This window comes from Citrobacter sp. CF971 (genome assembly GCF_006385635.1).
Taxonomy (GTDB): domain Bacteria; phylum Pseudomonadota; class Gammaproteobacteria; order Enterobacterales; family Enterobacteriaceae; genus Citrobacter; species Citrobacter freundii.
This window is the reverse complement of sequence record NZ_CP041051.1, coordinates 2,532,735-2,590,405: the sequence shown is the minus strand read 5'-3', so window position 1 is coordinate 2,590,405 and position 57,671 is coordinate 2,532,735. Positions and strand designations below refer to the sequence as shown.

50 protein-coding genes and 5 pseudogenes (1 of these 55 only partly in view) are annotated in these 57,671 nt (G+C 50.5%); 30 read left to right on the top strand and 25 right to left on the bottom strand.

The genetic code is table 11. The features are described from left to right. Nucleotides 1-2 precede the first annotated feature (2 nt). Nucleotides 3-509 carry a thiol peroxidase gene (tpx, locus tag E6P06_RS15935; protein ID WP_003020437.1) on the bottom strand — a complete coding sequence of 169 codons (507 nt, stop codon included), beginning with the start codon at nt 507-509 and terminating at the stop codon, nt 3-5. A 115-nt stretch (nt 510-624) separates the two neighbouring features. Between tpx and ycjG the strand changes: the two genes are divergently transcribed. Continuing rightward, nucleotides 625-1,590, top strand: coding sequence for an L-Ala-D/L-Glu epimerase (gene ycjG, locus E6P06_RS15930; RefSeq protein WP_003840784.1), 966 nt, complete (start codon nt 625-627; stop codon nt 1,588-1,590). Here the strand turns inward: ycjG and mpaA are convergent. After that, nucleotides 1,565-2,293, bottom strand: coding sequence for a murein tripeptide amidase MpaA (mpaA, locus tag E6P06_RS15925; RefSeq protein WP_003020433.1), 729 nt, complete (start codon nt 2,291-2,293; stop codon nt 1,565-1,567). The genes ycjG and mpaA overlap by 26 nt on opposite strands. Before the next feature lie 184 nt (nt 2,294-2,477). On the opposite strand from mpaA, the gene mppA reads away from it, so the two are divergent. Then, nucleotides 2,478-4,091 (top strand): murein tripeptide ABC transporter substrate-binding protein MppA, encoded by a 1,614-nt coding sequence (gene mppA, locus E6P06_RS15920; RefSeq protein ID WP_003840789.1) that lies wholly within the window; start codon nt 2,478-2,480, stop codon nt 4,089-4,091. Between the two features lie 37 nt (nt 4,092-4,128). Here the strand turns inward: mppA and E6P06_RS15915 are convergent, their stop codons facing one another. Further along, nucleotides 4,129-4,692: a MarR family winged helix-turn-helix transcriptional regulator gene (locus tag E6P06_RS15915; protein ID WP_044700109.1), complete on the bottom strand. Its 564-nt coding sequence runs from the start codon at nt 4,690-4,692 to the stop codon at nt 4,129-4,131. A gap of 114 nt (nt 4,693-4,806) precedes the next feature. On the opposite strand from E6P06_RS15915, the gene E6P06_RS15910 reads away from it, so the two are divergent. Further along, a complete protein-coding gene (locus tag E6P06_RS15910) occupies nt 4,807-5,037 on the top strand; it encodes a glutaredoxin domain-containing protein (RefSeq protein ID WP_003843952.1) in 231 nt (76 codons plus the stop codon). Between the two features lie 66 nt (nt 5,038-5,103). After that, the gene (locus E6P06_RS15905) at nt 5,104-5,379 is read left to right on the top strand and encodes a Rho-binding antiterminator (protein WP_139935447.1); all 276 of its coding nucleotides are present in this window, start codon (nt 5,104-5,106) and stop codon (nt 5,377-5,379) included. 5 nt (nt 5,380-5,384) lie between these two features. Here E6P06_RS15905 and E6P06_RS15900 read toward each other — a convergent pair whose 3' ends face one another. Then, a complete protein-coding gene (locus E6P06_RS15900; protein ID WP_003843948.1) occupies nt 5,385-6,155 on the bottom strand; it encodes a DeoR/GlpR family DNA-binding transcription regulator in 771 nt (256 codons plus the stop codon). Between the two features lie 120 nt (nt 6,156-6,275). Between E6P06_RS15900 and E6P06_RS15895 the strand changes: the two genes are divergently transcribed. Beyond that, on the top strand, nt 6,276-6,659 hold the full coding sequence (locus E6P06_RS15895) for a VOC family protein (protein ID WP_046670747.1): 384 nt from the start codon (nt 6,276-6,278) through the stop codon (nt 6,657-6,659). Nucleotides 6,660-6,867: 208 nt separating this feature from the next. Further along, nucleotides 6,868-7,341, top strand: a pseudogene (locus E6P06_RS15890) (zinc-binding dehydrogenase); the annotation flags it as partial. A gap of 36 nt (nt 7,342-7,377) precedes the next feature. On the opposite strand, the gene E6P06_RS15885 reads toward E6P06_RS15890, so the two are convergent. Next, the gene (locus E6P06_RS15885; RefSeq protein ID WP_003840804.1) at nt 7,378-8,409 is read right to left on the bottom strand and encodes a mechanosensitive ion channel family protein; all 1,032 of its coding nucleotides are present in this window, start codon (nt 8,407-8,409) and stop codon (nt 7,378-7,380) included. Between the two features lie 244 nt (nt 8,410-8,653). Here E6P06_RS15885 and E6P06_RS15880 point away from each other — a divergent pair, with 244 nt between their 5' ends. Then, nucleotides 8,654-8,914, top strand: coding sequence for a DUF2534 family protein (locus E6P06_RS15880; protein WP_003020403.1), 261 nt, complete (start codon nt 8,654-8,656; stop codon nt 8,912-8,914). A gap of 48 nt (nt 8,915-8,962) precedes the next feature. Here the strand turns inward: E6P06_RS15880 and uspE are convergent, their stop codons facing one another. The 3 genes from uspE to ogt form a co-directional block, all read right to left on the bottom strand. After that, on the bottom strand, nt 8,963-9,913 hold the full coding sequence (gene uspE, locus E6P06_RS15875) for a universal stress protein UspE (protein ID WP_003840808.1): 951 nt from the start codon (nt 9,911-9,913) through the stop codon (nt 8,963-8,965). A 151-nt stretch (nt 9,914-10,064) separates the two neighbouring features. Then, entirely contained in the window at nt 10,065-10,817 is a 753-nt protein-coding gene (gene fnr / locus E6P06_RS15870) for a fumarate/nitrate reduction transcriptional regulator Fnr (RefSeq protein ID WP_003020397.1), read from the bottom strand. A 194-nt stretch (nt 10,818-11,011) separates the two neighbouring features. Continuing rightward, entirely contained in the window at nt 11,012-11,527 is a 516-nt protein-coding gene (gene ogt, locus E6P06_RS15865; protein WP_139935445.1) for a methylated-DNA--[protein]-cysteine S-methyltransferase, read from the bottom strand. A 225-nt stretch (nt 11,528-11,752) separates the two neighbouring features. Here ogt and smrA point away from each other — a divergent pair, with 225 nt between their 5' ends. Beyond that, nucleotides 11,753-12,316: a DNA endonuclease SmrA gene (gene smrA, locus E6P06_RS15860; protein WP_003843940.1), complete on the top strand. Its 564-nt coding sequence runs from the start codon at nt 11,753-11,755 to the stop codon at nt 12,314-12,316. A gap of 12 nt (nt 12,317-12,328) precedes the next feature. Here smrA and E6P06_RS15855 read toward each other — a convergent pair whose 3' ends face one another. Both E6P06_RS15855 and E6P06_RS15850 read right to left on the bottom strand, forming a co-directional pair. Beyond that, entirely contained in the window at nt 12,329-13,561 is a 1,233-nt protein-coding gene (locus E6P06_RS15855) for a sensor domain-containing diguanylate cyclase (RefSeq protein WP_003843938.1), read from the bottom strand. A 67-nt stretch (nt 13,562-13,628) separates the two neighbouring features. Continuing rightward, nucleotides 13,629-13,964 (bottom strand): annotated as a pseudogene (locus tag E6P06_RS15850) (EAL domain-containing protein); the annotation flags it as partial. A 93-nt stretch (nt 13,965-14,057) separates the two neighbouring features. Between E6P06_RS15850 and E6P06_RS15845 the strand changes: the two are divergent. Continuing rightward, a pseudogene (locus tag E6P06_RS15845) lies at nt 14,058-15,263 on the top strand (IS3 family transposase). Nucleotides 15,264-15,277: 14 nt separating this feature from the next. Here the strand turns inward: E6P06_RS15845 and E6P06_RS15840 are convergent. Next, nucleotides 15,278-17,092, bottom strand: a pseudogene (locus tag E6P06_RS15840) (putative bifunctional diguanylate cyclase/phosphodiesterase); the annotation flags it as partial. A gap of 411 nt (nt 17,093-17,503) precedes the next feature. On the opposite strand from E6P06_RS15840, the gene E6P06_RS15835 reads away from it, so the two are divergent. The 4 genes from E6P06_RS15835 (at nt 17,504) to dbpA (ending at nt 21,594) form a co-directional block, all read left to right on the top strand. Continuing rightward, the gene (locus E6P06_RS15835; protein WP_016150306.1) at nt 17,504-18,613 is read left to right on the top strand and encodes a methyl-accepting chemotaxis protein; all 1,110 of its coding nucleotides are present in this window, start codon (nt 17,504-17,506) and stop codon (nt 18,611-18,613) included. Between the two features lie 152 nt (nt 18,614-18,765). Continuing rightward, nucleotides 18,766-19,749, top strand: a complete 984-nt coding sequence (zntB, locus tag E6P06_RS15830) for a zinc transporter ZntB (protein WP_003020379.1) — start codon at nt 18,766-18,768, stop codon at nt 19,747-19,749. A 275-nt stretch (nt 19,750-20,024) separates the two neighbouring features. Continuing rightward, nucleotides 20,025-20,192, top strand: a complete 168-nt coding sequence (locus tag E6P06_RS28135) for a hypothetical protein (protein WP_085951593.1) — start codon at nt 20,025-20,027, stop codon at nt 20,190-20,192. A gap of 28 nt (nt 20,193-20,220) precedes the next feature. After that, a complete protein-coding gene (gene dbpA / locus E6P06_RS15825; RefSeq protein ID WP_048232112.1) occupies nt 20,221-21,594 on the top strand; it encodes an ATP-dependent RNA helicase DbpA in 1,374 nt (457 codons plus the stop codon). A 93-nt stretch (nt 21,595-21,687) separates the two neighbouring features. On the opposite strand, the gene ttcA is transcribed toward dbpA, so the two are convergent. From ttcA to nifJ, 5 genes are all read right to left on the bottom strand, one after another. Then, a complete protein-coding gene (gene ttcA / locus E6P06_RS15820) occupies nt 21,688-22,620 on the bottom strand; it encodes a tRNA 2-thiocytidine(32) synthetase TtcA (protein WP_139935444.1) in 933 nt (310 codons plus the stop codon). A gap of 198 nt (nt 22,621-22,818) precedes the next feature. Further along, entirely contained in the window at nt 22,819-23,253 is a 435-nt protein-coding gene (uspF, locus tag E6P06_RS15815; protein ID WP_003020369.1) for a universal stress protein UspF, read from the bottom strand. A gap of 81 nt (nt 23,254-23,334) precedes the next feature. Further along, complete coding sequence (locus E6P06_RS15810) at nt 23,335-23,547, bottom strand: KTSC domain-containing protein (RefSeq protein WP_003020366.1); 213 nt, start codon at nt 23,545-23,547, stop codon at nt 23,335-23,337. A 145-nt stretch (nt 23,548-23,692) separates the two neighbouring features. Next, nucleotides 23,693-24,847 carry a porin OmpC gene (gene ompC, locus E6P06_RS15805; protein ID WP_016150305.1) on the bottom strand — a complete coding sequence of 385 codons (1,155 nt, stop codon included), beginning with the start codon at nt 24,845-24,847 and terminating at the stop codon, nt 23,693-23,695. A gap of 365 nt (nt 24,848-25,212) precedes the next feature. Beyond that, entirely contained in the window at nt 25,213-28,737 is a 3,525-nt protein-coding gene (gene nifJ, locus E6P06_RS15800; RefSeq protein ID WP_139935443.1) for a pyruvate:ferredoxin (flavodoxin) oxidoreductase, read from the bottom strand. Nucleotides 28,738-29,011: 274 nt separating this feature from the next. Here nifJ and E6P06_RS15795 point away from each other — a divergent pair, with 274 nt between their 5' ends. Continuing rightward, on the top strand, nt 29,012-29,278 hold the full coding sequence (locus E6P06_RS15795; protein ID WP_003020360.1) for a DUF333 domain-containing protein: 267 nt from the start codon (nt 29,012-29,014) through the stop codon (nt 29,276-29,278). A 13-nt stretch (nt 29,279-29,291) separates the two neighbouring features. Here E6P06_RS15795 and hslJ read toward each other — a convergent pair whose 3' ends face one another. Next, a complete protein-coding gene (gene hslJ / locus E6P06_RS15790; RefSeq protein WP_003840829.1) occupies nt 29,292-29,711 on the bottom strand; it encodes a heat shock protein HslJ in 420 nt (139 codons plus the stop codon). Nucleotides 29,712-29,823: 112 nt separating this feature from the next. Then, nucleotides 29,824-30,813 (bottom strand): 2-hydroxyacid dehydrogenase, encoded by a 990-nt coding sequence (locus tag E6P06_RS15785; RefSeq protein WP_003020354.1) that lies wholly within the window; start codon nt 30,811-30,813, stop codon nt 29,824-29,826. 615 nt (nt 30,814-31,428) lie between these two features. Here E6P06_RS15785 and E6P06_RS15775 point away from each other — a divergent pair. The 4 genes from E6P06_RS15775 (at nt 31,429) to E6P06_RS15760 (ending at nt 34,904) form a co-directional block, all read left to right on the top strand. Further along, nucleotides 31,429-34,068: a YdbH family protein gene (locus E6P06_RS15775; RefSeq protein WP_003840832.1), complete on the top strand. Its 2,640-nt coding sequence runs from the start codon at nt 31,429-31,431 to the stop codon at nt 34,066-34,068. Further along, nucleotides 34,065-34,256, top strand: a complete 192-nt coding sequence (locus tag E6P06_RS15770) for a YnbE family lipoprotein (protein WP_003020350.1) — start codon at nt 34,065-34,067, stop codon at nt 34,254-34,256. Before E6P06_RS15775 ends, E6P06_RS15770 begins: the two co-directional genes overlap by 4 nt. Nucleotides 34,257-34,263: 7 nt before the next feature. Beyond that, nucleotides 34,264-34,590 (top strand): YdbL family protein, encoded by a 327-nt coding sequence (locus tag E6P06_RS15765; protein ID WP_003843764.1) that lies wholly within the window; start codon nt 34,264-34,266, stop codon nt 34,588-34,590. Between the two features lie 122 nt (nt 34,591-34,712). Then, on the top strand, nt 34,713-34,904 hold the full coding sequence (locus tag E6P06_RS15760) for a hypothetical protein (RefSeq protein WP_003020344.1): 192 nt from the start codon (nt 34,713-34,715) through the stop codon (nt 34,902-34,904). Nucleotides 34,905-34,947: 43 nt separating this feature from the next. Here the strand turns inward: E6P06_RS15760 and azoR are convergent, their stop codons facing one another. Continuing rightward, entirely contained in the window at nt 34,948-35,553 is a 606-nt protein-coding gene (azoR, locus tag E6P06_RS15755; protein ID WP_003843763.1) for an FMN-dependent NADH-azoreductase, read from the bottom strand. Between the two features lie 201 nt (nt 35,554-35,754). Here azoR and hrpA point away from each other — a divergent pair, with 201 nt between their 5' ends. From hrpA to aldA, 3 genes are all read left to right on the top strand, one after another. Beyond that, complete coding sequence (gene hrpA, locus E6P06_RS15750; RefSeq protein ID WP_139935442.1) at nt 35,755-39,657, top strand: ATP-dependent RNA helicase HrpA; 3,903 nt, start codon at nt 35,755-35,757, stop codon at nt 39,655-39,657. A gap of 80 nt (nt 39,658-39,737) precedes the next feature. After that, nucleotides 39,738-40,535, top strand: coding sequence for a YdcF family protein (locus E6P06_RS15745; protein WP_171820670.1), 798 nt, complete (start codon nt 39,738-39,740; stop codon nt 40,533-40,535). A gap of 200 nt (nt 40,536-40,735) precedes the next feature. Continuing rightward, nucleotides 40,736-42,175: an aldehyde dehydrogenase gene (gene aldA / locus E6P06_RS15740; RefSeq protein WP_032949368.1), complete on the top strand. Its 1,440-nt coding sequence runs from the start codon at nt 40,736-40,738 to the stop codon at nt 42,173-42,175. A gap of 41 nt (nt 42,176-42,216) precedes the next feature. On the opposite strand, the gene E6P06_RS15735 is transcribed toward aldA, so the two are convergent. Together E6P06_RS15735 and gap are read right to left on the bottom strand one after the other, a co-directional pair. After that, on the bottom strand, nt 42,217-43,143 hold the full coding sequence (locus E6P06_RS15735; RefSeq protein WP_003840844.1) for an alpha/beta hydrolase: 927 nt from the start codon (nt 43,141-43,143) through the stop codon (nt 42,217-42,219). Nucleotides 43,144-43,269: 126 nt separating this feature from the next. Next, nucleotides 43,270-44,271: a type I glyceraldehyde-3-phosphate dehydrogenase gene (gene gap, locus E6P06_RS15730; RefSeq protein WP_003020325.1), complete on the bottom strand. Its 1,002-nt coding sequence runs from the start codon at nt 44,269-44,271 to the stop codon at nt 43,270-43,272. A 189-nt stretch (nt 44,272-44,460) separates the two neighbouring features. On the opposite strand from gap, the gene cybB reads away from it, so the two are divergent. The 3 genes from cybB (at nt 44,461) to E6P06_RS15715 (ending at nt 46,854) form a co-directional block, all read left to right on the top strand. After that, nucleotides 44,461-44,991, top strand: a complete 531-nt coding sequence (cybB, locus tag E6P06_RS15725) for a cytochrome b561 (protein WP_044700084.1) — start codon at nt 44,461-44,463, stop codon at nt 44,989-44,991. Nucleotides 44,992-45,163: 172 nt separating this feature from the next. Beyond that, complete coding sequence (locus tag E6P06_RS15720) at nt 45,164-45,583, top strand: translesion error-prone DNA polymerase V autoproteolytic subunit (RefSeq protein WP_003020321.1); 420 nt, start codon at nt 45,164-45,166, stop codon at nt 45,581-45,583. 2 nt (nt 45,584-45,585) lie between these two features. Then, nucleotides 45,586-46,854: a Y-family DNA polymerase gene (locus E6P06_RS15715; protein ID WP_003843755.1), complete on the top strand. Its 1,269-nt coding sequence runs from the start codon at nt 45,586-45,588 to the stop codon at nt 46,852-46,854. A gap of 122 nt (nt 46,855-46,976) precedes the next feature. On the opposite strand, the gene fdnI is transcribed toward E6P06_RS15715, so the two are convergent. From fdnI to fdnG, 3 genes are read right to left on the bottom strand one after another with little or no spacing between them, the layout of a single operon-like run. Continuing rightward, nucleotides 46,977-47,630: a formate dehydrogenase-N subunit gamma gene (gene fdnI / locus E6P06_RS15710; protein WP_003843753.1), complete on the bottom strand. Its 654-nt coding sequence runs from the start codon at nt 47,628-47,630 to the stop codon at nt 46,977-46,979. Continuing rightward, a complete protein-coding gene (gene fdxH / locus E6P06_RS15705; protein ID WP_003020306.1) occupies nt 47,623-48,510 on the bottom strand; it encodes a formate dehydrogenase subunit beta in 888 nt (295 codons plus the stop codon). The genes fdnI and fdxH overlap by 8 nt, the downstream gene beginning before the upstream one ends. A 12-nt stretch (nt 48,511-48,522) precedes the next feature. Then, the gene (gene fdnG / locus E6P06_RS15700) at nt 48,523-51,573 is read right to left on the bottom strand and encodes a formate dehydrogenase-N subunit alpha (RefSeq protein WP_016150294.1); all 3,051 of its coding nucleotides are present in this window, start codon (nt 51,571-51,573) and stop codon (nt 48,523-48,525) included. A gap of 175 nt (nt 51,574-51,748) precedes the next feature. Between fdnG and E6P06_RS15695 the strand changes: the two are divergent. The 6 genes and pseudogenes from E6P06_RS15695 to E6P06_RS15670 all read left to right on the top strand — a co-directional run. Further along, nucleotides 51,749-51,924: pseudogene (locus tag E6P06_RS15695) on the top strand (DUF4113 domain-containing protein); the annotation flags it as partial. A gap of 175 nt (nt 51,925-52,099) precedes the next feature. Further along, nucleotides 52,100-52,699, top strand: a complete 600-nt coding sequence (gene rclC / locus E6P06_RS15690) for a reactive chlorine resistance membrane protein RclC (RefSeq protein ID WP_032939118.1) — start codon at nt 52,100-52,102, stop codon at nt 52,697-52,699. 34 nt (nt 52,700-52,733) lie between these two features. Continuing rightward, on the top strand, nt 52,734-53,192 hold the full coding sequence (locus E6P06_RS15685; protein WP_008322331.1) for a DUF302 domain-containing protein: 459 nt from the start codon (nt 52,734-52,736) through the stop codon (nt 53,190-53,192). Between the two features lie 121 nt (nt 53,193-53,313). After that, the gene (locus tag E6P06_RS15680) at nt 53,314-53,589 is read left to right on the top strand and encodes a metal/formaldehyde-sensitive transcriptional repressor (RefSeq protein ID WP_003020296.1); all 276 of its coding nucleotides are present in this window, start codon (nt 53,314-53,316) and stop codon (nt 53,587-53,589) included. Between the two features lie 32 nt (nt 53,590-53,621). After that, complete coding sequence (locus E6P06_RS15675) at nt 53,622-54,740, top strand: S-(hydroxymethyl)glutathione dehydrogenase/class III alcohol dehydrogenase (RefSeq protein ID WP_003020293.1); 1,119 nt, start codon at nt 53,622-53,624, stop codon at nt 54,738-54,740. A gap of 169 nt (nt 54,741-54,909) precedes the next feature. After that, a complete protein-coding gene (locus E6P06_RS15670; RefSeq protein WP_139935441.1) occupies nt 54,910-56,598 on the top strand; it encodes a methyl-accepting chemotaxis protein in 1,689 nt (562 codons plus the stop codon). 49 nt (nt 56,599-56,647) lie between these two features. On the opposite strand, the gene E6P06_RS15665 is transcribed toward E6P06_RS15670, so the two are convergent. After that, nucleotides 56,648-57,671: the 3' portion of a pilus assembly protein FimA gene (locus E6P06_RS15665; protein ID WP_233622598.1), read on the bottom strand. It continues 53 nt past the right edge of the window; 1,024 of the gene's 1,077 nt are visible here — the last part of the coding sequence; its start codon lies off the right edge, out of view; the stop codon is at nt 56,648-56,650.

Genomic DNA, 57,671 nt, shown 5'->3' with positions numbered 1-57,671 from the left:
GCTTACGCTTTCAGTACGTCCAGCGCAGCGGTGTAGTCTGGTTCGTTGGTGATTTCATTGACCAGCTGGCTGAAAACAACGTTATCATTTTCATCAATAACGACCACGGCACGTGCGGCCAGGCCTTTCAGCGGGCCTTCAGCGATTTCAACACCGTAGTTTTTCAGGAATTCTGCGTTGCGCAGGGTGGACAGCGTGATAACGTTGCTCAGACCTTCCGCGCCGCAAAAACGAGAGTGGGCGAATGGCAGGTCGGCTGAGATGCACAGTACGACGGTATTGTCGATTTCTGTCGCCAGTTGGTTAAACTTACGTACCGATGCCGCGCAAACGCCGGTATCGATGCTTGGGAAAATATTCAGCACTTTGCGCTTGCCTGCGAACTGGCCCAGCGTAACGTCAGACAGGTCTTTAGCCACAAGGGTAAAAGCCTGAGCTTTGCTTCCAGCCTGAGGAATAGAGCCGGCAACTGCAACCGGGTTGCCCTGGAAATGAACGGTTTGTGACATGGTTATCTTCCTGTTTACATATAGTTAACGTCGAGGCTAGTTTATGCCATCAGCAGTTAACACGGCAAACGCTATTTGCGGATATCCGCTTCAGGGACTGCATTAAGGAAAACAAATGAGAACAGTTAAGGTATATGAGGAAGCCTGGCCGCTGCACACTCCCTTTGTCATTGCCCGTGGGAGCCGGACCGAAGCGCATGTGGTGGTTGTCGAAGTGGAAGAAAACGGCGTCACAGGTATAGGCGAGTGCACACCGTACCCGCGCTACGGTGAAAGCGATGCCTCAGTGCTGGCGCAAATTATGAGCATTGCGCCACAACTGGAAAACGGAATGACGCGTGAAGAGCTGCAAAAGCAGCTGCCAGCGGGTGCAGCGCGTAATGCCGTGGATTGCGCGTTGTGGGATCTAAGCGCGCGTCAACAGCAGCAGTCGCTGGCGGAATTAGTGGGAAGTGAACTGGCGGAAGTGGTGACTACGGCGCAAACCGTAGTGATTGGCTCGCCGGAACAAATGGCTGCGAGCGCGGCTGCGCTGTGGGAAAATGGCGCGAAATTGCTGAAAGTTAAACTGGATGCTCGCTTGATTAGTGAGCGAATGGTTGCCATTCGTGCAGCTGTTCCTGACGCCACGATTATTGTCGACGCCAACGAATCCTGGCGGGCAGAAGGCCTTGCGGCACGCTGTCAGCTGCTGGCTGATTTAGGGGTTGCGATGCTGGAGCAGCCGCTGCCGGCGCAGGATGATGCCGCGCTGGAGAATTTTGTACATCCGCTGCCCATCTGCGCAGATGAAAGCTGCCACACCCGTAGCAGTCTGAAAGCGCTGCACGGACGCTATGAAATGGTCAATATCAAACTGGACAAAACAGGCGGCCTGACGGAAGCGCTCGCGCTGGCAACCGAAGCACGCGAGCAGGGATTTGCGCTGATGCTGGGCTGCATGCTGTGTACCTCCCGGGCGATCGGCGCGGCATTACCCCTTACGCCACTGGTTAGCTTTGCCGATCTTGATGGCCCAACGTGGCTTGCCACCGATGCGGTGCCAGCCCTGCATTTTACGACCGGGCAGCTCCATCTCTAGGGTGCCAGCGCAGGAGATTGGACATGGCCAGCAGGTATTTTTCGCTCGCTTCATCCGATGAAATGGGCGGAAATTCGGCGGTTATACAGTGTAAGTTTAGGTCTGCGCACCAGCTACCAAAAGAGCCGGGCGTTTCATAACCTACACTGGTGACCAGAGGCAATTCAAACGATTGTGCCAGCCACGCGCCCAGCTCGCTGCTTCTGGGATCTTCAATACAGGCCAGTGGATCGTGAAAAGAGACTACCCAGGCGGGATGAATTCGGTGAATAAGCTGACACAATGCCTGGGTTTCTGGTTCCGAGCCCGGATGATCGCCGGTCAACAACACCACATCACGCTCTTCTGCGCTACTGTTCCAGCGATACACCGTTTCGCCTGCTTTCCAGTTTGCGGCGGGAAAGTTACGGTTAAGATCGACGCCGTTCGCATTTGCGCGCAGCCCAAGCTGGCAACCGTCAGGGTTTACGGCTAGCACCACATGATGGCGACGCAGGGAAGGGTTAAGCGTACGCAATGCGCAGGAAAGGGTAACGACCGAGGAGTTTTCGTCGCCGTGCGTTCCCGCCAGTATCAGGCCGCTTTCACGATCGGCTGCCAGTGCAGGAAACCAGATTAGCGGTGCGCCTAACAATGAACGTCCGTAATGTTCGGTTCCAGGTGGGAATGCGCCGCGCTCGGCACGGGGACGGGTAACGGTCATAGTCATCTCTGAATGCTTGGATTGTTACTCGCAGTGTTGTGCAAAATGTATGGATAATCAAATCGTTTTCACACACTTATCTTTTCAGGTGTAATATCACTTTCTTGTCGGAAGTTAATTGCATTTCCTGCTGGCGATACAAATAATTACACATTCACTTAGTAGCCGGAATCGAGGGTATCTTATGCAGCATTCTGTTTCAGTAACCTGTTGTGCGTTGTTGGTTAGCAGCATTTCTTTATCCTGGGCTGCTGATGTTCCCAGCGGAACGGTACTGGCAGAGAAACAAGAACTGGTGCGTCATATAAAAGACGAACCGGCGTCGCTTGATCCGGCAAAGGCCGTCGGGCTCCCTGAGATTCAGGTAATTCGTGATTTATTTGAAGGGCTGGTCAACCAGAATGAGAAGGGTGAGATCGTACCTGGCGTCGCTACCCAGTGGAAGAGTAACGATAACCGCATCTGGACGTTTACGCTGCGCGACAATGCACAATGGGCGGATGGTACGCCCGTAACGGCGCAGGATTTTGTCTACAGCTGGCAGCGTCTGGTTGATCCAAAAACGCTGTCGCCGTTTGCCTGGTTTGCTGCGCTGGCGGGCATTAATAATGCTCAGGCTATTATCGATGGCAAAGCCACGCCAGATAAACTTGGCGTTAGTGCTGTCGATGCACGGACATTGAAAGTTCAACTGGATAAACCGCTGCCCTGGTTTGCCAATCTGACGGCGAGTTTTGCATTTTATCCGGTACAAAAAGCCAACGTTGAGAGCGGCAAAGAGTGGACCAAACCGGGTAACCTGATTGGTAACGGCGCCTATGTGCTAAAAAATCGCGTCGTGAACGAAAAACTGGAAGTTGTCCCGAACACGCATTATTGGGACAACGCCAAAACAGTGCTGCAAAAAGTTACCTTCCTGCCAATTAACCAGGAATCGGCAGCGACCAAGCGCTATCTTGCTGGTGATATTGATATCACAGAATCCTTCCCGAAAAATATGTACCAGAAACTGTTGAAGGATATCCCGGGTCAGGTTTACACCCCGCCGCAGCTTGGTACTTATTATTATGCCTTTAATACCCAGAAGGGACCGACTGCCGATTCACGCGTGCGTCTGGCGCTCAGCATGACTATCGATCGTCGCCTGATGGCGGAGAAGGTGCTGGGTACCGGTGAGAAGCCAGCATGGCATTTTACGCCGGATGTAACGGCAGGATTTGTGCCGGAACCTTCACCGTTTGAGCAAATGAGTCAGGAAGAATTGAATGCGCAGGCGAAAACGCTGCTGCGTGCGGCGGGCTATGGTCCACAGAAACCGCTTAAACTGACGCTGCTGTACAACACCTCAGAAAATCATCAGAAGATTGCTATCGCAGTGGCTTCTATGTGGAAGAAAAACCTTGGTGTTGACGTGAAACTGCAAAACCAGGAGTGGAAAACCTATATTGATAGTCGTAATACCGGCAACTTTGATGTGATCCGTGCCTCCTGGGTGGGTGACTACAATGAACCTTCTACGTTCCTGTCGCTATTAACATCGACCCATACGGGCAATATCTCCCGCTTTAATAACCCTGCATACGATAAAGTGTTGACCCAGGCTACTCTGGAGAATACAGAAAAAGCGCGGAATGCTGATTATAACGCTGCGGAGAAAATTCTGATGGAACAGGCGCCTATTGCGCCGATCTATCAGTACACTAATGGGCGTTTAATTAAACCGTGGCTGAAAGGGTATCCGATTACTAACCCTGAAGATGTGGCCTATAGCCGCACAATGTATATCGTTAAGCACTGACAGAGATAATGGCTGGTGTGATTTTGCATCAGCCATTCTACGTTTCCGGCGGTTGATGCTCACGGCAAATCAGCAACGAGTCTTCTTCACTTAATCTCTCTTTCGTCAGATTACAAAATCCCTGGCCGTCAATTTTTTGGTGGAACCGACAGCTATGGCAAAGACCAAAGCCAGGCACATTGTTGGTCCTCTGGATCCCGCGTAACAGTTCTAACAGCAGCTCTCTGAGTACGCTCGCCCGTTCACCCATTGCCGATTCACCCTCCACTAAAAACGTGGGGGGCAGCAGGGCTTCCAGTAAGGTATTGGCCGACTCACTTAAGTGTAGATGGACGCTACGTTTATCACGGTCATCCGGCTTGCGAACAATCAACCCTTTGTTTTCCAACAGCTTCAGCGATTGCGACACGGTACCTTTGGTGAGACCAAGGTAGTCTGTCACGCCAAGCGGCGTATTGGAATAACGGTTACAACGGGCCAGATACATTAACGCACTAAGTTGTACTGGCTGGAGATCCACCAGTAAAGGATGCTGGCGAAACCACATCCGTGTCAGGCTGGAAAGCCGGTCAAGTACGTCGAAAAGTGACATGTCGGGCATAACAAATCCTCCTCGGCATATAGTATCGATTGAAAACTATATTGACAAAGAATAAAAGCAACGTACTATAAATTATAGTGTCGAATCGATACTATAATTTAAAGGAGATGTATCATGACTAAAGCTCGTTTCTATCATGCAGGTTGCCCGGTTTGTGTTTCCGCAGAACAAGCTCTTCTGCAGCACTTGTCTGCAGATGTTGAAATCGATGTGGTTCATCTGGGAGAGCATCCTGATCGGGTTGCCGAGGCTGAAGTGGCTGGCGTGAAATCTGTTCCGGCGCTGGTGATTGACGGCAATGTGCTGCATATTAATTTTGGCGCTCCCATTGAAGCGTTGAAATAGCTGGATAGTTCGGGAAGTTGCGTTGGCGATTTCCCGAATATACAAGACGTTGGGGAATGTAACGCGATGAAAACGACCGAAGAGTATCACCCGATAGATTGCGATCTTCATGATTATCTGGAAATCGCCTGCATGTACCACTATTGGTTGCGCATTGAACTAACGGATGGCACATGTTTTGATGCTAATGCGTTGACGACGTGTACCACCGTGGAAAAAGAAGAATTTCTGGTAGTGGGGCAATCTGAAAATCAGCAAAAAATCCGTTTGGATTGTCTGTCAGCTATCACCGCGCTGACGCCAGAAGCGACGTTTAGCACAGTAAGTTTTCAGAGAGCCTGACACGGTTAGACGGTATAAATCCGAATGTCGTGCGCCTGGAATGCTGTGGCGTACTCTTTGCTGATGTTGTCCTCTACAACAATCACATCAATATTGCTGCTTTCGGTAACGACATATCGGGCGACGGCTGGGATTTTTTCAGCGGTTAGCGCGACGATAGTTTCATTACATTGTTTGATCACCGCTTTTTTGAACTCACAATCCGCGTAATCAAACCCCGTTAAGCCGGATTCAGGCGACATCGCACAGCCGCCAATAAATCCCTGATCGAATAAAATGTCCTGCACTTGTGCGATGGCGGAAGCTCCCACACACCCGCCAGAAGATCTCTGTACCGCGCCGCCTAGCATAATGACCTCAAACAGCGGTTTTTTTAGCAAAACGGCGGCAATCTCCGGTGAATTTGTCACCACGGTTAACGCCAGTTCGGCGGGCAGAGCTTCTGCCATCGCCAGATTGGTGCTACCCGTGTCGATAAAAATACAGCTTCCGGATTTGACCAGTCTGGCACATCGCTGCGCGATGTTGCTCTTTTTGGCCACATTAATACCCTTGCGCACGGCAATGTCTTCGGATTCAGGGAGTGCAATTACCGCGCCACCATAGACCTTCTTGCACACGCCATCTTTGCTCAATTCATGCAAGTCACGACGAATTGTATGTTCAGAAACGCCTAATCGGTTCGCGAGTTCAGAACAAATGACTCTGCCGTTTTCTTGCAGGATCTGATAGATAAGCGCCTGGCGCTGTTCCGGGAATGCGGCGTAATCGAGCATAGATACTCCAGGTAAAATAAACATCGAGCAATAAAGTGCATGATCGTGCATTATGATTAACGATGTCAACATCCCTTACAAGGACCGTACTATTCTGGATACAACGGAAAGAGGTAAGCTATGAAAATTGCGCATATGGCGTTATGGACACAGAATCTCGAGCAGCAAGCTCGCTTCTGGGTCTCATTTTTTGACGGTAAGATCAACGAGAAATACTGCAGTAAAACCAACCCTGGGTTTGAATCTTATTTTGTCAAAATTGGCGAGGATATTGCAATTGAGTTAATGACCAAACCGGGTCTTGTCGGGCAGCAACCTGACAATAATCGTTGCGGATGGGTACACCTCGCCATTTCTGTTGGCGGCAATGAAAATGTTGATGCCGTTGCAATGCAAGCGCAGAAACAGGGGATATTAGTCTCAGGTCCGCGCACTACGGGCGATGGTTATTACGAAGCGGTGATAAAAGATCCTGACGGCAATTTAATCGAGATTGTGGCGTAAGTCATCAATCAGTAACCTGCAAATAAAGAGTACCTGCTGCTTATTATTGATGAGCTCAGCTCATAAGTTTGTCCTTCTTTTCCTCTCTAATCACCGACACGTCGAGTCTCTATAATTTTACTGTTTTCAGCCCCCGGTGGTGCAATGTTGCCACCGCTCTGGAGAGTCGAATATGCAATACCAACTGGATGCGGGACTCACGCTCAACAAACTTGCAAATGCACTGGGCGCGGAAGTTACGCTGTTTACGCGTTCACCGGGCAAAGAAGCTGATGCCAGACGTTTGGGTGCCAGTCATGTTGTGCTTTCCACTGACAGTGAGCAGATGAAAGCGACAGCGAATCAGTTTGATCTGATTATCGATACTGTGCCCTACGTTCATGACCTGAACCCGTATATCCCAACCCTGGCACTAAGCGGTACGCTGGTGCTGGTTGGTTATCTCGGTGCGTTGGATCCGTTTCTGAATACGGTTCCCCTGATCCTTGGACGTAGGTCTGTGGCGGGTTCAGTTATAGGCGGTATTGCCGAAACGCAAGAGATGCTCGATTTTTGCGGTCAGCATGGTATTACCGCCGATGTTGAAGTGATCAATATTCAGGATATTAATCATGCCTGGCAGCGGATGTTGAAAAACGATGTGAAATACCGCTTTGTAATTGATATTGCCTCATTGAAATAAGTACAAAAAAGACGCGGATTTCCGCGTCTTTTTTTGTTAGTGTGTCAACGGCGATGCTTCAGGATTATCCATATACAGCGTCTGGCTGGGGAACGCAAAGTCGGCGCCATTTGCCTGGACTATCGTGATAATCTTTAAATAAACGTCTTGCTGTACCGCGAGCCATTCCTTCCAGACGGTGGTTTTCGTGAAGCAATACACCATGATATTCAACGATGAATCGGCAAATTCATTAAAATAGACCAACAGAGTTTGTTTCTGGTCTATTCCTGGATGGTTTTGCAGCATTTCTCTGACCGACTCGACAACAGCACCGACTTTATCGGCATCCTCATATCGTAACCCGATCACCGTTTTAATACGCCGGTTGGTCATGCGCCCTGGGTTTTCAACGCTGATGGAGGAGAAAATCGAGTTTGGCACATACAACGGACGATGGTCGAAGGTGTTTATTTTAGTCATTCGCCAGCCAATTTCGGCCACTGTGCCTTCAATATTGCGGTCCGGGGAGCGGATCCAGTCGCCGATGCTAAACGGTCTGTCGAAATAGAGCATAATACCTGAGAAGAAGTTGCTCAGAATATCTTTCCCCGCCATACCCACAGCGATACCGCCAATGCCGCCAAAGGTTAACAGGCCGGATAAGCTCATACCGAAGTGTTCGCCATACAGTAAAATGATGGCAACCACGATGGTAATCTTGATGATACGCGACAGGATCCTCGCGCTGGTGATATCTCTGCCTTTATTAATCTGCGTCTTTTCAAACTGATTAATCACCAGAAAAAGTTTGATGGTCAGGATTAACGCAATCAATGAGGTGCAGATAAAGTCGACCACGCTAGGGGAGATAAATTTCAGGCTGTAACTTTCGATAACGTTATTAGCAATGCTGCCAAACGTCCCAATGATAATGGCATAGACAAAAAATTGTGCGGCATGAAATATGAATCCTTTACAGCGACGCTCTCCACGATGATACCAGACGCTCATCAGGACCAGCGCGGCACAGCAGCTGAGAATTACCGTCAAATTAAACGCATTATTCATAAACAGTTCAGCGATCATGATTCTTCCTGGCAACTCCATGTTATCTAAATATCATCTGACATCTTAATCCCCGGATATTTTACTCAGTTAGGGCGGTCAGATCATTAATCAAAAGGAGAGATAAATAATGCAATCAGCGTTATTTTCAGCGAAATAGTGCTGACGTCAACCTTGTATGCGGTTTATGTAGCAGACAGTCAGTTGATGTCATGGTATTGTTAGCGCAAAGTAACAAGGTTTTCATCTGCAAAAGGACAGTACTATGATCATGGCTAAGCTGAAAACAGCGAAGGGACGGAAGTTTCTATTGTGCCTGCTTGGAGTGTTTATTATCGCAGCGTCGGTCGTGACGCGCGCGACGATCGGCGGCGTTATTGAACAGTATGACATTCCGCTATCCGACTGGACCGCTTCAATGTATGCCATTCAATCTGCAATGATTTGTGTCTACAGCATGGTGTTTACGATTCTGTTGGCTATCCCGCTTGGTATCTATTTCCTCGGCGGCGAGGAGCAACACTAGGCGTTTAAAATGCCGGATGATATCGCCATCCGGCATTTTATTATGTGGTTAATCGTCTTCTTCGTCGTCCAGTTCAACTGGCGTCTGATATTCATCTGGCTTGATGACCAGCAGGTCACAGCGTAGATGATCGATAACCTGTTCCGCGGTATTACCAAGGAACGCGGCAGAAATACCGGTACGTCCGACGGTCCCCAATACCACAATACCTGCCTGTAAGTGCTCGGCTAAATCAGGAATGACCTCTTCAGGTAAGCCTTTTTCAACGTGCGTCACTTTCTCATCAATACTGAATTTCTGGCGTAGCGCCTTCATGGCCAGCAGATGCTGTCCACGGATTGCGTCGTTATAAACGCTGGGATCAAATTCAGGCAGTTCAATCGCGATGTTGATTGGCGTAACAGGGTAGGCGCCTACCAGATGCACTTCGGTATGGTTAACCTGTTCTGCAAGCTGTAGCGTCTCTTTGACCAGTTTTTCATTGAGCGCGTTGTGATAAGCCTCTTCACTGGCGAGGTTTACTGCAACCAGTGCTTTACCCCCTTCAGGCCATGGTTGGTCTTTCACCATCCATACCGGACTTGGACATTTACGCAATAAATGCCAGTCGGTTGGCGTAAATATTACGGCTTCGAGGCGGTCGTGTTGGTGCGCCATCTTGAGGACCAGGTCATGCTTGGCGCTGATGACTTCCTGGATAATGGCTTCAAAGGGTCGGTTATGCCAGACCACTTTAATCTCCAGAGGGATCCCTGCTTCGATATAGTATTTCGCTTGTTCACGTATCCATGCAGTTCGCTGGCTGATAACCCCCTGACGCATTGCCGTACGCTCATCGGGCGACAGCAGGGTAGTCATCTCATAGGAAAAGTCATAGATCGGCAAAAAGGCTTTAATTTTGCCACCAATCCGTTGATGCAAATAAACAGCTCGCCGTAATGCTGGTTGATCGTCCTGGTTCGGGTCGATGACGACCAGCATATTTTTATACATAGCCATACAGGGTCTCCTTACAACTGTCATCGCAGTTTGTAACTAAAAGAGTAACCCAATAATGTGGTTTGAAACAGGGAATAACCTCCTGCCAGATCAATAAATCGGGATAATTTAGCGATTTGACAGAAGGATAACAGAGATGCTTGCGGAAAGATTACGCAACGTTACGCGTATGGCCAGCAAGAACTGCCAGCGCGTCGCTATTCTCAATAGTGATGTATTTGCCTTTCACCGCCAGCATACCGCTTTTCTGGAAACGACCCAGCAGGCGGCTGATGGTTTCAACCGTCAGACCGAGGTAGTTACCGATGTCGCCACGGGTCATGGTCAGGCGGAATTCACGAGGCGAGAATCCACGCTGGGCAAAGCGACGAGATAAATTGTAGATAAAGGCCGCCAGGCGCTCTTCAGCGTTTTTCTTCGACAACAACAGGATCATATCCTGGTCGCCTTTGATTTCGCCACTCATCAGACGCATCATCTGCTGACGCAGATTTGGCATTTTGCCGGACAGGTCATCAAGGGTTTCGAAAGGAATTTCGCATACCATCGAGGTTTCCAGCGCCTGAGCAAAGCTCGGGTGATGTCCGCTGCCAATCGCGTCAAAACCGACCAGATCGCCCGCCAGATGGAAGCCAGTAATCTGCTCATCGCCTTGTTCGGTAATGGTATAGCTTTTAATCGTTCCGGAGCGGATAGCATAGAGTGATTTAAGCTCATCACCTGCTTTAAAGAGCGTCTGCCCCTTTTGGATAGGCTTTTTGCGCTCGATGATGTTATCGAGCTGGTCAAGCTCATGCTCGTTAAGTGTGAACGGGATGCAAAGCTGGCTGATGCTGCAATCCTGGCAATGGATAGCACAACCGCCAGACTGAATGCGCCGTATAATTCGCTTTTCCGGGATCATAGGTCTGCTCAAGCCGTAATTGATATTTGTCAATTTTAACATCTTTTTGGTGAGCACGTAAGCCTGAGCTACTCCCAAGAGAGAATAATTCAAGCATAACTGGAGTGAATATTTGTATCTGCTTGATTAACCACAATTAATTTGGGATCGCATTATGCGGAAGTGTGATGGATAAGGCATTAATTGCCTGGAATCTAGAGTAGCAAATAACCTTCGTGACGCAATAACCACTCTTTTCGTTGTACGCCACCGGCATATCCGGTCATGGTGCCGTTACGTCCAATGACGCGATGACAGGGGACCACAATGCTTATTGGATTGGAGCCATTAGCTGCGCCGACGGCTCTTGCAGCACCGGGGCGTCCCAACTTTTCGGCCAGTTGACCATAATGCATGACCTGCCCGCAGGGGATAGTGCGTAACGCTTGCCAGACTTCACGCTGGAAAGGCGTCCCAGCGGTTGCTGTTTCCAGCGTGTCAATGATGCTGAGGTTTCCGGCAAAATACTCAGCGAGTTTGTCGCTTAATCCACCTGGGTTTTTGGCGGTAATGCGCTGATAACCTTCTGTGCGGTAATGAATATCCAGCAATTGTTCCATGCGATCGCTGTGCTGATCCCATTCCACTGCGCGCAGGCGAAATTGCTCATCACAAATAACCCACAGCGGGCCCAGCGGCGTGTCGATGGTGTCTTCCAGTAAGTTAAGCATCCGTTTCTCTCATTACAGCATTCAGGCGAGGCTACACATTATCACGCCAGTGACCGTCGCAGCTATACCTCTAAAAATGGATATCAACTTGTCGTGAGTAGATCGGTTCAGCGCGACGGATCCGGTTAATTATTGGAAATAACCGTAAACCGTTACCGGTATAGTTGTCGGTATAATAGTGCGCGGTTATGATAATGCCCGTCGCAATACGCTGGAGGATGAAACATGAACCTTGATGATGCATCGTTGTTTCTTGACGCTATGGGGGATGTTCAACCGCTGAAAAGCCATACCGATGTACACTGGCAGCCCATGCGCAATCTTCGCACTCCGGCGCGTATCGATACGCTTCAACTGGATAATTTTCTCTCGACGGGATTTCTCGATATTGTCCCGTTAAGTGTGCCGCTCGAGTTTCGTCGCGAAGGTTTACAGAACGGTGTGACTGACAAGCTGCGAAACGGAAAATACCCGCAGCAGGCGAGTCTTAATCTTATTCGCCAACCTGTTGAAACATGTCGTCAGATGCTTTTTAGCTTTATTCTGCAGGCGCAGCAAGAAGGGTTGCGTAACGTGCTGGTGATACACGGCAAGGGACGTGACGATAATTCTCATGCCAATATTATTCGCAGCTACGTAGCGCGCTGGTTGACGGAATTTGACGACGTGCAAGCATACTGCGCCGCACTGCCGCATCACGGCGGCAGCGGGGCATGCTATGTGGCATTGCGTAAAACCGCGCAGGCAAAACAGGATAACTGGGAGCGTCACGCTAAACGTAGTCGCTGAACGACGTAAACATCAGGCGGCCAGCACTCTGTTCCTGCCTTCGTTCTTGGCTTTGTACAACGCGTCGTCAACACGTTTGAATAACTCATCGATACTTTCATTTGTTTCGTGCCGTGCTACACCAATGCTGACGGTAAAGCGGGGAAGGCCAGGGAGAGTCACCTTTGCCACTGTTGCACGGATCACTTCTGCGAGGTTGAGAGCGACATCCAGCGACGTTCGCGGCAGGAGCAGCACAAATTCTTCACCACCCCAGCGAAAAATAAGATCGTCTTTTCGCGCACAGGATTCCAGGGTGCGTGCCAGAGCACAAAGCACTTCGTCGCCTTTTAAATGGCCAAACAGATCGTTAATGCTTTTAAAGCGATCCGTATCGATCAACAACAGGCTGTAGTCCTGCGTCAATGATATCGCATGCGTCTGTTCCGGCTCGGTTACCTGATAAAAATGTCGGCGGTTAAGTAATCCCGTTAAAACATCTCGCAGGGCCGCACGCTCCAGCTCCTGTTCCAGCCGCTTTTGTTCGGTAATGTCATGAATAATGCACAACATCAGTTTATTACCGTAAATTTCGATCGGTCCGGCGTAGGTTTGCACATGACGGGAAGTCCCATCAGCCAGTTTATGGACAAAATGCAAAGGTTTATGGCCGCCGGGCAGATGGGCGATTTCATGCATCACCGGAAGTATATGGCGGCCCAGCATATTGATTTCCCATGTATGTTTCTGACACATCACATCATGAGTGTATCCATAAAAATTGAGCGCACTGAGGTTTGCATCCACGATTAACCCATCGCGGGACGGATCAATAAGTAACATTGGCGCGGAATTAGTCTGGAAGAAGCGCGCATAAAATCCCTGTTTTTTCCGCTGATAGGTTGCTGAACGGCTCGCTTTCAGACCCTGTGCAGCAGGCGTCTCAATGCCTTCGAAAAGGATGACTTCACCCATGCCAGGCAGGGGTTTAATGGAAAGGCGACTTGCCATCGCAATCTCTTCACCGTCGCGGTAAACCGTGAGAATTTCCACTACATGGTGATGATTTCGCAAGTCGCTGAGATACATGGTTAAGTCATTTTGAGCATGCGTTGAAAATGTTCCCTTGCGGAGCGGGGAAAAACAGAGACCCTGCATTAGCTCCCGTGCAACGTTATTAGCGAACACCAGCTCTTCGGTATGTGGCAAAACAATCCACACCGGAAAGGTTAATAAATCCAGTGAATGCAGCTCGGTTGTGCTCATCGATAATCCCGTTATCTTTATCTGCTGTGTTGCCTGTTAAATGGCGAATATTTTTAGATATTACGTCTCACAATGTTATTGATTGTCGGTGAGACAAGGGGTGTACAACTGGCTTTTGCTTGATACTGTTTTCTTGTTGTATCAGTTCATGAATCTTATGTGCTGGCAGCGGTTTTGCAAACAAGAAACCTTGCAGCATGCTACACCCCATCTGAGTAAGGAGTATTTCCTGTTCCTGGGTTTCTATTCCTTCTGCCACCACACGCATATTCATGGAGTGAGCTATGTCAATAATGGTAGACACAATTTTTGTGTTTTTGCTGTTCTCGCTGATATCTTTGACAAATATCCTGTCAATTTTTAATTCGCGCGCCGGAAGAGACTTCAGCATCAATATATTTGAATTGATGTAGCCCCCTGAAACACCGGACAGTAGCTGTATCTCCAGATAAGAGATAGGCTTGAATATATGTCTAACACTAACGCCAATTTTGAGATGACCGGGATCCTGTTAGGGCAAGAAGTCCGTAAACGTAAAACTCCTCAGGAGAAGATCGCCATTATCCAGCAGACGATGGAGCCGGGTATGAATGTCTCCCATGTCGCCCGCCTGCATGGTATCCAGCCCAGCCTGCTGTTTAAGTGGAAGAAGCAATATCAGGAAGGCAGCCTCACCGCCGTTGCGGCTGGAGAGGAAGTCGTTCCTGCTTCTGAGCTTACTGCTGCTCTGAAGCAGGTCCGGGAGCTTCAGCGCCTTCTGGGCAAGAAAACGATGGAAGTTGAGATCCTGAAAGAAGCCGTGGAGTACGGTCAGTCGCGAAAATGGATAGCGCACGCGCCCTTGTTGCCAAAGGACGGGGAATAGCCATGGTCAGCCGGACCATGGCGTGTCGCGTGCGCAACTGTCACTGCGGATTAACCGTTCTGCCGACTGGCAGGACAGGCGCTGTAACCGGCGTAATGAAGAAGCAGACGCAGAAATACTGTCGGCTATCCTCAACATTATCAGCGATATGCCGAGTTATGGTTATCGACGCGTGTGGGCATCCTGCGCAAGCAACGTCGCACAGAGGGACAGCCACCTGTGAATGCCAAACGGCTTTACAGGATAATGAGCGAGCATAACCTGTTGTTGTTGCATCACAAACCAGAGCGACCGAAGCGTGAACATAAGGGCAAGATAGCGGTGGCAGAAAGCGATATGCGCTGGTGTTCAGATGGCTTCGAGTTCGGCTGCGACAACGGCGAAAAACTGCGGGTAACGTTCGCGCTGGACTGCTGCGACCGTGAGGCCATAGACTGGGCAGCAAGCACGGGAGGCTATGACAGTTCGACCGTGCAGGATGTGATGCTGAGGTCGGTGGAAAAGCGCTTCGGCGACAGGTTGCCCGACACAGCGGTGCAGTGGCTGACGGATAACGGTTCAGCGTATACCGCGTATGAAACGCGGAGGTTCGCGAGAGAGCTGAATCTGGAGCCCTGCACAACAGCGGTGAGCAGCCCGCAGAGTAATGGCATGGCCGAACGGTTCGTGAAAACGATGAAAGAAGACTATATCGCGTTCATGCCAAAACCGGATGTGAGAACAGCACTGCGAAACCTTGCAGTAGCGTTCACGCATTACAATGAAAACCACCCGCACAGCGCGCTGGGATATCACTCCCCGAGGGAATACCGGCGGCAGCGGACATCGTTAACTTAAGATACAAAAGCTGTTCGGAGATGGAGGGTCAAGATCATCAATATATTTGAATAACCTGTACCGAAATCATCAATAGATACGGTGATCCCCAAAGCAGAAAAAGCATTCATGACTTCCACACTGCGTTTCAAATTTTTAAGGGCGGTGCTTTCAGTGAGTTCCAGCGTGAGGCAAGCAGGTGACAGTTGATACTGCGCCAGGGCGTTACAAACAACATCAATAATATCATGCTGTTCAAACTGGGCGGGTGAGAGGTTAACGGCGAGCGTCCATTCTGTATTTCCCTGTAATTTCCATTGATGCAACTGCAGGCATGCCTGCTGGATAACCCATTTCCCAACGGGAATAATCAGGCCCGTATCTTCCAACGCAGAAAGAAATTCGGCTGGCAGCAGCATGCCGCGTTCTGGATGATGCCAGCGTAATAATGCTTCAAAACCGGTTAGGGAATGATCTCCAGCGGTATATTTAGGCTGATACCATAGCTCAAACTGGTTGCGTTCAAGCGCTTGCGACAATTCTTGTAAAAATGTCGGCGGTGTATCCGCGATAGCTTCCATTTCCGGATGATAAATAGCCCAGCCGTTTCTGCCCGCCTGTTTGACATGATACATCGCCATATCGGCCTTCACTTTTAGCTCATGCAGCGTTGAGCCATGCTCAGGGTAAATACTGCTCCCCGCACTTAACGAAACCCGAATGGTATGTCCGAACAAGGTAAAGGGTTCACCGATCACATCGGCAATCCGCGTCAGCAGGGCGGAGATATCCTGCTGGTTGCAGTCTGGAACCAGCAGGATAAATTCATCGCCCCCCAGTCTTGCCAGCGTCATTGAGTTATCAAGGCAAGTGAAGATTCGCTGTGTACTGGCTATCAGTAGCTGATCGCCAATGTGATGTCCCCAGGTATCGTTAACGACTTTAAAACGATCGAGGTCGATAAATACCAACGCGAAATGCTGCTGATGCAGTTTAGAATGCCGCAGGCAGGCCAGTAAGCAGGTGTCTATTTGTGTACGATTAGCGAGACCGGTCAGCGCATCGAAGTGAACCTGATGCTCAAGCTGGCAGTTCAACTGATGCAGATTGTCAGCCAGTCGGGAGGTACGGAGTTGCGAATCCACCATCGAAACCACCAGCATGATCCCCAAAATAACAAGCGTGACGGCGCAGACCCAGATAGAAAGTTCCAGCGTGCTGAGACCATCGTGCGCAGTGTGTCCAAAATGGGTGAACGTAGCTGCTCCCATACCGGTGTAATGCATAGAGGCTATTGCCAGCGCCATAATAAAGGCAGCAATAAGCCGATTTATTAGCGCTCGACGGCTATTTTGGCGTAAGTGAAAGGCCAGCCACAAACCCACGCCAGACGCAGCGACGGCAATAATCACGGAGAGTAGGATCAGCGAGCGATCCCAGGTTATAGCCACATGTTCGATAACGGCATACATACCAACGTAGTGCATTGTAACAACACCGGCACTTAATATGCTGGTAGCAATGAGCAGGCGTTTTGTTGATAGCGTATTACCAGAAATGGCGATATTGATGGCGACTGTCGCAGAAATGAGCGCAATAAAGAACGAAAACGCGGTGAGGGATAAATGGTAATTTATTGGCATACTCATTTTCATGGCCAGCATACCGATAAAATGCATCGACCAGATCCCCATACCCAGCGTAGCGCCGCCAGAGAGTCGCCAGAAGGTAGATTCACGTCTGCTGGAAATTGCCACTTTGCCCGCGCTGTCGAGAGCAATAAAGGAGGCAATAAACGCGACAATAAAGGAAATCCCAATCAATACAGGGTCCCACGACACGTGCAACATCTTACTACCTATCAAAAAAAAGACGTGATGATAAATTTAGCAGGTTTTGTCCAGTTAACCTGATAAAACCTGGGATGTTCTTGTGTTTTTACAATGACTATTAGAGGGAAGGGGCAAACATCGAAAATGATAGACCTTTACTTATACAAATATTCATAAGATTTATAATTCTGTGCATTTTATGCACACGACGTGCTTGTCATCACAATAATCTAACGACAAGCACCAGTCTCATCCTTTGTAGGATAAAACACCTGGTTAATGTAAATTAATAGTGTGATTACCTGTCTTAAGTGAAAGGATTGCAGACTCTCATTGAAAGTTCGTCTTTCGTCTCCGCGTTATGGAAATTTGCATTGCAGATGCTATAAAAAATAATATCCACGTTATTTCTTAGCGCACAGGACTAAAATGTTAAATGATATTAGCGTCAGAACCTTTATTATTTTATTTCTGCTCATTACGGCGGTCGCTCTCAATGTTTTTGAAATAATATTTTCCGCTCCCCCGGTAATTATCATTGGAACTAATTTGGTCAGTTTTACTTCTATATTATGTTTGTGGTGGTACATGACGAAATATTTAGTCGTGCCAATTAATACGGTTAAAAGAAGCATTGAGGAGGTAACCTCCGGGAATCTGGCGATTAGTATTCCAGAGTTTGGCAATAACTGTGCGGGAAGATTAATACCGGGCATTAATAGTTTATCAAGTAATATTTCAACACTCGTTAATGAGATCAGAACATCTTCACAAACGGCGATGGCGCTCTCTGAACAGCTCGCGGAACGCAGCGCTGAGTTATCAGTAAAAACAGAGCAGCAATCCGGAGCATTAATGCAAACGGCTGCCAACATGGATGAAATAGCGGTCAGCACGCGTAACAATGCAGAGAATACGCAAATGGCGAGTGCTAAGGCCAATATTGCAACACTATCTGCCCGGCAGGGCGGTGATTTAATGGTGCAGGTCGCAACCAATATGCAGTCGATCACCGAGTGCGCCCAGCAGATGACAGAAATTATTACCCTAATAGATGGTATTGCATTCCAGACAAATATTCTGGCATTGAATGCCGCCGTAGAAGCGGCGAGAGCGGGAGAACATGGCAAAGGTTTTTCCGTGGTGGCCGGAGAGGTACGAATGCTCGCGCACCGTAGCGCAGATGCCGCTAAGAATATTAAACATCTGATTGCCCAAACTCATGAAAACGTTCAGCAAGGTGCGGCTATTGTGCGTGAAGCTGAAAAAAATATGCAGGATATTGTTGGTGGTGCCGGGCAATTAAACCAACTGATGGGCGAGATATTAACCACTACGCAGGAGCAGGAGAAAGGGATCATCAGTATTACTCATGCGCTCGCGGAACTGGAAAACGTTACCCAGAGTAACGCCATTATGGTGGATGAACTGTCTGACTCTTCGGATATTCTGAAAAATCAAGTGACTGACCTCCAGTCGCGAACGCACAAGTTTCGTTTAAGTCACGCTTTTGAATCTGAGAGACGCCAGCGGGCTTAACAGGGTGCCTCGCAACAAGCGCCACATTTGTCGGCGCTTTTTGTTATCAGATACTTTTATGAGTCATTTCAGCACAATGGGACAATGAGATATTGCTTAACATATTCTGACGGCTAGACTAACGAAAAAAGCTGAATGTTTGTGGAGGCGCTGTGGAAGCCATTAAGGGAACGGATGTTAATGTGCCGGATGCCGTGTTTGCCTGGCTGTTGGATGGGCGTGGTGGGGTGAAACCACTGGAAGATAACGATGTTATCGACACTCAGCATCCCTGCTGGCTGCATCTTAATTATACTCATCCTGAAAGTGCGCAATGGCTGGCGACAACGCCCTTACTTCCCAATAACGTGCGTGATGCGCTGGCGGGTGAAAGCACGCGCCCGCGTGTCAGCAGGGTAGGAGAAGGTACGTTAATTACGCTGCGCTGTATCAACGGCAGCACCGACGAACGGCCTGACCAACTGGTAGCGATGCGTTTATATATGGATGAACGTCTGATTGTCTCAACGCGTCAGCGCAAAGTGCTGGCACTGGATGACGTGGTCAGCGACCTCCAGGAAGGTACAGGGCCGGCTGATTGTGGCGGTTGGCTGGTGGATGTTTGTGATGCGCTGACCGATCATGCCAGCGAATTTATCGAACAGTTGCACGACAAAATTATCGATCTGGAAGATAACCTGCTCGATCAGCAGATCCCGCCGCGTGGCTTCCTGGCATTACTGCGTAAGCAGTTAATTGTGATGCGCCGTTATATGGCGCCACAGCGTGATGTCTATGCCCGCTTGGCGAGCGAACGGTTGTCCTGGATGACTGACGACCATCGGCGACGGATGCAGGATATCGCTGACAGGTTGGGGAGAGGACTGGATGAAATCGATGCCTGTATTGCCAGGACCGGTATCATGGCGGATGAAATTGCGCAGGTGATGCAGGAGTCTCTGGCTCGCCGAACGTATACAATGTCATTGATGGCAATGGTTTTTCTTCCCAGCACATTCTTAACCGGGCTTTTCGGCGTTAACCTCGGCGGTATCCCTGGCGGTGGTTGGCAGTTCGGTTTCTCACTTTTTTGTATTCTGTTAGTGGTCCTGATTGGTGGTGTTACTTTATGGTTGCATCGTAGTAAATGGTTGTAACAACAACGTTTTTTAGTCACTTTTGCGCATGAAAACGTCCTGAATTTTGAGCGAGGTCAATAAACCATCTACCTATTCGGGGCAATATCTCTCTCGCAGGTGAATGCAACGTCAAGCGATGGGCGTTGCGCTCCATATTGTCTTACTTCCTTTTTTGAATTACTGCATAGCACAATTGATTCGTACGACGCCGACTTAGATTAGTCGGCTTTTTTTTGCCTGCAGGAAATCAGCGTCTACCCTAAAAGAGTCAACCTGAATGACTGGAGGAGTATATGACCTGTCTGATTGCAACTGCGCACACGGATTCGCTCCCGACTGACCCGGTTCCCATTCCCGATCCCATTCCTCGTCCGCAGCCAATGCCGGATCCGCCGCCGGATGAAGAACCTATTAAATTGTCGCATCGTGGGCGTAGATCTGCGAGGATACGCGCCTGCTGAATGTGAGTTTTTACCGCGAGATTAAATTGTGACCGCTTTTTCAACCCTGAATGTTTTACCTGCTGCTCAACTCGAGAACCTTAACGAGCTGGGTTATCTTGAAATGACGCCTGTTCAGGCTGCTGCATTACCGGCAATCCTGGCGGGTAAAGATGTTCGCGTGCAGGCTAAAACCGGCAGTGGCAAAACGGCTGCTTTTGGTCTTGGGCTATTACAGCATATTGATGCCGCGCTGTTTCAGACGCAGTCTCTGGTGCTGTGCCCAACCCGAGAGCTTGCCGACCAGGTGGCGGGTGAACTGCGTCGTTTAGCGCGCTTTCTGCCAAACACCAAGATCTTAACGCTGTGCGGTGGGCAGCCTTTTGGTGCACAGCGTGACTCTCTGCAGCATGCACCTCATATTATTGTCGCCACGCCGGGGCGTTTACTCGACCACCTGCAAAAAGGCACCGTTTCTCTGGAAGCCCTGAATACGCTGGTTATGGATGAAGCCGATCGCATGCTGGATATGGGCTTTAGCGATGCGATTGATGATGTCATTCGCTTTGCACCAGCTTCTCGCCAGACCTTGCTGTTTTCTGCGACCTGGCCGGAAGCCATTGCCGCCATCAGTGGCCGGGTGCAACAAAATCCATTAACCATTGAAATTGATACGGTCGATGCGTTACCGGCGATTGAACAGCAGTTTTTCGAAACCTCCAGCCACGGAAAAATTCCGCTGCTGCAAAAATTGCTCAGCCAGCACCAGCCTGCTTCATGCGTCGTTTTTTGCAACACCAAAAAAGACTGTCAGGCCGTGTGTGACGCATTGAATGAGGCGGGGCAAAGCGCACTTTCACTGCATGGCGATCTGGAACAGCGCGATCGCGACCAGACGCTGGTGCGTTTTGCCAACGGAAGCGCACGCGTTCTGGTTGCCACCGATGTGGCCGCACGTGGCCTGGATATTAAATCACTCGAACTGGTGGTTAACTTCGAGCTGGCGTGGGATCCGGAGGTTCATGTCCATCGTATCGGACGTACCGCGCGAGCCGGTAACAGCGGTCTGGCGATTAGTTTCTGTGCGCCGGAAGAAGCACAGCGTGCCAATATTCTTTCTGAAATGCTGCAATTGAAGCTGAACTGGCTGCCAGCGCCAGCTAACGTGTCAATCCTGCCGCTGGAAGCAGAGATGGCGACGTTATGCATTGATGGTGGCAAAAAGGCTAAAATGCGTCCTGGTGATGTTCTGGGGGCTCTGACCGGTGATATTGGCCTGGATGGCGCCGATATCGGCAAAATTGCCGTTCATCCGGCACACGTCTATGTCGCCGTTCGCCAGAACATAGCGCCCAAGGCGTGGAAACAATTGCAAAACGGTAAGATTAAAGGCAAGACTTGCCGAGTTCGTTTATTGAAATAAATACCCATTGGAGTGTCTGATGGTGCTCCGCTTACCAGGCCTACAACGGGTATATGCTCGTTGTAGGCCTGATAAGACGTTTACATAATCGCCTTACTTCACTTCCACCACGTTCAGGCGTAACTCATCCAGTTGAGCATCTTCTTCTGGCTGCCAGCCCGCAGGCTGCAGCGGGATCTCTTCACGATCGAACGCTAAATCACCACCGTCCACAACCTCTGAACCGTGCTTAATGCCTTTAAAATCGAACAGATTGATATCGCTCAGATGTGAAGGCACAACGTTCTGCATCGCACTGAACATGGTTTCAATCCGACCTGGATAGCGTTTGTCCCAGTCACGCAGCATGTCAGCAATGACCTGACGCTGCAGGTTAGGCTGTGAGCCGCACAGATTGCACGGAATAATCGGGAAACCTTTCGCTTCGGAGAAGCGCTCGATATCTTTCTCACGGCAGTAAGCCAGCGGGCGGATCACGATGTGCTTACCGTCATCACTCATCAGCTTCGGCGGCATACCTTTCATTTTTCCGCCGTAGAACATGTTTAAAAACAGCGTTTGCAGGATGTCGTCGCGATGGTGGCCGAGCGCAATCTTGGTGGCACCTAACTCGGTTGCCGTACGGTACAGAATGCCGCGACGCAGGCGAGAGCAGAGCGAGCAGGTCGTTTTGCCTTCAGGGATTTTGTCTTTGACGATCCCGTAAGTGTTTTCTTCAACAATCTTGTACTCAACGCCCAGCTGTTCCAGATACTCCGGCAGAATGTGCTCTGGGAAGCCGGGTTGTTTTTGATCGAGGTTAACCGCAACCAAGGAAAAACTGATCGGGGCGCTTTGCTGCAAATTACGCAGGATCTCCAGCATGGTATAGCTGTCTTTCCCGCCGGAAAGACACACCATAATGCGATCGCCGTCTTCGATCATATTGAAGTCGGCAATGGCTTCGCCCACGTTACGACGCAGACGTTTTTGCAATTTGTTCAGGTTGTATTGTTCTTTCTTGCTAATATCTTGATTTTGCGACATTTAATAGAGGCTCAATTCATAGTGTGGCATCAGAAGAGTATGCATCACGCCGGATAGTCCGGCAAAAGAAGTCTGATATAAAAACTGTGGCGTGTATGGTACGGATAAGCGGGAAAAATGTCAGCACATTTAGGACAGGAATCGTGGGGTATAAGTGGTAGAAACAAAAAGCCCGCAGCGATGTGCGGGCCTGAAAGCTTAGCGGACTACCAGTACCGAACACTCCGCATGACGCACTACTGCTGCGGCGTTAGAGCCCAGCAGGTAGGTGGTGATGTCAGGTCGGTGTGAGGCAATAATGACCATATCAGCCGGTAATTTTTTGGCGATCTCCAGAATCTTATCTTTCGGCGCACCTTCTGCGACATGAATGTGCACTCTGTCCGTTGGGATATTGAACTTCTTGATAATCTCTTCCAGTTGAGATTTTGCTTCGGCTTTCAGATCGTCCATGGCCGGTAACTCTGCCGAGTAGGCCAGTCCCAGAGAAGCGTAGTAGGGCAGTGACGGAATTACGGTCAGAAAATGGACCTGCGCATCGTCAATTTTGGCCTCTGCTTCAACATGGGCAATAACGCGTTGAGTTAATTCTGAGTCTGAAATATCGATGGGTACAAGAATCGTTCTGTTCATAAAACCTCCTGTTTAAGTATCCACCTAAAGCTTACCGCGTAATGGCACTTTATGTACAATGACAAAGATCACATTTTGGCATCACTTTATTTTGATTTCAGGAAACTTGCCTTTTATTACGCCGTCGTAAAATCGACCTTTCGAGACCACGCTCAGGAAATCACGAAAAATACGGGCAGGGACAGGCTGATATTGCAGGGTAGCCAATTGGTGAAAGCGAATTTCCAGCGTGTGAGAGGATTCGTCATAACCGACGGATGCAATACGGGATGATTTTACAGGATGATGATTCATTGCAGGTATCCTCTACTACAGGTCTTAATGCAAGATATCATCTATCAGAGAGATGTTTTAACGCAACAGATATAATGTTTTGATCTGGATAAAACAGAATTGTTAGAACATAAAGAGAGCCCGCTGTTGCCAGCGGGCTGACGGATTAGAACTGGTAAACCATACCCAGTGCTACAGTGTCATCAGTAGAGATGTCATTGCGAGTGTAGAAGCTGTCGTCTTCGTCCAGCAGGTTGATTTTGTAATCAACATAGGTGGAGAAGTTTTTGTTGAAGTAGTAAGTAGCGCCTACAGAAGCATATTTGACCAGATCTTTGTCACCGCTTGTTCCTGCTGGGCTTGCAGCAGTACCTGGCATAGTCAGATCCTTACCTTTAGACATCAGGAAAGAAACTTCCGGACGCAGACCGAAGTCGAACTGGTATTGCGCAGTCACTTCAAAGTTCTGAGTTTTGTTGGCGATAGTATTATCACTACCGTCAGAACCACCATACGGAGTCATATTGCGGGTTTCAGAGTACATGGTTGCCAGGTAGATATTGTTCGCGTCGTATTTCAGACCAGCAGTCCATGCGTCAGCTTTATCACCACCTGCAGTTGAATGGTTTACCTGCTCGTTAGTACGGTCAGAAGAAGTGTATGCGGCACCGAAGCTTACGCCCATACCCAGATCGTAGGTAGAGGAGATACCGAAGCCGTCACCGTTAGAGTTCTTCATGTTACGATCGTCGCCACCGTTATTGGTGCCTTCTTGTTCTGGTGACTGATTTTCGTTCGCGCCTTGGTACTGCAGCGCAACGTTCAGACCGTCAACCAGACCAAAGAAGTCGGTGTTACGGTAGGTTGCAACACCGTTTGCACGACCGGTCATGAAGTTGTCTGCTTTGGTGTAAGAGTCGCCACCGAATTCTGGCAGCATATCGGTCCAGCCTTCAACGTCGTACATGACGCCGTAGTTACGGCCGTAGTCGAATGAACCGTAGTCGCCGACTTTAATACCTGCGAATGCCAGACGAGTCCAGGAGTCGCCTTTATCGCCTTCGGTGCCGTTGGCCTGAACCTGATATTCCCATTGGCCATAACCGGTGATCATATCGTTAACCTGAGTTTCGCCTTTGAAGCCCATACGCATATAAGTCTGATCGCCATCGCTGTTAGCGTCGTCAGAGAAATAATGCAGGCCGTCTACTTTACCGTAGAGATCTAATTTGTTGCCGTCTTTATTATAAACTTCAGCAGCGTGAGCAGCGCCTGCAGCCAGCAGGGCAGGAATTACGAGAGCCAGTACTTTTCTGTTCATTGAAATAATCCTTTAGTTTTTTTATTAACCTGTGACTACCCATGTAGGGAGTAAAAGCATGCTAAAGGAGAAGTTCCGTAAAGAGATAAATATGAATTGTTACGCCTTAAGTAAAACCTTAAATAAATAATTCTACGGAAATGATGATAATTGCGATGAATGTGTTGCGTGAAAATATATAAAATAAAAATTATACAATTGAATTTTGTTGGGCTATTCTGCGCGTGTTATATGCCTTTATTGTCACGTTTTATTTTTCGTTGGTATATTGATGGTAATTATTAATTAGCCAGCGAATAAATTGACAAGCCCGAACAACTGTTCGGGCTTTTTTTTGGTTCCAGGCAAATACTGAGATAAATGTATTACTCGGCACCGCTCTTTTCTGCTTTACCTGCCAGTTGGGCCAGGAAGTCGTAGCGTTTTTGCAGATCGGCGGCGGCGTCTTTCCACAGTTGCTCAGCAACTTCTGGCTGTTGGGCATTCAGGCGGCGGAAGCGCTGCTCGTTAAGCAATGTTTCGGCCAGCGCGTCTGACGGTGGGCGAGAGTCCAGCGCCAGCGGCAATTTACCTTCATCTGCACGACGCGGATCAAAGCGGTACAGCGGCCAGAATCCGGTCGCCGTCAGCTGGCGCATCTGATCGTGGCTTAGCGCGAGATCGTAACCGTGCTCCTCACATGGGCTATAGGCGATAATCAGCGACGGACCAGGATAGGCTTCCGCTTCCTGAATCGCTTTCACCGTCTGGTTCAACTGTGCGCCCAGAGAGATCTGCGCGACATAAACATGCCCGTACATCATCATACTGACGCCAAGATCTTTACGCGCCTTGCGCTTGCCGTGTTCGCCAAATTTGGTGACAGCCCCGAGCGGTGTGGCTTTCGACGCTTGTCCACCCGTGTTGGAGTAACATTGAGTATCCAGCACCAGAATATTGACGTTCTCGGTCAGACTCAGGACGTGATCCAGACCGCCAAAACCAATATCGTAAGCCCAGCCGTCGCCGCCAATCAGCCAGATGGATTTCTCGACCAACGCGTCGGCATCGGTTAACAGCTGCTGTGCGCCTTCGACATCTTTCAGGTGCTGGCGCAGCGCGGCAACTTGTTCACGGCGTACTTCTGGCGTCGCTTCAGCGTGCAGGGCGTCATTCAGTTCAGCCGGAATGTTATCGGCAAACTGTTCCAATAAACGCATAACGCGCACACGGTGCTGATCTACCGTCAGACGGAAGCCCAGACCGAACTCGGCGTTATCCTCAAACAGTGAGTTTGCCCACGCGGGCCCACGACCGTTAGCGTCGGCGGTATACGGCGTTGAGGGCAGGTTACCGCCATAAATCGATGAACAGCCGGTCGCATTGGCGATCAGCATGCGGTCGCCGTACAGTTGCGTAAGCAGCTTGATATACGGCGTTTCACCACAGCCCGAGCAGGCGCCGGAATATTCAAACAGCGGCGTTATCAACTGTGAGGTACGAATATCAATGCGTTCCAGTTTAGTGCGGTCTATTTCCGGCAGATTGAGGAAGAAGTCATAGTTAACTTTTTCTTCTTCAACATGCTCAAGGCGCGACATCATATTGATGGCCTTGATCTCCGGGTTCTGCCTGTCTTTCGCCGGACACACTTCGACGCACAGATTACAACCGGTGCAATCCTCAGGCGCAACCTGCAGGACATATTTCTGACCGCGCATATCGCGTGATTTCACATCCAGAGAATGCAGGCTGGCAGGGGCGTTTTCCATTGCTTCTGGTGAAACCACTTTGGCGCGGATTGCCGAGTGCGGGCAAGCGGCAACGCAGTGGTTACACTGGGTACACAGCTCTTCCTTCCAGATGGGGATCTCTTCGGCGATATTGCGTTTTTCCCAACGCGTGGTGCCCATTGGCCAGGTGCCGTCTGGCGGCAGCGCGGATACGGGAAGAGCATCACCCAGACCGGCGAGCATTGCCGCGGTAACGGTTTTCACGAAATCCGGCGCGGCATCAGAAACCACCGGTGGGCGGTTAGCGCTGTGCGGGTCAACTGGCTGGAGTGCCACTTCGGCGACGGATTCACGCGCCAGAGCCAGCGCCTGCCAGTTACGTTCAACCAGATCCTGACCTTTACTGCTATAGCTTTTCGCAATAGCACCCTGCAATTCAACCAACGCGCTGTCGCCGGGTAAGATTTGCGTCAAATGGAAGAATGCCATTTGCATAACGGTGTTAATACGCGCTGCCAGACCGCATTCGCGAGCGATTTTGGCCGCATTAATCACGTAGAAACGGGCCTTCTTCTGATTCAGTACTGCCTGAACTTCCTGCGGCAAACGCGCCCAGACTTCATCCACGTTGTAAGGAGTATTAAGCAGGAAGATCCCGCCTGGTTTCAGGCGCTCGGCCATCTGATACTTATCGATAAATTGCAGTTGGTGACAGCCAACAAAATCGGCTTGTGAAACCAGATACGCTGATCGAATAGGCTGCTCGCTGACGCGCAGGTGAGAAACCGTCAGACCGCCTGCTTTTTTCGAGTCATACACGAAATAACCCTGCGCATACCACGGCGTCGAGTTACCGATAATCTTGATATTATTTTTGGTGGCCGACACGCTGCCGTCACTGCCCAGACCGTAGAACAGCGCTTCGAGCTTCGCGGTACCGGGCAGGGTGCTTTCCGGTAGCGGTAGTGACAGGTTGGTGACATCATCATAGATACCAACCGTAAAGCGAGGTTTCGGCTTCGCGCTACTCAGCTCAGTAAAGACCGCCATGACGCAGTCCGGGCCAAACTCTTTGGAAGAAAGGCCATAACGCCCGCCAATTACGCGCGGTAGGGTTTCCCGCTCGCCGCAGTTAAAGGCTTCCGCCAGCGCGGTCATTACATCCAGATACAGCGGTTCTGCCTGAGCACCCGGCTCTTTAGTGCGATCCAGAACGGCGATGCTGCGTACGGTTTCCGGCAGGGCGCGCAGTAAATGTTTGGCAGAGAATGGGCGGAACAGCCGAACTTTCAGGACGCCAACTTTCTCTCCACGAGCAAGTAACTCTTCGACGACTTCTTCGCAGGTACCAATTGCAGAACCCATCAAGATAATGACACGTTCCGCCTGTGGATGACCGTAATACTCAAAGGGTTGATACTGGCGGCCCGTCGCCGCGGCGAAGTCGTTCATCGCCTGTTCGACGTTTTCGTAAACCGCGTTGTACCAGGGGTTTGTCGCTTCACGCGACTGGAAGTAGGTATCCGGGTTCGCAGATGTCCCGCGAATAACGGGATGTTCAGGGTTCAGCGCGCGGGCACGATGCGCATCAATTTCAGCTTGCGGCATCAGGCTGAGGATCGTGTCATCGGCCAGCGGCACAATTTTATTGATTTCATGCGATGTGCGGAAACCATCAAAGAAATGAATAAACGGAACCCGACTTTTCAGAGTGGCCATTTGTGAAATGAGCGCAAAGTCCTGTGCTTCCTGCACGCTGCTGGCACACAGCATCGCGCACCCTGTCTGGCGCACTGCCATTACGTCGGAATGGTCACCGAAGATAGACAGCGCATGAGTAGCAATGGTACGCGCGGCAACGTGCAGCACAAATGGCGTCAACTGACCGGCCAGTTTGTACAGCGTTGGGATCATCAGCAACAGGCCCTGCGATGAGGTAAACGACGTAGAGAGCGCACCGGTCTGCAATGCACCGTGAACGGTCGCGATTGCGCCGCCTTCTGACTGCATTTCTACGACGCGAGGGGTATCTCCCCAGACGTTTTTAAGCCCGTTTCCGGCCCAGGCATCTGCCTGTTCAGCCATTGTCGAACTGGGCGTAATCGGGTAGATGGCGATAACTTCGCTGGTACGAAATGCGACTGAAGCAACCGCACCATTACCGTCAATTGTGATCATACTGACACCCTTACATTGCGCAAAAAGAGGGACCCGCGTAACCGCGGCGGATCCTGTAGTTATCTTTCTATTTTAGCAAAAGCGCTAAAGACAGATTTTCGCTTTTGTGTCCTGGGAATAATCAGAATGAATGGTTTGATCAAAGGAGTAGCCAAAAAATTGCCAGAAAATGTAAACAGCACGCATAAATGCGCATTTTGCCTCTCGACGGCAGTGTTTCCGCTGCCTATTATTTATGGCTGTGTCGTTTGGTTAATATTCAGAGGGGAGTAAGATGCGCGCAGCGTTTTGGGTAGGGTGTGCCGCGTTATTATTATCGGCGTGCAGCAGTGAACCTGTTCAGCAGGCAACAGCCGCTCATGTCGCACCGGGGATGAAGGCCGCAATGTCCAGTTCTGGAGAGGCAAATTGCGCCATGATTGGAGGTTCGCTCTCCGTGGCACGCCAACTGGATGGTTCTGCCATCGGCATGTGTGCATTACCTAACGGCAAACGCTGTAGTGAGCAGTCGCTTGCCGCCGGAAGCTGTGGGAATTATTGAGCCACTGCTTTTACTACATTAAATCTGCCAGTTTAAACGTCAACGTTTGTTCTGCCGTAGCCAGTGTTAACTGGTCAGCAGTCAGATCAACTTGTGCGCCTTGCTTAAACATCTCGCTGACGATGCCGTCGAGCGCGTTAAGCTGTGGATCGGCGCACATCATGCGCGTCATTGCCATGTCTTTCACTTTTAATTCACCGTCGGACAGCTTGCCCTGACCATGGAACTGATTACACATTTTTCCCGACACCGTCATATTTTCACCGAAACTTAATTCAGGTGGGTTATTGGCGACGGTTACCGGCTTGCCATTGACGCTCTGCAAAACGAAGCGGTGATGCTGCAACTGTTCGCGATTGACGGACACTTTTCCATTGCTCACACAGCCAGCCATCAGCATGCTGAGCGCAATCAACGTGACAACTTTCTTCATTCTATTTCTCTGGGTTTGTGACGGGAATACATTCAATATAATAATGATACTGAGTGTTTTATCATCGGTGATTGTCTGAAAATGCTCCCCTGAATCCAGGGGAGCACGGAAATCAGAAGAGGGCGTTTGGACAGGTTTCGCCTTTGGAGATTTGTGCCAGATTCTGTAGCGTAGTCTCAGAAATGCTGGTTAACGCTTCGGCGGTCAGGAACGCCTGATGCCCGGTAAACAGCACGTTATGACAGGCCGACAGGCGACGGAACACATCATCCTGAATCACGTCATTGGATTTATCTTCAAAGAACAAATCGCGTTCGTTTTCATACACGTCCATACCCAGAGAACCAATTTTCTGGTTTTTCAGCGCATCGATAGCGGCTTGCGAATCGATCAACGCCCCGCGGCTGGTGTTAATCACCATCACGCCGTTTTTCATTTGCTCAAAGGCTTCGTGATTGAGCAGATGATAATTCTCCGGTGTTAACGGGCAGTGCAGAGAGATGACATCGGACTCGGCAAATAGCGTTTTAAGATCGACATATTCAACACCTAACTCCAGCGCAGCAGCGCTTGGGTAGGGATCAAACGCCAGCAGGCGCATACCAAAACCTTTCAGGATCCGCAGGGCCGCAATACCGATTTTACCGGTACCGATCACCCCAGCCGTTTTGCCATACATGGTAAAGCCGGTCAGCCCTTCAAGAGAGAAGTTGGCATCACGGGTACGCTGATAAGCGCGGTGAATGCGGCGATTCAGCGTCATCATCATGCCAATCGCATGCTCAGCGACGGCTTCCGGTGAATAGGCTGGCACACGTACGACCTGCATACCCAGCTCTTTTGCAGCGTCGAGATCGACGTTGTTGAACCCGGCACAACGTAGCGCGATATATTTCACGCCATGCTTTTTCAGCTCTTCCAGAACAGGGCGGCTACCATCGTCGTTGACGAAAATGCACACGGCTTCGCAGCCATGGGCGGTTTTGGCTGTTTTTTCCGTCAACAGAAAGTCAAAGAATTCAAGTTCAAAACCAAAAGCCTCGTTAACCTGCTGCAGATACTTCTTGTCGTACTGTTTTGTACTATAGATGGCGAGTTTCATAAGACTTTCTCCAGTGATTTTGACGTCACATTAATCCAATTCAAATTATTTTACAAAATATAAAAAGTTATTGATAGTCATGGACGTAATGAATAATTCCAACGTATATCTGGTTAGTGTGGGCAGATTACGCGTTTTCAACAACTGGATAATTTTCATTCAGCTCATGCCGGTAAAGACAACGTGGTTAAAAAGCCAGCCGAATCACATCCTGACAGCTACGCTTATACAGGTAGCAAATATCGGGAGGAGTCATGTTAACTCACTCTGAAGCAAAACGATGGGCCACCTTAATGCTGAAGGCGGCATTATGCGATGGTATGAAACCTGATGAGATTTCCCGGCAGGTACATCTGGTCTGCGATCATCATGGTAGGGAGTGCCTCGAAGAACTCATTGAAGAAATTCTGATAGAAGCAGGTCGTATAGGACCTAAACATAGCGATGGACAACTGAGGCCCCATTGAGTCTGAATCTTAATATCCCCGACGGCACGTGTAACAGCGTGCCTATAAAACGGTTATCTATCCTTAATGTGGGCATATCCAGTTAAACATGCCACAATACGGGCCTAAACCGGCTTAAATTTTTGCTAAATCAGGATATTAACTACCCATGAAGGGTAAATATAAAGCCGTTCTGGCACTCCTCTTATTATTGATTCTCGTGCCGCTGACGCTAGTGATGACGCTTGGCCTGTGGGTGCCTACGTTGGTGGGTATCTGGTTACCCGTTGGAACACGCATCGCGCTGGACGAGAGCCCGCGGCTGACACGGCATGGGTTACATATACCTGAACTCCGCTATCTGGTTGAAGATTGTCCGCTAGCGCGTATTACTCAGGCGGATCTGTCTCACCCCAGCCGCTGGTTGCTGAATGTCGGGACCATCGAGCTGGACTCAGCTTGCCTGGCCAAATTGCCACAGACAGAGCCGTCGCCAGTAGCGCCCAAAACGCTGGCTGAATGGCAGTCAATGCTGCCTAATACCTGGATTAACATCGACAAACTTATTCTCTCTCCATGGCAGGAATGGCAGGGAAAACTGTCACTCTCGCTTACTCCCTCTACTCAACAGCTGCGTTACCAGGGGGAAAAAGTTAAATTCCAGGGGCGTTTGCACGGGCAAAACCTCACAGTAACTGAGCTGGATGTTGCGGCATTTGAAGGCCAGCCGCCGGTAAGACTGGTCGGTGAATTTACTATGCCACTGGTGCCCGATGGACTGCCGGTAAGCGGTCATGCGGTTGCGACGTTAAGTTTGCCGCAAGAACCTACGCTTGTGGACGCCGAACTGGAGTGGCAACAAAACAGCGGACAACTGATCGTCATGGCGCGGGATAATGCCGATCCGCTGCTTGACCTTCCGTGGGAAATAACACGCCAGCAACTGACCATCAGCGACGGACGCTGGAACTGGCCTTATCAGGGATTCCCGTTAAGTGGCCGGCTGGGCATGAAAGTTGAAAACTGGCAGGCAGGACTGGAAAACGCGGTGGTGAGTGGGCGTCTGAATGTTCTGACGCATGGCGACGCCGGTAAAGGAAATGCCGTATTAACGCTGGGGCCGGGTAAGCTTGGCATGGATAGTAGCGAGATGCCGCTACAGTTGACCGGTGAAGCGAAACAGGGCGATCTGATCTTCTACGCGAAATTACCCGCGAGACTCACCGGAAGTCTGAACGATCCACAATTGGCTTTCGAGCCAGGGGCGCTGCTGCGCTCACGTGGGCGGGTGATTGATTCGCTGGATATTGACGAGATTCGCTGGCCGCTGGCAGGGGTAAAAGTCACGCAACGCGGTGTGGATGGGCGTCTGCAGGCTATTTTACGTGCGCATGAAAACCAGATGGGGGGCTTTGAACTGCATCTGGATGGCCTGGCAAATGATTTTCTTCCTGATGCTGGTCGTTGGCAGTGGCGATATTGGGGTGAAGGCAGCTTTACGCCGATGCATGCCCGTTGGGACGTAGCGGGTAAGGGGGAATGGCATGACAATACCCTGAAGCTATTTGATCTTTCCACCGGATTTGATCATCTGCAATACGGCACGATGAAGGTGGAAAACCCACGTCTGGTGATGGACGAACCGATAGTCTGGGTGCGGGATGCAACCAAACCGACATTTAGCGGCGCGCTGTCGCTGGACGCAGGGAACACCACCTTCACCGGGGGAAGCGTGTTACCACCATCGACGCTGAAGTTCAGCGTCGATGGTAGCGATCCGACAATCTTCCAGTTCAAAGGCCAGCTTCACGCTGGGGCGATTGGGCCCGTACAGTTGAATGGTCGTTGGGACGGTATCCGCCTGCGCGGACAGGCCTGGTGGCCAAAACAATCGCTCACCGTATTCCAACCGCTGATCCCACCTGACTGGAAAATGAAGCTACGAGAAGGTGAGCTGTATGCGCAGGTCGCGTTTTCGGCAGCCCCGGAGCAGGGCTTTGAAGCGGGCGGTCATGGAGTGTTAAAAGGCGGTAGCGCCTGGATGCCCGATAACCAAATCAACGGTGTCGATTTTGTATTGCCTTTCCGGTTTAGTGAAGGTGCATGGCAACTGGGTACGCGTGGACCTATTTCATTGCGTATTGCGGAAGTGGTGAATCAGGTGACGGTGAAAAATATCGCCGCCGATCTGCAGGGGGCATACCCCTGGAGTGAAAACAACCCGTTACTGTTGAGCGATGTCAGCGCTGACCTGCTGGGGGGCAAAATCATCATGCAGCAACTGCGGATGCCGCAGCACGATCCGGCCTTATTGCGAGTGCAGAATATCTCTTCCAGCGAGCTTATCAGTGCGGTTAACCCCAAACAGTTCGCCATGTCTGGCCCGGTCAGTGGCGCGTTGCCATTATGGCTGGATAATGAAAAATGGATCATTAAAGACGGCTGGTTGACTAATCCAGGGCCGATGACGTTGCGTATTGATAAGGATACCGCTGATGCGGTCGTCAAAGATAACATGGCGGCGGGGGCGGCCATTAACTGGCTGCGTTATATGGAAATAAGCCATTCGTGGACGAAAATAAATCTGGATAACCTCGGTGTCTTAACCATGCAGTCAACCGTGACTGGCAATAGTCGGGTGGATGGCAAAGTAGGTACAGTTAATTTGAATTATACCCACGAGGAAAACGTCTTTACGCTATGGCGCAGCTTGCGTTTTGGCGACAATTTACAGGCATGGCTTGAACAAAATGCAGCGCTGCCGGAAACCCATTGCCCGGAAGGCAAAGAATGTGAGGAACAACAATGAAAACGATAGCTGCCATGCTGGGTCTGCTGGCTTCATCTCTGCTGGTAGGGTGCACTCCCAGAATCGAAGTGGCTGCGCCAAAAGAGCCCATCACTATTAATATGAACGTCAAAATCGAGCATGAGATCCATATCAAAGTTGATAAAGACGTCGAAAGCTTATTGAAATCGCGCAGCGATTTGTTCTGAGGTCATGATGAGAAAACAGTTTGCAGTGGCGCTGGTCGTTCTGAGTTTACTCAGTAGCAATGCGTGGGCATTGACCCTGAATGAAGCCAGAACTCAGGGTCGAGTAGGAGAAACGCTCAATGGCTATCTGGTTGCATTGCAAACCGATGCCGAAACGCAGGCACTGGTGAGTGAGATTAATAAAGCGCGCAACGCCAGCTATCAGCAAGTGGCAGAGAGCAATAATATTCCGCCAGATGAAGTAGCAAAAATGGCCGGGCAAAAGCTGGTTGCTCGCGCTAAACCGGGTGAGTACGTTCAGGGTATAAATGGTAAGTGGTTGCGGAAAGAATAAATCTCTTTGTACACAACCCCTGGTCACGACGCTGACTTATTCATCGACATCGCAATAGTTGCCACACGGCATAAAATGGATGCTGATATAGTCCAACACCGGTCGCGTTGTGGGGTGAAATCATGTGGCTTCTCAAGTGGTATGTCTGGAATCGTTGGGTATTCAAACTGTTAAGCCGGGATGTCGCGGAGCCTGAACAATTTTTGCTTCATTGCTGGGAAGAGAATCTGGCGAAATGCAGGGATTATGCAACCATCTGGCGTGATATTAATCGCATTCACGGCAAACAGATACGGGTACAGGTAAAGAAGTAAGTGCCGGAGAAACCCTCTCACCGGACGGTGAGAGGGGGAATTATCAGGCAGCAACTACGCTGTCGATAGCGGCTTTCGCGTCGGATTGTGCTTTAGACGCCACTTCCGGGCCGTAAGCAATACCTTCAGCAAAGACGACATTCACGTCGGTGATGCCGATAAAGCCCAGGAATACGTTCAGGTACGGCGTGATCAGGTCGGTTGGTGTATCTTTATGGATACCACCACGGCTGGTCAGCACCACAGCGCGTTTACCCGTCACCAGACCTTCCGGGCCTTTCTCGGTATAACGGAAAGTCACACCAGCGCGGGCAATCAGGTCAAAGTAGTTTTTCAACTGCGTAGGGATGTTGAAGTTGTACATCGGCGCGGCGATAACAATCACATCATGCGCTTTCAGCTCAGCAATCAGCTCATCGGACAGCGCCAGCGCTTCCTGCTGACGCGGCGTCAGCGGTGCATCGCTCGGGCGCATCGCACCCACCAGTTCGCCATCCAGTACCGGTACAGGGTTTGCAGCCAGGTCACGGACAGTGATTTCATCAGCAGAGTGCTTTTCACGCCACTGTTCAACAAAATAATCAGACAACTGACCAGACTGAGAGTACCCTGCCAGAATACTGGATTTAAGAACTAATACCTTGCTCATGGGTGTTTCCTTTTATGTGTTTGAAGGGGGAGAGCCCCGTTGCTTGTTGACACTTTATTCACAATCCTGTCGCAGTGATAGCGCAATATATCGAATCCTATGTTCGAAATTATTGAACAACACATGAAAAGCGCCGATGTGGTACTCTATACCTATCATCTAAAAGAGATTTAACCCGGCAGAGCACTGCCTTTTAACGCTATGACAGAACAACAAAAATTAACCTTCAACATGTTGCAGCAACAGCTGGATTCATTGATGCTGCGTGACAGACAGCGTTTTGCCCGCCGCCTGCACGGCGTGAAGAAGGTTAAAAATCCTGATGCACAACAGGCCATTTACCAGGAGATGGCGAAAGAGATTGAGCAGGCAGCCGGTAAAGTTGTGCTGCGTGAAGCGGCGCGTCCGGAAATCAGCTATCCGAAAAACCTGCCCGTCAGCCAGAAAAAACAGGATATTCTGGACGCAATTCGCGATCATCAGGTGGTGATTGTTGCTGGCGAGACCGGCTCGGGGAAAACCACCCAGTTACCCAAAATCTGTATGGAACTGGGGCGGGGGGTAAAAGGGCTGATCGGCCATACCCAACCGCGTCGTCTGGCGGCGCGCACCGTGGCGAACCGTATTGCGGAAGAGCTGCAGACCGAGCCGGGCGGCTGTATTGGTTATAAAGTTCGTTTCAGCGATCATGTCAGTGATAACACCATGGTCAAGCTGATGACGGACGGTATCCTGCTGGCGGAAATCCAGCAGGATCGACTGCTGATGCAGTACGACACCATCATCATCGATGAAGCGCATGAACGCAGTCTGAATATCGACTTTCTGCTCGGCTATCTGAAAGAACTTCTGCCGCGTCGCCCGGATCTAAAAATTATCATCACTTCGGCGACCATCGATCCTGAACGTTTTTCAAAGCATTTCAATAACGCGCCGATTATCGAAGTCTCCGGCCGAACGTATCCGGTGGAAGTGCGCTATCGCCCGATTGTTGAAGATGCAGATGACACCGAGCGTGACCAACTTCAGGCGATTTTTGATGCCGTAGATGAGTTAGGCCGTGAAAGTCAGGGCGACATTCTGATCTTCATGAGCGGCGAACGCGAAATCCGTGATACCGCCGATGCCCTGAATAAGCTGGATTTACGCCATACCGAAGTGTTGCCGCTGTATGCGCGTCTTTCAAACAGTGAGCAGAACCGTGTATTCCAGTCGCACAGTGGTCGCCGTATCGTGCTGGCGACCAACGTGGCAGAAACGTCGCTGACCGTTCCGGGAATCAAATACGTCATTGATCCAGGCACCGCGCGTATCAGTCGCTACAGTTACCGCACCAAAGTTCAGCGCTTGCCGATTGAACCGGTGTCGCAGGCTTCTGCCAACCAGCGTAAAGGCCGCTGTGGTCGTGTTTCGGAAGGGATCTGTATTCGTCTGTATTCCGAAGACGATTTCCTGTCGCGTCCGGAGTTTACCGACCCGGAGATCCTGCGTACCAACCTGGCATCCGTTATTTTGCAGATGACCGCGTTGGGGCTGGGCGATATCGCGGCGTTCCCGTTTGTTGAAGCGCCGGATAAGCGCAATATTCAGGACGGTGTACGCCTGCTCGAAGAGCTGGGGGCGATAACCACCGACGAACAGGCAACAGCTTACAAGTTAACGCCGTTGGGCCGTCAGCTGTCGCAACTGCCGGTGGATCCGCGTCTGGCGCGCATGGTGCTGGAAGCGCAAAAACATGGCTGCGTACGTGAGGCGATGATCATTACCTCGGCGCTGTCCATTCAGGATCCGCGCGAGCGTCCAATGGACAAGCAGCAGGCTTCCGACGAGAAGCACCGCCGTTTCCACGACAAAGAGTCTGATTTCCTCGCGTTTGTGAACCTGTGGAACTATCTCGGCGAGCAGCAAAAAGCGTTGTCGTCAAACCAGTTTCGTCGCCAGTGCAAAGTCGACTTTCTGAACTATCTGCGCGTGCGAGAGTGGCAGGATATCTACACACAACTGCGCCAGGTGGTGAAAGAGTTGGGTATTCCGGTTAACAGCGAACCTGCTGAATATCGGGAGATCCACGTCGCGTTGCTGACCGGTTTACTGTCTCATATCGGGATGAAAGATACCGATAAACAGGAGTTTACCGGGGCGCGTAACGCTCGCTTCTCGATCTTCCCGGGGTCAGGTTTATTCAAAAAACCGCCGAAGTGGACGATGGTAGCGGAGTTGGTGGAAACCAGCCGCTTGTGGGGACGCATTGCCGCGCGTATCGATCCTGAATGGGTGGAGCCGGTAGCCCAGCATCTGATCAAACGTTCATACAGTGAGCCGCACTGGGAACGCGCGCAGGGTGCTGTGATGGCGACAGAAAAAGTCACTGTCTACGGCTTACCGATTGTTGCGGCCCGTAAGGTGAATTACAGTCAGATCGATCCTGCGTTATCGCGTGAACTGTTCATTCGTCATGCGCTGGTGGAAGGTGACTGGCAAACGCGCCATGCGTTTTTCCGCGATAACCTGAAACTACGAGCGGAGGTGGAAGAGTTAGAGCACAAATCACGCCGCCGCGACATTCTCGTCGATGACGAAACGATGTTTGAGTTCTACGACCAACGTATCAGCCATGAGGTGGTTTCTGCTCGTCACTTTGATAGCTGGTGGAAAAAGGTCAGCCGTGAAACACCGGATCTGCTCAACTTTGAAAAGAGCATGCTCATCAAAGAGGGCGCGGAGAAAATCAGTAAGCTGGATTATCCGAACTTCTGGCATCAGGGTAACCTTAAGCTGCGCCTGAGCTACCAGTTCGAACCCGGAGCCGATGCGGACGGTGTGACCGTACATATTCCACTCCCGCTGCTCAACCAGATCGACGAGAGCGGTTTTGAATGGCAAATTCCGGGGCTGCGCCGTGAACTGGTGATCGCCCTGATTAAGTCGCTGCCGAAACCGGTCCGACGCAACTTTGTACCCGCACCGAACTATGCGGAAGCGTTTTTAGGCCGAGTGACGCCGCTGGAACTGCCGCTGCTGGACTCGCTGGAGCGTGAACTGCGCCGCATGACCGGCGTCACCGTTGACCGTGAAGACTGGCACTGGGATCAGGTGCCCGATCACCTAAAAATCACCTTCCGGGTGGTGGATGATAAGAACAAGAAGCTGCAGGAAGGGCGTTCGCTACAGGATTTGAAAGATGCGCTGAAGGGCAAAGTTCAGGAAACATTGTCTGCGGTGGCCGATGACGGTATCGAACAGAGTGGATTGCACATCTGGAGCTTCGGCCGGCTTCCGGAAAGTTACGAACAAAAACGCGGTAACTATAAGGTGAAAGCGTGGCCGGCGCTGGTCGATGAGCGTGACAGCGTTGCCATCAAACTGTTTGATAATCCGCTGGAACAACAGCAGGCGATGTGGTGCGGTTTACGCCGCCTATTGCTGCTGAATATTCCTTCGCCAATCAAATATTTGCACGAGAAGCTGCCCAATAAAGCCAAACTGGGACTGTACTTTAACCCGTACGGTAAAGTTCTGGATTTGATAGACGACTGTATCTCCTGCGGTGTGGATCAGTTAATTGACGCCAACGGTGGTCCGGTGTGGACCGAAGAAGGCTTTGCGGCGTTGCATGAAAAAGTGCGCGCCGAACTGAACGATACGGTGGTGGAGATTGCCAAACAGGTCGAACAGATCCTGACGGCGGTGTTTAATATCAACAAACGCCTGAAAGGTCGCGTGGATATGACCATGGCGCTGGGGCTTTCGGATATCAAAGCGCAAATGGGCGGGCTGGTCTACCGTGGATTCGTCACCGGCAACGGTTTCAAACGTCTGGGCGATACGCTGCGTTATTTGCAGGCGATTGAAAAACGGCTGGAGAAACTGGCCATCGATCCACACCGCGATCGCGCGCAGATGCTGAAAGTGGACAGCGTGCAGCAGTCCTGGCAGCAGTGGTTCAATAAACTGCCGCCCGCGCGCCGCGAAGATGACGATGTCAAAGAGATCCGCTGGATGATAGAAGAGCTGCGCGTCAGCTACTTTGCCCAGCAGCTTGGCACGCCGTATCCGATTTCGGATAAGCGTATCCTGCAGGCAATGGATCAGATTACGGGTTAACGCAGTGCTGGACCGTAGGCCGGATAAGGCGTAGTCGCCATCCGGCATCTGTATCCGGTAAAGCATAAATTCCAGGAGTCATGAACATGAGACAGTTTCCGCCACTTTCCGCTAGCACCCTTGCGGCGATTAACACCGTGGGGCAATGGCTGGCGCAAAATGATTTCGCTGAAAATATTACGGTGCAGACAGATTGCGTGATTCTGGCCGGGAACGCAGTGATCCCGACCATCGATGCAGCCTGTCGGATAGCGAAAGAGCAACAGGTTCCCTTGCTGATTAGCGGCGGTATCGGTCACTCAACGACCTTTCTGTATGCCGCCATCGCAGAGCATCCACGCTACCACACGATTCGTACCACTGGTCGCGCGGAAGCGGCGATCCTTGCCGATATCGCGCACCAGTTCTGGCACATTCCTGGTGAGAAGATTTGGGTAGAGGATCAGTCCACCAACTGTGGGGAGAACGCCCGGTTTAGCTGTGCGTTACTGCGTCAGGCGACCCAAACCATGGGGACCGTCATTGTGGTGCAAGACCCTACCATGCAGCGCCGCACCATGGCGACATTTGAACGCGTCACGCGTGACGACCCTCAGGCCCCACGCTGGATCAGTTTCCCCGGTTTTGTCCCCGAGTTGATTGAGCAGGGCGACGGCGTGGATTTTGCCCCGACCGCCGAAGGTCTGTGGTCGGTGGATCGTTACCTGTCTCTCATTACCGGTGAGCTTCCGCGCCTGCGTGATGATGCAACCGGCTACGGGCCTTGCGGCCGCGATTTTATCGCCCATGTTGATATTCCTCAGGACGTTGAGCAAGCCTGGCAGCAGCTAAAAAATGATACCGCGCTGACCGACTTACTTGAGAGCCGTTCTCTGTAATCCTTTCTGCCCGTTTGTCGTCGTTTTACGGCAAACGGGCAGAAAGCCCACCCGTTTTTTTCTCTTCATAATCACTTTGCCAGGCGCTTTTATGAAGCAGTTCACAGAACCGCCACTCCAGCGATAATGCGCCATGCATGATTGATATTAATTAACAATAGTTTTACTTGTTGAAAACAAATCAATCACAGGAGAGCCGCATGTCAGTACCCGTACAACATCCTATGTATATCGATGGGCAGTTTGTGACCTGGCACGATGACGCCTGGATTGATGTCGTCAATCCGGCCACGGAAGAGATTATCTCGCGTATTCCCGATGGGCGTGCCGAAGACGCACGTAAAGCGATCGATGCCGCGGATCGCGCTCAGCCGCAATGGGAAGCGTTGCCTGCCATTGAACGGGCAAACTGGTTACGCAAAATTTCTGCGGGTATCCGCCAGCGAGCCGATGAAATCAGCGCGTTGATTGTGGCGGAAGGTGGAAAAATTCGACAACTGGCTGACGTTGAGGTCGCGTTTACCGCCGACTATATCGATTACATGGCGGAGTGGGCGCGTCGCTATGAAGGTGAGATCCTGCAAAGCGATCGCCCGGGTGAGAATATCCTGCTGTTTAAGCGTGCACTGGGCGTGACGACGGGCATTCTGCCGTGGAACTTCCCGTTTTTCCTGATTGCCCGCAAACTGGCTCCCGCCTTGCTGACGGGGAATACCATAGTCATTAAGCCGAGTGAATTCACACCGAATAACGCCATCGCCTTTGCCAAAATTGTTGATGACATTGGTTTACCGCGCGGGGTCTTTAATCTGGTGCTGGGACGCGGTGAAACGGTCGGTCAGGAGCTGGCCGGAAACCCCAAGGTGGCGATGGTGAGTATGACCGGCAGCGTCGGCGCGGGCGAGAAAATTATGGCCGCAGCGGCCAAAAACATCACTAAAGTTTGTCTGGAGTTGGGTGGTAAAGCTCCGGCTATCGTGATGAACGATGCTGATCTTGAGCTGGCGGTGAAGGCCATTGTTGACTCGCGGGTGATCAATACCGGACAGGTATGCAACTGTGCTGAGCGCGTATACGTTCAGAAAGGTATCTATGACCAGTTCGTTAATCGTTTGGGTGAGGCGATGAAAGCCGTGCAGTTTGGCAATCCGGCCGAACGCAATGACATTGCGATGGGGCCGCTGATTAACGCCGCTGCGCTGGATCGTGTGGAGCAGAAAGTCGCACGAGCGGTGCAGGAAGGGGCCAGAGTGGTGCTGGGCGGTAAGGCTGTTATCGGCAAAGGTTATTACTACCCGCCGACGTTACTGTTAGACGTGCGCCAGGAGATGGCGATTATGCACGAGGAGACGTTTGGTCCGGTGCTGCCGGTGGTGGCGTTTGATACGCTGGAACAGGCGTTGACAATGGCCAATGACAGCGACTACGGTCTGACCTCATCGATCTATACGCAGAATCTGAATACGGCAATGAAGGCGATTAAGGGGCTGAAGTTTGGCGAAACCTATATTAATCGTGAAAACTTCGAGGCGATGCAGGGCTTCCACGCTGGCTGGCGTAAGTCCGGGATTGGCGGGGCTGATGGTAAACATGGCCTGAACGAATACCTGCAAACGCAAGTGGTGTATCTGCAGTCCTAAGTTTTTCGCCGGGTGAGTCTTTACGCCACCCGGCGCCATCTTCACACTTTAGTGGCTACCCAGTTCATCATCATTTCCGGCCAGATGGCCAGCGGTAACCCTTGCGCATCGCGAATACCAAATCCGTGCTTACCGCGTTCAAACAGATGCATTTCGACCGGAACGCCCTGCTCACGTAGCGCATTAAAGAAGACCAGGCTGTTTTCTACCTTCACCGCCGGATCGTCAATGGCGTGTAGCAGGAATGTCGGCGGCGTTGTGCTATCCACGCGTTCTTCCAGAGAATAGTGGCGCAGATCTTCCTTTTCGGGCTTAGCGCCAACCAGCTCAAGACGAGATCCCGGGTGACCGATGTCTTCGCGCAGAGTGACAACCGGGTACACCAGTGCCATAAACGCAGGGCGCGCAGGTTGCTCGTCTACGTTATCTATCGGCGTATAAACCGTTTCGGCAAACCGGGTTCCCAGACTGGCGGCCACGTGACCACCGGAAGAGAAGCCCAACACACCGATACGATCAGGGTTAATTTTCCATTCATGGGCGTTGGCGCGAATGTAGCGCATGGCGCGCTGGGCATCGGCCAGCGGCGCGTTTGCGCCTTCCTCATGGCCATCACCCGGCATACGGTAGGTCATCACAAACAGGGTATAACCGCGAGCGTTAAAGAACGGTGCCAGTACGCTGCCTTCTTTATCCATCACCACGCGACGATAAGAGCCGCCTGGCGTGACAAGGATCCCTATGCCGTTAGGTTTTGCGGGGGCATAAACGGTAATTTCCGGGGCGCGAATACCGGTGACCGCACGATCATACTGAGATGTTCCTGTATGTCGGGGTTCAGGCGTAAACACCGCATCGCTGTTTTTTGCTCCAGGGGCTTCACCCTGCGGCCAGAATGAGACGGTGGTGGCCTTAGCAACGGCTTGCTCCATCATGTTTTCTAACGTTTCACGACTCAGTGCTTCCATTACTATGCTCCCTCAGTGGCAAAGGTTAGCTATAGCACAGTCAGTGAATCGAAAACGGGGAGAGACTCACAACGTATTGAATTCGCGGGAAATGAAAGAGGGCGGAGGCGAGCCTCCGCCAGAACATTAGAGCTTGATAAACTTATCCAGCGTACGAATAAGTTGGGTGACAAAACCGTATTCGTTATCGTACCAGGCGACTGTTTTTACCAGTTGCAGATCGCCCACTTCGGTAATTTCGGTTTGTGTCGCATCAAATACCGAACCGAAATGCGAGCCAATGACATCTGACGAGACGATTTCCTCATCGGTATAACCAAATGACTCATTGTCTTGCGTGGCTTTTTTCAGCGCGTTGTTGACCTCTTCAGCAGTGACTTTTTTCCCCAATACCGATACCAGTTCCGTGACGGATCCTGTTTTCACCGGAACACGCTGGGCGTGGCCTTTTAATTTTCCGCTCAATGCCGGAATGACCAAACCAATGGCTTTGGCGGCTCCGGTGGTATGGGGAATGATATTCTCCGCTGCTGCCCGTGAGGCGCGCAGATCTTTCCCGCGAGGTCCATCAACCAGCGACTGCGTTCCCGTGTAGGCGTGGATGGTGGTCATGGTGCCAAGCTGAATACCGAAGCTGTCGTGCAGGGCTTTCGCCATCGGTGCGAGGCAGTTAGTGGTGCACGATGCGACCGAGATAATCCGATCGTTCGCATCCATTGTATCGTCGTTGACGTTAAAGACGATGGTTTTCATATCGCCAGCCGGGGCGGATATCAGCACTTTTTTGGCCCCTGCATCCAGGTGCGCGTTGGCTTTTTCTGTCGAGGTATAAAAACCGGTGCATTCGATGATTATCTCAGCGCCAGTCGTTTTCCACGGAATATTTTTGGCCTCTTTTTCTGCGTAAACCGCGATTTTTTTACCGTCGACAATCAGCGCGTCTTCGGTAAAGTCGATGCTCCAGGGGAACGGGCCGTAGTTTGAATCGTGCTTTAACAGATAGGCGAGAATTTTGGGCGAGGTGAGGTCATTAATGGCCACAACCTCCACGTTGCTTTTGACTTCCAGTAGTCGACGCAATACCAGACGACCGATACGACCAAAACCGTTAATGCCAATTTTACTCATGGTTTTCTCCTGTCAGGATGAGGCGGTACGACATATTTTCCCTACCAGGCTTAGTCCAGACAGGCATCCTCGGCAATAGCGGTTCTTGCGGTTAAGCGTAAGCGACTGAAAATGGGTGAACAAAAGTTAATGAATTTTTAACAAAAGCCCGTTATGTTGACGCATTATTGTTTTTATTCAGGAAGTGTTATGGGGAATAAGTATTCTGGCCTGCAAATCGGTATTCACTGGCTGGTCTTTTTGTTGGTTATTGTGGCGTACAGCGCCATGGAGTTTCGCGGATTTTTCCCGCGCAGCTATCGCCCCTTGTTCAACATGGTGCACGTCTCCTGCGGTATCACTATTTTAACGCTGATGGTGGCGCGTCTGCTGGTCAGGCTGAAATACCCGGCTCCGCCGATTGTGCCAAAACCGAAGCCGATGATGACCGGAATGGCGCATCTGGGGCATCTGGTTATCTATCTGTTGTTTATTGTCCTGCCGATTATTGGGCTGGTGATGATGTACAACCGGGGTAACCCGTGGATTGCATTCGGCATCGTTATGCCACATGCGCCAGAGGCCAACTTTGATTTAGTGGATATGCTGAAGTCCTGGCACGTAACGCTGGCAAACCTGGGTTATTTTGTTATTGCTCTGCATGCTGGTGCTGCCCTGATGCATCACTATTTCTGGAAGGACAATACGTTGTTGCGCATGATGCCGCGAAAACGCTCCTGAGGTAATGCCCCGCAAATGCGGGGCATTTTTTTAGCCGATTATTTTTCCAGACATCATAAAAGCTTATCGACAAGATGGTTAAACAACGCTCAATTCGCCACACTTGTCACTTGATCACTGTCTTCATTAAAACTACTGTATATAAATACAGTTATATGAGAGGCAGATTATTATGTTGTTTTTCCAGCCAGTTGAACACCGCGAAATCAAACACTTCCCGCTATTTAGCGATCTCGTGCCCTGCGGTTTTCCCTCTCCTGCGCAGGATTACGTTGAGAAACGTATCGATCTCAACGATCTGTTGGTGCAGCATCCCAGCGCAACCTATTTTGTTAAATCGTCTGGCGACTCCATGATGGGGGCAGGGATCGGTGCTGGCGACTTGCTGGTAGTCGACAGTGCCAGAAAAGCGGCCCACGGAGACATTGTGGTTGCTGCTATTGAAGGCGAATTCACCGTTAAACGCCTGCAATTGCATCCGGTGGTGATGTTGAAGCCAGAGAACAGCGCCTACGCGCCGATCATGATCGGCAGCGAGGACACGCTGGATATATTTGGCGTGGTGACATTCATCATTAAATCTGCGGGCTGATTATGTTTGCGCTGGTGGATGTTAACTCATTTTATGCCAGCTGTGAGTCGGCATTCCGGCCCGATCTGAAGGGCAAACCCGTTGTCGTTCTTTCAAATAACGATGGCTGTGTCATTGCCAGTAGCGCGGAGGCAAAAGCGCTTGGCGTTAATATGGGCGCACCATATTTCAAACAGAAAGATCTGTTCAGGCGCTATGGCGTGTTCTGTTTTAGTTCGAACTACGAATTGTATGCGGATATGAGCAGCAGGGTGATGTCGATTCTGGAGGAGCTGTCGCCGCGTGTGGAGATGTACAGTATTGATGAAGCCTTTTGCGATTTAACGGGCGTGCGAAACTGCCGGGATCTGACGGATTTTGGTCGGGAAATCAGAGCAACCATTTTACAAAAAACACGCCTCAAGGTTGGGGTCGGTATCGCCCAGACCAAAACCCTGGCCAAGCTGGCTAACCATGCGGCCAAAAAGTGGCAGGAACAGACTGGCGGGGTGGTGGATCTCTCGAATATTGAGCGCCAGCGTAAGCTGATGACTGCGCTCCCGGTTGATGAAGTCTGGGGTGTTGGACGCCGTATCAGTAAAAAACTTGACGCTATGGGCATTAAAACGGTCTGCGACCTGGCAGATACCGATATTCGCTTTATCCGCAAACATTTCAACGTTGTGCTTGAGCGCACTGTGCGGGAATTGCGCGGTGAACCTTGCCTGGAGCTGGAGGAGTTTGCGCCAGTTAAGCAGGAAATTATCTGCTCAAGATCGTTTGGTGAAAAACTCACGGATTACAACGCGATGCGAGAGGCAATTTGTACCTATGCTTCACGTGCTGCGGAAAAGCTGCGCAGAGAGCACCAGTTCTGCCGGTTTATCTCTACGTTTATCAAAACCAGCCCATTTTCCCTGAATGAACCGTATTACGGTAACAGCGCATCGATAAAACTGCTGACACCAACCCAGGATAGTCGGGAAATTATAAGGGCGGCCACATGTAGCCTGGACGCAATATGGCGAGAGGGGCTACGTTATCAAAAAGCAGGGGTCATGCTGGGCGATTTTTTTAGCTCAGGTGTTGCACAGTTGAATCTTTTTGATGACAACGCTCCACGGCATAACAGCGATAAGCTGATGGCCGTTCTGGATACGCTCAATGCTGAAAAGGGTAAAGGAACGCTCTATTTTGCCGGACAAGGTATACAACAACCGTGGGCGATGAAGCGAGATATGCTCTCACCGCGTTATACCACGAGATACAGTGATTTGCTGCGGGTTGGATAGGGTTTGTTCATTATTGAATGGAGGGCCTTTTATTCGCCTGATAATCAGGTCTTGCAGCGCCGCAGTATATCACTGGGCCATTGAGAGAATAAGGCCGCTGAATAACAGCGGCCTTATTGCTTTTATTTAGACTCTAATTCCGGTGCTTTTTCTTCATTAAGTTCAACCTCACGATACCAGCGAGGATGGTGTTTCTTCGCCCAGCGTCGACTCACTTTCCCTTCGATCATCCCTTTAATTGAACCTTTTACCCAAAACGCCATGTACATATGGATCAGAATGGCGTGGATCAGCACAATGGCTGCTGTCGCGTGGATTAACAAACTCCAACGAACAATGTTAATTGAGAAATAATGGGCAAAGTAGGGCCTCCAGATAATAACGCCGGTAATCAGTAATACCAGAATTAGACTCATGATGCTCCAGAACATCATTTTCTGCCCTGCGTTGTATTTCCCCACATCAGCGACTTTATGCTCATTGCCTTTAAGTACCTCAACGATCCCTTTAATCCAGGGAAGGTCCTGTTTATCGGGAATGTTGTGGTGTACAAAACGGACGAACATAAACATCAGCACGATGAAAATCATCACCCCGAAAAACGGATGTAGAATTCGCCCCATTTGCGGTGTACCGAAAGTTTCGGTGAGCCATTGCAACGTCGGGAAGAACAGCGCAATACCGGAAAGCGACACCAGGAAGAAGCTTATTACCACCGTCCAGTGACAAGCACGGTCGATGAATTTGGTGCGCAGAATCATTTTGCTTTTACTCATGACCGTTCTCCTCTTCATCATCATCCGTCTCTTTGTTTGGGCCGACTCCCACGTAGTGGTAAATCAGCCCGGCAAAGGTGGCGATAAATCCGGCGGCGGAGAGTGGTTTTAAAATCCCCTTCCAGAGGTTCACTGGTGCGGCGATTTTTGGCTCATCCGGCAGATTGTGGTACAGCGATGGTTGATCCGCGTGATGAAGTACATACATCACGTGGGTGCCGCCGACCCCTTGTGGGTTGTAGATGCCCGCATTGGCATAGCCGCGTTTTTTCAACTGCGCCACGCGAGTTTCCGCTACATTGAGCATCTCTTTTTTGGTGCCAAACTGGATAGCGCCGGTCGGACAAGTTTTCACGCAGGCCGGTTCCTGGCCCACGCTGACCCGGTCAACACACAGCGTACATTTGTAGACCCGGTTATCTTCGGGATTAAGTCGCGGAATATTGAACGGGCAGCCAGCAATGCAGTAGCCACAGCCAATACAGTGCTCGGACTGAAAGTCGACAATCCCGTTGGCATACTGAATGATTGCTCCAGCGGATGGACAGGCTTTCAAACAGCCGGGATCGGCGCAGTGCATGCAGCCGTCTTTGCGGATCAGCCATTCCAGCTTGTCGTTCTGGGTGGTTTCGCTAAAGCGCATCACCGTCCAGGACTTAGCGCTGAGATCGGTCGGGTTGTCGTAGACGCCGTTGCAGTAGCCCACTTCATCGCGAATATCGTTCCACTCTGAGCAGGCGACCTGACAGCCTTTACAGCCAATACAGGTAGTGACATCAATTAATTTTGCCACTTCTGCACGGTAATCCCGCGCCTGGGGCGGCGGCGTGATGCTGTTCGTCGCCGAGCGTTTAATAATATCTTGTGATTGCATAGCCATGAGTTCCCTTCCTTACGCTCGCTCGATGTTGACCAGAAACGCTTTATACTCCGGTGTTTGCGAGTTCGCGTCACCCACCGATGGCGTTAACGTATTGGCGAGGAACCCTTTGCGTGTGGCGCCTTCAAAGCCCCAGTGACAAGGGATACCGATAGTATCGACTTGCTTACCATCGATCGTCAGCGTTTGCAGACGTTTGGTGACCACCGCCTTCGCTTTGATAAAGCCGCGTTTCGACATCACTTTCACCGTATCACCTGCCGCAATGCCTTTTTTGCTCGCCAGCGCCTCACCGATTTCGATGAATTGATCGGGTTGAGCAATGGCGTTGAGCAGTGCATGTTTGGTCCAGTGGCGGAACAGTTCGGTAATGGAGTAAGTTGTGGCGACGTACGGGAAGGCATCCGCTTTACCCATATTGGCGATATCGTCATGGTAGATACGCGCAACCGGGCTGGATACAACATCCGGGTGCAGCGGGTTGGTACCAATAGGCGACTCAATGGGTTCGTAATGTTCCGGGAATGGCCCGTCGTTCATTTTGTCGATGGAGAACAGACGCGCTACGCCTTCCGGATTCATGATAAACGGACCAACGTTGCTGCCCGGTGCGGCCTGGCCGTAGTCGGCTACGTCCATACCGGCCCATTTTTTGCCATTCCAATGCAGCAGGGTTCGTTTGGGATCCCACGGTTTTCCTGATGGATCGGCCGAAGCGCGATTGTAGAGAATACGGCGGTTGGCAGGCCATGACCACGCCCAGCCCGGTGTGCAGCCCAGACCATACGGATCGCTGTTGTCGCGATTGGCCATCTGGTTGCCTTGTTCTGTCCAGCTTCCGCAGTAGACCCAGCAGAAACTGCTGGTCGAGCCGTCATCGCGCAACTGTGCAAAGCTGCTGAGCTGCTGGCCTTTTTTGGCTATAAGCTGGCCTTTGTCATCATAAAGGTCTTCAAGCGCCTGGCCATTTGCTTCACGCGCAATCTCTTCTGGGTGTGGGTCGTAGGGATCTTTATAATTCCAGGCAATATTCAACAAGGGTTGCGGATTCGCTCCACCTTCCTGTTGATACAACTCGCGCAGCCGCATAAACAGGCGACCAAGGATCTTCCCGTCATGTAAGGCTTCACCTGGTGGTTCTGCCGCAGCCCAGTGCCACTGCAACCAACGCCCTGAGTTAGCGATTGAACCATTTTCTTCAGCAAAGCAGGAAGAGGGCAGACGGAAAACTTCGGTCTGAATATCTGCCGGGTTTACATCGTTCATCTCGCCATGATTTTGCCAAAAATTGGACGACTCAGTGACCAGCGGATCGATAACCACCATATATTTCAGTTTTGAAAGCGCGCGAGTTGATTTGTTTTTATCTGGAAACGCCGCCAGCGGATTGAAGCCCTGAACGATGTAACCATTAATCTTCCCTTCGAGCATCAATTCAGCCTGGGTCATTACGTCATACAGGCGATCCCATTTAGGTAGCCAGTCGTAGCCCCAGTTATTTTCCACTGTTGCATTGTCGCCCCAGAAACTTTTCATCATGCTAACAAAGAACTTCGGCGTATTTTGCCAGTAATTGACCTCATTCACGCCTAGCGCAGGCGGCGTGATTTGCGAAATATAGGTCTGGTAGTCTGGCTGTTTTTCCGACGGCAGCGGCATATAGCCCGGCAGGTTCGTCGACAACAAGCCAAGATCGGTATAGCCCTGAATATTGGAGTGGCCACGTAAGGCGTTAACGCCACCGCCCGCCATGCCTATATTGCCCAGTAGCAACTGGAGCATAGCGGCGGCGCGGATAATCTGTGCCCCGGCGGAGTGGTGTGTCCAACCCAACGCATACAGAATAGTAGCGGTGCGGTCAGGCACGCTGGTGCTGGCGAGAATTTCGCAGATACGATTGAAATCTGCCACTGAGGTCCCACACAACCGGTTAACCATTTCTGGCGTATAGCGGTCGACGTGGGCTTTCAGCAAATTCCACACGCAGCGTGGATGAGACAATGTTTCATCACGCAGGGCATTACCCTGTTCGTCAAGCTGATAGAACCAGCTCGATTTATCGTACTGGCGCTTTTTATCGTCATAGCCACTGAACAAGCCGTCGTCGAACTGATAGTCATCACGGATAATCAGGCTGGCGTTGGTGTAATGGCGCACATAGTCGTGCTGCACCTGGTTGTTTTCGAGCAGATAACGGATTACACCGAGCAGGAATGCGGTGTCGGAACCCGCGCGTATTGGCGCATACAGATCGGCGACGGCGGCACTACGGTTAAAACGCGGGTCGACTACCACCACGGTGGCGTCGTTTTTAGTTTGCGCTTCGACTACCCATTTAAAGCCTACCGGATGTGCCTCAGCGGCATTACCGCCCATAATAAGCACTACGTTGGCATTTTTAATATCGACCCAGTTGTTGGTCATCGCACCACGTCCAAACGTTGGTGCAAGAGCAGCAACGGTGGGGCCATGACATAACCGTGCTTGACAGTCGATAGCGACCATACCTAGTCCGCGAGCAAATTTACCGTCGAGGATCCCGGTTTCATTACTTGCCGCTGAGGAGCATAGCATGCCCGTGGTGGACCATCGGTTGACGGTAACGCCCTGGGCATTTTTCTCAATAAAGTTGGCATCGCGGTCATCTTTCATAAGTCGGGCAATACGATTAATCGCATCATCCCAGCTAATACGCTGCCATTTATCCGAACCCGGTGCGCGATATTCGGGATACTGCAGACGGGTTTCACTATGAATATAATCCAGCACGCCAGCGCCTTTAGGGCACAACGATCCACGGCTCACCGGATGATCCGGATCGCCCTCAATATGGTAGATACTTTCTTTGACGTTTTTGGCTGTATCGCCAAGGCTGTACATCAGCATGCCGCAGCCTACTGAGCAGTACGTACAGTTATTACGTGTCTCTTTTGCTTTTAAGAGTTTGTATTGACGGGTTTCCGCGTGAACGGAAAAAGATGATAAGAATCCGAGAGATGCAACAGTTGTTCCTGCCATACCGCCCGCGCAGATTCGAAAGAACTGCCTCCGGCTGAGCTCCATTTTTTTCTCCAGCTTAAACTTAAGACATGAAAAAGTATGGTTATTGTAAGGTTAAATTGTTTTATAAACCATTAACTTTTAGTGGTTATTGACGTGGGAGCATATTAATGCTGTAAGCCTGGGGTATGGATTGGTAAAAATTGATCATGTCAGGTTGGTTGCCGATACGTACGGTGAACTGAATCTTTTTGACGACAACCTAACGCCGCGGCGTAACAGCGATAAACTGATGGAGGTATCTGGGAAAAGGGTAAAGGAACGCTCTGCTTTGCCGGACAAGGGATACAGCAACCGTGGGCGATGAAGAGAGACATGCTTTCACCACGTTATACAACGATTTGCTACGAGTAGTTTGATAGCCAAACCGAAAACAAGGAGTTCATTCCACTCAACCGAACTTATCCATAGTCTATATTTTGACCTTTACAGACGATCAAACAAAAATTATAGATTCCTGAACATATAGTCATATAAATAACAAGGTTATAAAGGTCGTGATTTCTACAACACAGGACCTCTGGATATGATGGATAAACTATACCAATATGTTTCAACGAAAGAAAACGTGGGAATAAATCTTTGTCGCATTTCTATTGCCATTGTATTTATGTGGATAGGATTGTTGAAGTTCATTCCCTATGAAGCAGATAGCATCGTTCCTTTTGTAGCTAATAGCCCATTTATGTCTTTCTTTTATAACGATCCGAGTAATTATACTCAGTTTATGAACCATGAGGGCGAATTAATAGAGGCTAACCGCGCATGGCATCATGCGAATAATACTTATGGGTACTCTACCGGACTTGGTATTGTTGAAGTCATTTTTTCATTATTAATCCTTGCTCATTATGTGTCACCAAAAATCGGCTTTTGGGGGGCAACACTTGCCTTCTTAACTCCTTTTGTCACTCTGACATTCCTGATATTTACACCAGAAACATGGGTAAGTGGCCAGGATTCTCACACCGGGTTTCCCTATCTTTCTGGCGCCGGGCGACTGGTCTTAAAAGACACGATAATGATGGCTGCGGGTCTTATTGCGATGGTGCATTCTGCCAAGTGTATCCTTGCACAGAATCAGCACGAGAGAGATTATACTGGCAAAGTATCCGCTGGTCTTAGATAGCTTTCCAGACTATCGTTAAATTAAGGATGTTGTGATGCTTCGGTCTCTAAAAAATATATTTATTACAGCTGCATTGTATCTGCTTATGACGGTAACCAGTCATGCTGCCAACACCGGGAATACTATGATCAAAACGTATAGTACTTATAATTACCAGCAGACCAGAGAGCATCTCATTGCTGCCATTGAGAGTAATAATCTTGTTTTTTTTGGAGAATTTGATCATGCGAAAGAGGCTAAAAATGCTGGACTAACCATGTTACCCACAACCGTCATTATTTTTGGCAATCCTAAAGGTGGCACATCATTAATGCAGGCATATCCTGATATGGCGCTCGACCTTCCCTTTAGAGTATTGATTCGGGAAGAGTCGGATGGACGTGTAGTAGTTGGATATCACCCGGTTGAGATATTACAGACTTATGGACCAGATACTGCGGCAATTCAACCCTTAAAAAATCTGGAAAAATTAGTTCAGAAAGCCATTCAGTGACCTGGCGACCAGGGCTCATCTGACGAGGCCTGGTCGTCACCCCCTCATTAAATAGCTGTTAGTTTTTTACAATTACATAAAAATTCTGATAGTATACCCCCCTATAGTATATGGAGGGCGTATACCGCATTCACCCGAAGATAAAAAACGCATTCTCACTCGTGTACGCCGTATTCGCGGTCAGGTTGATGCGCTTGAGCGCGCACTGGAATCTGGCGAACCATGCCTGTCGATCCTGCAACAAATTGCCGCCGTACGCGGCGCATCCAATGGTCTGATGGGCGAAATGGTTGAGATCCACCTGAAAGATGAACTGGTCAGTGGGGAGACAACACCAGACCAGCGAGCTGTGCGCATGGCTGAGATCGGCCATCTTCTGCGTGCTTATCTAAAATAACACCATCACCTTGCAATAATGGGAAGAGACAAATGAAATCACGTGCAGCAGTTGCATTTGGCCCCGGCCAACCGTTAAAAATTGTTGAAATCGACGTCGCACCACCAAAGAAAGGTGAAGTGCTGGTTAAAATTACCCACACCGGCGTGTGCCATACTGATGCTTTTACCCTCTCAGGCGACGATCCGGAAGGCGTGTTCCCGGCGGTACTGGGCCATGAAGGCGGCGGCATTGTGGTTGAAGTGGGGGAAGGCGTCACCAGCCTGAAACCGGGCGATCATGTGATCCCGCTGTACACCGCAGAGTGCGGCGAGTGCAAGTTCTGTAAATCGGGTAAAACTAACTTGTGTCAGGCCGTGCGGGCGACACAGGGCAAAGGTCTGATGCCTGATGGCACAACGCGCTTCTCGTATAACGGCGAGCCGATTTATCACTATATGGGCACCAGTACCTTCAGCGAATATACCGTTTGCGCAGAGATCTCGCTGGCGAAGGTTAACCCGCAGGCTCCGCTGGATAAAGTGTGTCTGCTGGGATGTGGCGTGACCACCGGTATCGGAGCGGTCCATAACACCGCGAAAGTGAAGGAAGGCGATACCGTAGCCGTATTTGGTCTGGGCGGTATTGGCCTGGCGGTAATTCAGGGCGCGGTGCAGGCAAAAGCCGGGCGTATTTTGGCTGTTGATACCAATCCGGAGAAATTCAAATTGGCTGGTGAAATGGGCGCGACCGATTTCATCAATCCGAACGATTACGATAAGCCGGTACAGGACGTGATTGTTGAGCTCACCGACGGTGGCGTGGACTTTAGCTTTGAGTGTATCGGCAACGTTAACGTGATGCGTGCGGCGCTGGAGTGTTGCCATAAAGGGTGGGGCGAAAGCATCATCATTGGCGTGGCGGGTGCCGGTCAGGAGATCAAAACACGTCCGTTCCAGTTAGTAACCGGTCGCGTGTGGCGTGGTTCCGCGTTTGGCGGCGTAAAAGGGCGCACTCAGTTGCCGGGTATGGTCGAAGAAGCAATGAGCGGAAAAATTCAGTTAGATCCGTTTATTACGCATCGCCTGCCTCTGGAGCAGATTAACGAAGCGTTCGATTTAATGCATCAGGGTAAATCCATCCGTACCGTTATCCATTTTGGTGATAACTGATTCATTGGCCAGCGGATTTCACCGCTGGCACTTTCCTGAATTTTTTAGAATTATGTTGTGAAAGTGTGACGAATCCGGCGCTTTTCACGGTAAGTAAACTTCCCGGATTGCCGATGACTATCTAACGGGCGTGTTTTCACGCATAAACCCTACAAGAGAGTCGACGGTCATGGACAACACTACATCGATGCAAGCCCTGCATAAACTGGGCTTTCTGCATCAAATCCGGCTGGTTCCGCTGTTTTCCTCCATTCTCGGTGGCATCCTTCTGCTATTCGCCTTAAGTTCCGGGCTGGCAGGTTATTTTCTTATGCAGGCCGATCGCGATCAGCGCGATGTAACCGATGAGATTCAGGTCCGGATGGGGTTATCTAACAGCTCTAACCACTTACGCACCGCGCGCATCAACATGATCCATGCTGGTGCGGCGAGCCGTATTGCTGAAATGGATGATATGAAGGCCAATATTGCCGAGGCAGAAAAACGTATTAAGCAATCGCAGGACGGTTTTAATACTTATATGGCTCGTGCGGTGAAAACTACTGCCGGAGAGGCGTTAGACTCAGAACTGAGTGCCAATTTCAAAGCCTATATCGATGGCTTACAGCCTATGCTCAAGTACGCTAAAAACGGCATGTTCGAAGCAATCATCAACCATGAAAATGAACAGGCCAGACCGCTGGACTCTGCTTACAACAAGGTATTGTTAAAGGCGATCGATATTCGTACCGCCAGGGCGAATCAGTTAAGCGAACAGGCGCACCAACGTACACAGCTTGGCATGGCCTTTATGCTGGGGGCATTCGTACTTGCGCTGGCACTGACCGTGATGACGTTTATTGTTCTGCGCCGTACCGTTATTCATCCTCTGTTACGTGCGGCCCAGCGCATTGAGCAAATTTCAGAAGGGGACCTGACGATGCCAGAGGAACCAACCGGGCGCAGCGAAATTGGGCGCCTGAGCCGTCATCTGCAGACAATGCAACGGTCGCTGGCGAAAACAGTGGGTACGGTACGTCAGGGCGCGGAAGAAATCTACCGCGGTACCAGTGAGATTTCGGCGGGTAATACCGATCTGTCTTCACGTACCGAACAACAGGCCGCGGCGATTGAACAAACGGCGGCCAGCATGGAAGAGCTGACGGCTACGGTGAAGCAAAACGCCGACAACGCGCATCATGCGAGTACGCTGGCGGAAGATGCGTCCGGCAAGGCCAGCCGGGGCGGGCAGATGGTCTCTGGTGTGGTGAAAACCATGGGCAATATCTCAACCAGCTCGAAGAAAATCTCTGAAATTACTGCCGTTATTAACAGCATTGCCTTCCAGACCAATATCCTGGCGCTGAACGCAGCGGTTGAGGCGGCGCGGGCAGGAGAGCAGGGGCGTGGGTTTGCAGTGGTGGCTAGTGAGGTGCGTACGCTGGCAAGCCGCAGCGCTCAGGCGGCAAAAGAGATAGAAGGATTGATCAGCGAATCTGTCCGATTGATTGACCAGGGCTCTGGAGAAGTGGTCGCAGCGGGCAATACGATGACGGATATTGTCGATGCGGTAAAACGCGTGACCGACATTATGCTGGAAATTGCGGCGGCCTCTGATGAACAAAGCCGGGGCATCGTCCAGGTAAGCCAGGCGATTTCAGAGATGGATAAGGTCACACAGCAAAACGCCTCATTGGTTGAAGAAGCATCGGCTGCTGCGGCCTCTCTTGAAGAGCAGGCCGCACGCTTAACGGAAGCCGTCGGCACATTCCGTTTAACCGGGACAAGCGCAATTAGACGCGTTACACCTGCCGTTCATCCATCGGTTTCACTGCCAAAATCAAACACGGTAAATACGGATAACTGGGAAACATTCTGACAGGCCAGCCATCCGGTAATACGATCCTTTGTATTACCGGATTTAGTATCTATTTGTACGTGGCACTAATAGTTCCCGCTGCGGTGAACGCGCCAGGGGTGTAGTCATCGCAGGTACTGTTATTGCTGGCGGAGGTGCAGGTGAGTAACCCGGCCATGGTGATATCTTTCGCCGTTACGATGGAACCAAAGTCGATGGACACTGAAGAATTTGTGTCATTCGCCGACAGATATTGCCGGGACGATCCCTCGTAAGAAACCGCCACTCCCCGTCCGCCCGCTGCTGAGGTGCCAGTTGTGGTATTGGCGAGAATAGACAACCCGCTATTATCATAAGCCGCTTTGGTCGACGTCAATTTAAGGGTAACCCCTGAAGCATTAACGCAGTTGCTATTTTTCAAGGTGAAGGTTTTTCGTGGTTTGTCATTACCCACATCGCCAAAGTCGATGGTGGTGGGGGATACGGATAAATTACAGGTTGGCGTGGCGAATTTTACGGTGAATGAAGATGCGTTTACTGTAGCGATAATCTGTTGACTACTTACATCTTCATCCCCTGCTTTAAACCTGCCTACTTCACCATTTATAACAGGATGCGCTTCACCATTACCTATTGAGGAAACCACCCCACGTTGCCAAACTTCGATGTATAATCCAACAGGAAAATCTCTATCTGCAGCATTATCGATCTCACGTGTCCAACTCGTATTAGACGGAATATAAGCTGTATAAATAGCATTAATAGAATTAGCTATGTAAATGTTATAATATATTCCAGGTATGCTCGTTGGAAAAAAAACTCTGCTGTAGCTATATTTTGTACTGCCGCTGGTACTGGTATAACTATCGGATTGAGTACCGCTTGTTGCTGTGGATCTTCCATAAAAATCAGAACCATCATTACCGGTACCACAGTTTAAGTAACCATACTTGCCCGCGCTGAGCGTCCCCAATAGCACGGGTGTTGTACTGGATGGGTTGTAACTATTCACGACTAACGTTCCTGCGCTTATCGTGCTGGTATTAATGTCTTCAAAAATACACTCCTTAGCATGCACCTGATATGAATAAATT

What these genes read in the sequence shown, in the direction of transcription:
- fdnI (WP_003843753.1), bottom strand. Translation starts at nt 47,630, where the DNA reads ATGAGTAAAAGCAAAATGATTCTGCGCACCAAATTCATCGACCGTGCT.
- ycjG (WP_003840784.1), top strand. Translation starts at nt 625, where the DNA reads ATGAGAACAGTTAAGGTATATGAGGAAGCCTGGCCGCTGCACACTCCC.
- aldA (WP_032949368.1), top strand. Translation starts at nt 40,736, where the DNA reads ATGTCAGTACCCGTACAACATCCTATGTATATCGATGGGCAGTTTGTG.
- E6P06_RS15905 (WP_139935447.1), top strand. Translation starts at nt 5,104, where the DNA reads ATGAAAACGACCGAAGAGTATCACCCGATAGATTGCGATCTTCATGAT.
- E6P06_RS15835 (WP_016150306.1), top strand. Translation starts at nt 17,504, where the DNA reads ATGTTAAATGATATTAGCGTCAGAACCTTTATTATTTTATTTCTGCTC.
- nifJ (WP_139935443.1), bottom strand. Translation starts at nt 28,737, where the DNA reads ATGATCACAATTGACGGTAATGGTGCGGTTGCTTCAGTCGCATTTCGT.
- E6P06_RS15720 (WP_003020321.1), top strand. Translation starts at nt 45,164, where the DNA reads ATGTTGTTTTTCCAGCCAGTTGAACACCGCGAAATCAAACACTTCCCG.
- mppA (WP_003840789.1), top strand. Translation starts at nt 2,478, where the DNA reads ATGCAGCATTCTGTTTCAGTAACCTGTTGTGCGTTGTTGGTTAGCAGC.
- E6P06_RS15810 (WP_003020366.1), bottom strand. Translation starts at nt 23,547, where the DNA reads ATGAATCATCATCCTGTAAAATCATCCCGTATTGCATCCGTCGGTTAT.
- hslJ (WP_003840829.1), bottom strand. Translation starts at nt 29,711, where the DNA reads ATGAAGAAAGTTGTCACGTTGATTGCGCTCAGCATGCTGATGGCTGGC.
- E6P06_RS15745 (WP_171820670.1), top strand. Translation starts at nt 39,738, where the DNA reads ATGAACATGAGACAGTTTCCGCCACTTTCCGCTAGCACCCTTGCGGCG.
- tpx (WP_003020437.1), bottom strand. Translation starts at nt 509, where the DNA reads ATGTCACAAACCGTTCATTTCCAGGGCAACCCGGTTGCAGTTGCCGGC.
- E6P06_RS15770 (WP_003020350.1), top strand. Translation starts at nt 34,065, where the DNA reads ATGAAAACGATAGCTGCCATGCTGGGTCTGCTGGCTTCATCTCTGCTG.
- E6P06_RS15885 (WP_003840804.1), bottom strand. Translation starts at nt 8,409, where the DNA reads ATGATCGCTGAACTGTTTATGAATAATGCGTTTAATTTGACGGTAATT.
- E6P06_RS15765 (WP_003843764.1), top strand. Translation starts at nt 34,264, where the DNA reads ATGAGAAAACAGTTTGCAGTGGCGCTGGTCGTTCTGAGTTTACTCAGT.
- E6P06_RS15760 (WP_003020344.1), top strand. Translation starts at nt 34,713, where the DNA reads ATGTGGCTTCTCAAGTGGTATGTCTGGAATCGTTGGGTATTCAAACTG.
- E6P06_RS15685 (WP_008322331.1), top strand. Translation starts at nt 52,734, where the DNA reads ATGCTTCGGTCTCTAAAAAATATATTTATTACAGCTGCATTGTATCTG.
- mpaA (WP_003020433.1), bottom strand. Translation starts at nt 2,293, where the DNA reads ATGACCGTTACCCGTCCCCGTGCCGAGCGCGGCGCATTCCCACCTGGA.
- E6P06_RS15785 (WP_003020354.1), bottom strand. Translation starts at nt 30,813, where the DNA reads ATGAAACTCGCCATCTATAGTACAAAACAGTACGACAAGAAGTATCTG.
- rclC (WP_032939118.1), top strand. Translation starts at nt 52,100, where the DNA reads ATGGATAAACTATACCAATATGTTTCAACGAAAGAAAACGTGGGAATA.
- fdnG (WP_016150294.1), bottom strand. Translation starts at nt 51,573, where the DNA reads ATGGAGCTCAGCCGGAGGCAGTTCTTTCGAATCTGCGCGGGCGGTATG.
- E6P06_RS15675 (WP_003020293.1), top strand. Translation starts at nt 53,622, where the DNA reads ATGAAATCACGTGCAGCAGTTGCATTTGGCCCCGGCCAACCGTTAAAA.
- uspF (WP_003020369.1), bottom strand. Translation starts at nt 23,253, where the DNA reads ATGAACAGAACGATTCTTGTACCCATCGATATTTCAGACTCAGAATTA.
- E6P06_RS15895 (WP_046670747.1), top strand. Translation starts at nt 6,276, where the DNA reads ATGAAAATTGCGCATATGGCGTTATGGACACAGAATCTCGAGCAGCAA.
- ogt (WP_139935445.1), bottom strand. Translation starts at nt 11,527, where the DNA reads ATGCTTAACTTACTGGAAGACACCATCGACACGCCGCTGGGCCCGCTG.
- E6P06_RS15735 (WP_003840844.1), bottom strand. Translation starts at nt 43,143, where the DNA reads ATGGAAGCACTGAGTCGTGAAACGTTAGAAAACATGATGGAGCAAGCC.
- E6P06_RS15880 (WP_003020403.1), top strand. Translation starts at nt 8,654, where the DNA reads ATGATCATGGCTAAGCTGAAAACAGCGAAGGGACGGAAGTTTCTATTG.
- E6P06_RS15775 (WP_003840832.1), top strand. Translation starts at nt 31,429, where the DNA reads ATGAAGGGTAAATATAAAGCCGTTCTGGCACTCCTCTTATTATTGATT.
- E6P06_RS15915 (WP_044700109.1), bottom strand. Translation starts at nt 4,692, where the DNA reads ATGCCCGACATGTCACTTTTCGACGTACTTGACCGGCTTTCCAGCCTG.
- azoR (WP_003843763.1), bottom strand. Translation starts at nt 35,553, where the DNA reads ATGAGCAAGGTATTAGTTCTTAAATCCAGTATTCTGGCAGGGTACTCT.
- gap (WP_003020325.1), bottom strand. Translation starts at nt 44,271, where the DNA reads ATGAGTAAAATTGGCATTAACGGTTTTGGTCGTATCGGTCGTCTGGTA.
- cybB (WP_044700084.1), top strand. Translation starts at nt 44,461, where the DNA reads ATGGGGAATAAGTATTCTGGCCTGCAAATCGGTATTCACTGGCTGGTC.
- smrA (WP_003843940.1), top strand. Translation starts at nt 11,753, where the DNA reads ATGAACCTTGATGATGCATCGTTGTTTCTTGACGCTATGGGGGATGTT.
- E6P06_RS15795 (WP_003020360.1), top strand. Translation starts at nt 29,012, where the DNA reads ATGCGCGCAGCGTTTTGGGTAGGGTGTGCCGCGTTATTATTATCGGCG.
- ttcA (WP_139935444.1), bottom strand. Translation starts at nt 22,620, where the DNA reads ATGTCGCAAAATCAAGATATTAGCAAGAAAGAACAATACAACCTGAAC.
- E6P06_RS28135 (WP_085951593.1), top strand. Translation starts at nt 20,025, where the DNA reads ATGACCTGTCTGATTGCAACTGCGCACACGGATTCGCTCCCGACTGAC.
- E6P06_RS15855 (WP_003843938.1), bottom strand. Translation starts at nt 13,561, where the DNA reads ATGAGCACAACCGAGCTGCATTCACTGGATTTATTAACCTTTCCGGTG.
- E6P06_RS15670 (WP_139935441.1), top strand. Translation starts at nt 54,910, where the DNA reads ATGGACAACACTACATCGATGCAAGCCCTGCATAAACTGGGCTTTCTG.
- ompC (WP_016150305.1), bottom strand. Translation starts at nt 24,847, where the DNA reads ATGAACAGAAAAGTACTGGCTCTCGTAATTCCTGCCCTGCTGGCTGCA.
- E6P06_RS15900 (WP_003843948.1), bottom strand. Translation starts at nt 6,155, where the DNA reads ATGCTCGATTACGCCGCATTCCCGGAACAGCGCCAGGCGCTTATCTAT.
- uspE (WP_003840808.1), bottom strand. Translation starts at nt 9,913, where the DNA reads ATGGCTATGTATAAAAATATGCTGGTCGTCATCGACCCGAACCAGGAC.
- E6P06_RS15715 (WP_003843755.1), top strand. Translation starts at nt 45,586, where the DNA reads ATGTTTGCGCTGGTGGATGTTAACTCATTTTATGCCAGCTGTGAGTCG.
- fdxH (WP_003020306.1), bottom strand. Translation starts at nt 48,510, where the DNA reads ATGGCTATGCAATCACAAGATATTATTAAACGCTCGGCGACGAACAGC.
- hrpA (WP_139935442.1), top strand. Translation starts at nt 35,755, where the DNA reads ATGACAGAACAACAAAAATTAACCTTCAACATGTTGCAGCAACAGCTG.
- E6P06_RS15910 (WP_003843952.1), top strand. Translation starts at nt 4,807, where the DNA reads ATGACTAAAGCTCGTTTCTATCATGCAGGTTGCCCGGTTTGTGTTTCC.
- fnr (WP_003020397.1), bottom strand. Translation starts at nt 10,817, where the DNA reads ATGATCCCGGAAAAGCGAATTATACGGCGCATTCAGTCTGGCGGTTGT.